Source organism: Streptomyces sp. NPDC047515, assembly GCF_040643055.1.
Taxonomy (GTDB): Bacteria; Actinomycetota; Actinomycetes; order Streptomycetales; family Streptomycetaceae; genus Streptomyces.
In genome coordinates, this window is sequence record NZ_JBEYTM010000044.1 from 1 (window position 1) to 55,253 (window position 55,253).

Consider the following 55,253-nt stretch of genomic DNA (forward strand, 5'->3'; position numbering starts at 1 on the left):
GTCGGTCAACAACGCTCCGCGTTGCCTCCCTCCTCCGCCTTGCAGCTGCACGCACCCGGCCCCGCTCCTTATCCCACCCCCCATTTGCCGGTCGGGCTAACCCCACCGCTTTCTGTCATGCCTCCTGGATGGGATCAGGGCGTTCGCTCAACAAGGCTTGCAGCATGAGCACTTACGGAAAATCCGCCGCCTTCGTCGCCCTGTCCGTCACCGTCGCCGCCACCGCCCTCACCGGGGTGGTGACCGCACCCGCCCACGCCGGTACCGCGTCCGCACCCGCGCTCTCCTGGCGGTCCTGTGCCCAGGACGGCGGCCCCGCCGCGCAGGAGTGCGCCGAGCTGCCCGTACCGCTCGACTACCGGGCCCCGGACGGCCCGCAGCTCACCCTCGCCGTGACCCGGCTGCGCAGCGACCGCCCCTCGGCCCGGCGCGGCACGCTGCTGGTGATCGCCGGTGGCCCCGGCTCGTCCGGGGTGCAGCGGGTGACGCAGAAGGGGGAGCAGTTGCGACGGGAGACGGCGGGGCAGTACGACATCGTGAGCCTCGACCCGCGCGGCGTCGGCGGCAGCACGAAGGCGAGCTGCGGGCTCGCCCCGGAGGACCGGGAGCTGATGAACCTGCGGCCCTGGCCCGCCGCCGACGGCTCGATCACCGAGAACGTGGAGCGGTCGCGACGGGTCGCCGAGGCGTGTGCCCGCAACGGGGGAGCGCTGCTGCGGAGCTTGTCCACGGCCAACGAGGTGCGGGACATCGACCGCTTCCGGCAGGCGCTGGGCGAGGAGAAGCTGTCGGCCTGGGGAACCTCGTACGGCACCTATGTGGGCGCCGTGTACGCCCAGAAGTACCCGCAGCACACGGACCGTTGGGTGCTGGACAGCAACGGCGACCCCGACCCGTCGCGGGTGGCCAAGGGCTGGCTGGCGAACATGGCGGTGGGGGCGGCCGACCGCTTCCCCGACTTCGCGCGCTGGGCCTCGGACCCGGCCAGGGAAGCGGAGGGGCTGCGACTGGCTCAGCGGGCCGAGGACGTGCAGCCGCTGGTGCTGGAGCTGGCGGCGCGACTGGACCGTCGGCCGAAGGAGACCACCACGGCGGGCGTCCCGCTCACCGGCGACCGGCTGCGGCAGGCGCTCCAGCTCGCCCTGTACCGCGATGACGCCTTCGCCGGGTTCGCGGAGCTCGTCCGGGCGGCCCGGGACGCGTCGGTGAAGCCCGTCCTGCCCGACGCACTGGCCGGGCCGCTGCCGGACCCGGACGCGGCGGTCGCGATCGGCGTGATGTGCAACGACGTGCGCTGGTCGGGCAGCATCGCGTCGTACCGGCGCGCCGTCGCTGCCGACCGCGTGAAGCACCCGCTCACCGGCGGGATGCCGGTGAACATCTCACCGTGCGCCTTCTGGAAGGACGCCCCCGTGGAGCGGCCGGCCAGGATCACGGACGAGGGGCCGTCCAACGTCCTGATGATCCAGAACCTGCGCGACCCGGCGACCCCGTACTCCGGCGCCCTGAAGATGCGCGAGGCCTTCGGCCACCGGGCCCGCCTCGTCGCCGTCGACCACGGAGGACACGGCGTCTACCTGGGCAACGGCAACGCCTGTGGCGACAGCACGGTCACCACGTTCCTGACGACGGGGGTGCGGCCGGAGCGGGACGCGTACTGCGCGGACTGAGCGGGAGGAGCGGGCTCACGGGGCTGAGTGGGCCGACGCCCATTGCCGGGGCGGTCCTGGTCGGTCCGGCGGTTCGAGGGCGTGGCGCGGGCGTCGGGCGGGCGTCGGGCGGGAGCGGTTGCCGGGCGTCGGCCGCTCACTCGCTGCCCGGCGTCACATGTCCGCTGTGCTCGGCCTGTGCCAGCAGCGAGACGACCTCCTCGTCGGAGGTCTGCGAGAAGTCGCGGTACCACTCGCCGACGGCGAAGAACAGGCGCGGCGTCGACAGACACACCACCTCGTCCGCGGTCTCCCGCAGCCGGGCGACCGCGTCGGGCGGCGCCACCGGTACGGCCGCCAGCAGGCGGGCCGGATGCTGGGCCCGTACGACCTGGCAGGCCGCCGCGGCCGTCGCACCGGTCGCCACACCGTCGTCCACGACGATCACCGTCCGGCCTTCGAGCGGTGTACGCGGCCGGCCCGCGCGGTATGTCTGAGCCCGTCGTACGAGCTCCGCCGACTCGACCCGCTCGATCGCCGCGAGGTCCTGCTTCCCGATCCGGAGATGACCGACGACGTCCTCGTTGATGACCCGTATCCCGCCCTCGCCGATGGCGCCGAACGCCACCTCCTCGTGGTGCGGCACGCCGAGCTTGCGGACCACGATCACATCGAGTCGGGCGCCGAGCATCTGTGCCACCTGGAACGCCACCGGGACTCCGCCGCGGGGCAGGCCCAGCACGACGGGGTTCTCCCGCTCCAGATGCCGCAGCGCCTCGGCCAGTTGCTGTCCCGCGTCCACGCGGTCGGCGAACAGCACGACGGTTTCACCCCCAAACCGGGGGACGGGGCCGCATGGGTGCGTGCCCCACCTGCTCCCTACTTCGAAACAACCCCATGTGCGGCGGCCGCGCAAGTCGGGCAGGGTCGATCGTATGGAAGGAATCGGAGCGGTACTGATCGACATCGACGGTGTGCTCACGGTGTCCTGGAAGCCCCTGCCCGGCACCGTGGCGGCCATGGAGCGACTGCGCGGTGCGGGCCTCCCGCTGGCGCTGGTCACCAACACCACCTCCCGCACCCGCGCCTCGATCGCCGAACGGCTGGCCGCGGTGGGCTTCCCCGTCGGCGCCGACGACATCCTCACCGCCCCCGCCGCCACCGCCGCCCATCTGCGGGAGCACCACCCGGGCGCCCGCTGCCTGCTGATCAACACCGGTGACATCCGGGACGATCTGACGGGCGTGACACTCGTGGACGAGGACGAGGACATGGACATGGACGTGGACATGGACCACGCCATGGACCACGACATGGGCGCGGACGGGGACGGGCAGGACGCCGCCGGTGGCGGGGCCCCGGACGTGGTGATCCTCGGCGGGGCCGGGAACGCCTTCAGTTACGCGGCGCTCAACCGCGCCTTCCGCCATGTGCGGCGGGGCGCCCGGCTCGTCGCCATGCACCGGAACATGTACTGGCGTACGGCCGCCGGGCTCGACCTCGACACCGGCGCGTTCCTCCTGGGGCTGGAGCGGGCCGCCCGCGTCGAGGCGGAGATCACCGGAAAGCCCGCCGGGTCGTTCTTCGCCGCGGCCCTCGCGCACCTCGGCGTCCCCGCGTCCGGCGCCCTGATGGTGGGCGACGACATCGAGTCCGATGTGCTGGCCGCCCAGCGCGCCGGGCTCACCGGTGTGCTCGTCAGGACCGGCAAGTACCTCCCCGAGACGCACCGGGCGGCCGACGGCACCCCGGACCATGTGATCGACTCCTTCGCCGACCTCCCGGCCCTGCTGGAACGCCTGGGGACGCCGGAACCATGAGGACTCGGCGAAACCGTGAGGACCCGGCGGGACCTCAGGACACCGGTGAGGTACCGGGCACCTCGCCCTCGGTCGTGTGGACGTCGATCACGGAGAACGCCGCGCCCTGCGGGTCCGTCAGCGCGGCGAAGCGGCCGAACGGGATGGTCATCGGGCCGAACCGCAGGACCGCGCCGCGCTCGGTCGCCCTCGCCACGGCGGCGTCGCAGTCAGGGACGGTGAAGTACACGTTCACGTGCGGCGGCACCTCGGGCGGGAATTCGTCGCCCATCCTCATCCGCCCCATGACCGTCTTGTCGCCCAGGTTGAACATCCTGAAGTCGACATGCTCGTCCGCGATCTCCACGATGCTGTACGGGAAGACGGCGGGGAAGAAGGCGTCGGACTTCTCCGGCTCCCGGGTGAACACCTCGGCCCAGCAGAACGCACCGGGCACGCCCTGGGCCTCGAAGCCCTCGTGCGTGCCCGCCTGCCACACGCCGAAGACGACCCCGCTCGGGTCGCGGGCAAGCAGCATCGTGCCGAACTCGCCGACCTCCATGGGGTCCATCAGCGTCTCGCCGCCGTTCTCGCGGATCTTCGCGGCGGTGGCGGCGGCGTCCGGCGAGGCGAGGTACAGGCACCAGGCCGACGGGCCCTCCTGGCCGGGCATCGGAGGCACGACGGCGGCGACCGCCTTGCCGTCGGCGTACGCCTGCGTGTAGTCGCCGAACTCGGACGAGGACTCGCCGAACGTCCAGCCCAGCACATCACCGTAGAAGCGCTTCGCGCCGTCGAGGTCGGGGAACATCGCGTCGGCCCAGCACGGCGTGCCCTCCGCTTGTACAGCCATGACGTCGACTCCTTCGTGCTCGACGGGTTGCCCGGTGTTTTCACGCTAGCCAGCCGACCGCCCGCACGCGCGCCGGGAGCGGGGCCGCCGAACCGTTTCCGTACACCGTTCGCTCCTGCGCGCACCCCATCCCCGCTCCTGCAGGCCCCGATTGCCGGTCGGTCTAAGATCCACTCCTGTTGGTGAGCGGGAGCCGGCCTGCGGCGAAACGAAGTCTTCGAGGAAACGAATCACACCATGTCCGAACAGGTCGCCGCGGAGTTACGGCGTGCCATCGCCGTACGCAGCCGCCGTGTCGTGAACTCCTCCGCCTTCGCCGGCACCGTGTTCTGCGTGATCGTGGCCAATGCGGCCCTGCTGGGGATCGAGACGTACAGCGGCGTCGTGCAGGAGTGGCACGGCGCTCTCAAGGCGACGGAACATGTCTTTCTCGCCGCGTTCACCGTCGAGATCCTGTTGCGGGCCGCGGCCCACGCCGACCGGCCCGGGGACTTCTTCCGCGACCCCTGGAACGTCTTCGACGTGCTCGTCGTCGCCCTGGCCTTCCTGCCGTTCGCCCGCGAGAACGCCACGGTGCTGCGACTGCTGCGGCTGGCCCGGGTGCTGCGTGCGGCACGATTCCTGCCCCAGCTGCGCATCGTGATCGTGGCGGTCGGCAAGAGCCTGCCCGGCACGCTGAGCTTTCTGCTCGTCGGCGCGCTGCTGCTCTATGTGTACGCCATGGTCGGCTGGGTCTTCTTCGCGGACGCCAACCCCGAGCACTTCGGCTCGCTCGGCCGCGCGGTGCTCACGCTCTTCCTCCTCATCACCCTCGACGGCCTCGGGGACGCGGTCCGCGCCGCGCTGGAGATCTCGCGCTGGACGATCGTCTACTTCGCCTCGTTCGTGCTGCTCGGTTCCTTCCTGCTCGTCAACCTCCTCATCGGCGTGGTCATCAACTCCCTGGAGGAGGCGCGGGAGTTGGAGAAGGAGCGGGAGCTGGAGGAGAGCGCGGCGCTCTCCGGAGGGTCGTTGCGCGTCGATGACACCGAGTCCCTGCGGGCGCAGCTCGATGCCGCCCGCCGGGCCCTGGACGGCATCGAGGCCGGTCTCGCGCCGCCCCGGCAACCGTGCGGCTGCCGGGACGCGGTCGAGGGAGAGCTCGTGGCGAGGGGGGAGCCCGTCCCGTAGGACGGACATCGCCCGTACGGCGGGCCGGGCCGTCAGCGGTCCGGGACCGGACCGACGGTGTCGAGCGCGGCCATGCCCTTCGACACCCCGCGCCGCCTCCCTCAGCGCCCGTCGCACGGTTGCGGCGGGTCCACCCGCACCAGGCCCGACTGGTAGGCCATGGCGACCAGTTGGGCCCGGTGCCGGGCTCCCAGTTTGCTCATGGCCCGCCCGACATGGGTGCGTACGGTCAGCGGGCTGACGTGCATCCGCTCGGCGATCTCGTCGTTCGACAGGCCCTCGGCGGCCTGCGCCATGACCTCGCGCTCGCGGGCGGTCAGGACGTCCAGGGCCCCGGGCACGGCGATGCCGCCCTCCGGGCGGGCGAGATAGCGGGTGATGAGGGCCCGGGTCGCGGTGGGCGACAGGAGCGTGTCGCCCGAGGCCACCGTGCGGATCGCGTCCAGGAGTTCCTCGGGGCCGACGTCCTTGCCGAGGAAGCCGCTGGCTCCCGCGCGCAGGGCCCGCGCCACGTACTCGTCGATCTCGAACGTGGTGAGGATGAGGATGCGGGTCTCCCGCAGCGCCTCGTCGCGGCAGATCTCCTCGGTCGCCGCCAGCCCGTCGAGGCCCGGCATGCGGATGTCCATCACGACCACGTCCGGCGCGGTGGCACGGGCCTGCTCCACCGCCTCCCGGCCGTCCGCCGCGACGCCGACGACCTCCATGTCGTCGTTCGAGTCGATCAGCAGCCGGAAGGTTCCGGCCAGCAGCGCCTGGTCATCGGCCAGCAGTACCCGGATGGTCATCGCGCCGTCCTCTCGTCGTCCTGGTGGGGTTCGGGTTCCGCCGTCTCCAGGGGAAGTTCCGTGGTCACTTCGAAACCGCCGCTCGCCCGGTGCCCGGCGGCCAGCCGGCCTCCGACGGACAGGGCCCGCTCCCGCATGCCGATGAGGCCGTACCCGGGCGCGCCGGCCGTCCGCGGCTCGTGTCCGTCGTCGGTGATGGTCAGGGTGAGCAGGCGGCGCGTGTAGCGGAGCCGGACCGAGGCCGTCGCGGAGCCCGCGTGCTTGGTGACGTTGGTCAGCGCTTCCTGCACGATCCGGTACGCGGTCAGGTCCGTGCCCGACGACAGCGCCCGCTTCTCACCGTCCACCGACACCGAGACGACGAGGCCCGCCCGCTCGAACGAGGCGATCAGCTCCGGGAGCTGGGCCAGCCCGGGGGAGGGTTCCAGCGGCGCCTCCGGGTCGCCCTCGCGGCGCAGCAGCCCCACGGTCGCCTTGAGTTCGCGCAGTGCGCAGGAGGTGGTTCCGGCGAGCTGGTCCATCATGTCCTGCGCCTGCTCGGGCCGGCTGCGCAGCAGGTACGCGGCGGTGGCCGCCTGCGCGTGGGCGAGGGCGATGTGATGCGCGACGATGTCGTGGAGCTCGCGGGCGATCCGGGTCCGTTCCTCGCTCACCCGGCGGCGTGCCTCCTCCTCGCGGGTGCGTTCCGCCAGCTCGGCCCGCGCCTCCACGGCGGCGACATGGTCGCGCCGGGTCCGTACCGACTCACCGACGGCGCCCGCCAGCAGGACGCAGGAGAGGGTGCCGATCTGGTCGGGCCGCAGCAGCGCGCCCCTGCCCCAGCCGACGGAGACGACGACGAGGGCGACGGCCACCCCGGTCGTGTACACCGTGGTCGTGCGCAGGTCCGTACGCAGGGCCAGGAGATAGAGGGCGACCAGGGCGGCGCCGGCGACGCTGGGGCTGGGGTCGAACCCGATGCGGCCGCCCATGACGCCCAGGACGCCACCGCACATCGTCGTCACCGCCACCACCGTGCGCGGGAATCCGCGCTGCCCCAGCAGCAGAACGGCGGAGGGCACGACGGCGGCCAGGGAGAAGGCGAGCGTCGGGGCGCGGACGATCCGGGCGTCGGTCAGGGTGCTGGAGAAGACCGCGAAGACCCACAGCACCACGGCCACCGCCACGTCGACGGCCCGGGGGTGGCGTCGGGCCCACTGCCACCAGTCGGTGAACACGCAGTCTCTCTTTCTCTTCCGCAGGGTCTGTCCGACCATCCATGGTCGTCGACTCGGCCGTCTGCCCGCGCAGGGCGGCCAAAGGCCCGTCCGTCAGGCGCTCGACGGACGGGCCTTTGGCCGCCTCACGTCACTCACCGCGGCTCATACGCGCGACGTCACTCCACCGCGGCTCATACGCGCACGGGATCGAGGTCGGGTTCCGTCGTCGGCGCGGGCGCCGCGGGCCCGCCGTGGGTCAGCTTCTCGCCCTCGACGTCCACCCGGGGCAGGACCTTCCCCAGCCACCGGGGCAGCCACCACGCCCGGTCGCCGAGCAGGGCGAGCACCGCCGGGACGATCGTCATCCGGACGACGAACGCGTCGAAGAAGACGGCCGAGGCGAGACCGACGCCCATCATCTTGATCATCGGCTCGCTCATCCCGATGAACCCGGCGAACACCGCGATCATGATGACGGCCGCGGCTGCGACGACCCGGGCGCTGTGCCGGAACCCGGTGACGATCGCCTCGCCGGGCCGCTCCCCGTGGACGTACGCCTCCCGCATCCGGGTCACGAGGAAGACCTCGTAGTCCATCGCCAGACCGAAGACCACCCCGATCAGGAAGATCGGCATCATGCTCATCACGGGTCCGGTCTGCTCGACGCCGAGGGCGTCGGCGAGCCATCCCCACTGGAAGACCGCGACGATCGTGCCGAAGGCCGCCGTCACGGACAGCAGGAAGCCGAGGGCCGCCTTCAGCGGGACCAGCAGCGAGCGGAAGACGACCATCAGGAGCAGGAAGGCCAGCCCGACGACGAGCGCGAGGTAGGGGACCAGCGCGTCGGTGACCTTCTGCGACACGTCGATGTTCACCGCGGTCGTGCCGGTGACGAGCATCGTCGCACCGGTCGCGGACTCCAGGCCGCGGGCCTCGTCGCGGATGGTGTGGACGAGGTCCGTGGTGTCCGCGGAGCTCGGTCCGGTGGCGGGCACGGCGGTGAGCACCGCGGTGTCGCCGGCCTCGTTGAAGGCGGGGGGCGTCGCGGCGACGATGCCGTCGGTGGCGGTGAGCTGCTTGGCGGCCCGCTCCGCCGCGGCCTTCGGGTCGGCCGAGCCCTTGGCGTCGACGACCACGGTGAGCGGCCCGTTGAAGCCGGGGCCGAAGCCGTGGGCCAGCGCGTCGTAGGCGCGGCGCTGGGTGGTCGAGGTGGACTTCGACTCGTCGCCCGGCATGCCGAGCTGGAGATCGAGCGCCGGTACGGAGATCAGGCCGAGGCCGAGGATGCCGAGCAGCAGGACCGCGAGCGGCCGACGGATCACGAAGCGGGCCCAGCGGGTGCCCATGTTGGGCCGGTCGTCCTTGGCGCGCTGCCCGCCCCGCGCCTTGCGCTGGGCGCGCGGCAGGACGGCCTTCTGGAAGAAGCCGAGCAGTGCGGGCAGCAGGGTCATCGCGACCAGGACGGCGATCACGACGGTGCCGGCCGCGGCGAGGCCCATCCTGGTCAGGACGGGAATGCCGACCACGGACAGGCCCGCCAGGGCGATGACGACGGTGAGACCGGCGAAGACGACGGCGGAACCCGCCGCTCCCACGGCCCGTGCCGCGGCCTCCTCCGCGCTGTGGCCCTCCGCGCGTTCCGTCCGGTAGCGCGAGACGATGAACAGGGCGTAGTCGATGCCGACCGCGAGCCCCAGCATCAGGGCGAGCGTGGTCGTGGTCGTGGACATCCCGAGGGCGACGATCGAGGCCACGCCCACGCCGATGCCGACGATCGCGGTGAGCAGCGGGAGGCCCGCCGCGGCGAGCGACCCGAAGGTGATGAGCAGGACGACCGCCGCGGCGGCGACACCGATGAGTTCGGTCGTGCCGCCGAGTTCCCCCTTCGGCACCAGGGCCGAACCGCCGAGCTCCACGGTCAGGCCCGCGTCCCGCCCGTTCTCGGCGGCGTCCTCCAGCGCCTTGGTGGTGGCGTCGGTGAGGTCGGTGCTCTGTACGTCGTACGAGACGGTGGAGTACGCGGTCGTGCCGTCCTCGCTGATGGCCCCGGCCATCTCGAACGGGTTGAGGGCGCCCTTGACCTGCGAGCCGCCCGCCACGTCCGCGACGACCTTCTCGACGGCGGCCTTGTTCGGGCCCGCGGTGACCTTCTGGCCCTTGGGCGCGACGAAGACGATACGGGCGCCGGCGGCCTTGGAGTTGCCGCCGGGGAAGCGCTGGTCCAGCAGGTCGAACGCCTTCTGCGACTCCGTGCCGGGCATCGAGAACCCGTCCTCGGGGGCGGTCGGCGCCTTGGCCGCGGCGAACGCGCAGGCGGCCAGGACCACCACCCAGAGCAGGGCGACGAGCCGGCGTCTCCGGAAGGAGAAGCGGCCCAGCCGGTAGAGGAAGGTAGCCACGAAGAGGCGCTCCAGTCTGTCTGGGCCGGGCAACGGGTCGGCGGCGCGAGTGCCGCGCTCCGGCCGTGCCTGGGCCGCGCCGGGGCACGGCGGGGCCGGAGGAATGCCTCAATCCTTCGTGAACGGGGGCGTGATCGTCGTCGTCCGCCTGCATGGAGTCGTACGTACTGCCGCTGCCGTACGCGGCGGGTGCGCCGTACCTCGTGAACAGGACGGCGCGGGCGCATCGGGTCATCCCCCGGACCCATCACCCTTTGCCGGGACCGGCCCCCGGCGGCAGCGGGAAACACGGGCGCGCTCGCCCGGAGCGTACGAGCGCCTGACGCGCGTTTGCCATGGTCACGCCGGCGTGGGGGCGGGATCGCGCGAAGTCCCGTTCGCGTGGCGGGAGATGGAGAAGGCGCGGCACGGTGACGAAGTCACCACGCTCGGTGCGTCTGCGTACACACGACGGGCAGAGGCAGCACCTTCGACCGGCGTCGCGACCGTTCGGAGGAGCCTTGCCCGGCACGGGACCCTGCGCCTCTCCCGGCGCCTGATTCTCAGCCGGGTCGCTTGGCCATGACGACCACACCCGGCCCCGTGTGCTCATCCGCAGGAAGCCGAAGTTCGGCGACCGGGCGCAGGCCGGCCTGCTCGATCAGGTCCACGAGTTGTTCCGGCCGCCATTTGTGTGTCGTCCAACGAACGGGTACACCTCCGTAGGCCTCGGTGCGCACCAGGTCTTCGTCGCCGACGTGTGTTGCGGCGATGAGGTGTCCGCCCGGCTTCAGCGCGCGCGCGAACAGGGCGAGAACCTGAGGAAGGACGTCACGGGGGAGGTTGAACAGTGACCACCACCCGAGCACGCCGCCGAGGGACGCTTCACCGAGGTCGAGGTCGGTGGCAGAGGCGACGCTGAAGCGGCATTGCGGATGAAGACGGCGCGCGTTCTCGATCATGCGAGGGGAGAGATCGACCCCGGACACGTCGAGTCCGCGTTCGGCAAGGTAGGCGGTCACCGTTCCGGGTCCGCAGCCGACGTCGAGGACAGGCCCGAGCTCGCTCACGGTGTCGGCGAAGGCGTCGATCGATGCCTTGAGCCAGGGATGGCGACGGATGTCGCCGATTCCCGTCGTCACCACCATGTGGGCGTAGTTGTCGGCCACGCGGTCGTAGGACTCACGGACCACGTCGAGATCGGTCGGGCGGTCAATTCGGTGGGCACGCATCGGCCAAGGATAGGAGTGTGCGACGGCCTACGGGCGGGTTCGCGTCTTCAACTGTCACCAGTTCTCCACAGGGTCCAGCCTGGTGGTGACCGCCAAGGACGTCGGGGTGCCTGGTCGCTCGCGCCGCTGCCGCCAGGGCGGACGGCCCTGCGCGAGCGGCCGGCCGAAACGCCCTCCTTCGTCGCCTTCGAGGGCTACGGCACGGTCACGGTCCTCGCCGATGTGCTGCGTTCTCACAGCGTCGACCGGGCGCGCATCGCCGAATCCTGGCCGCGCGTCGGGGCCGGTCTCCCGCTGGAACCACCGGCCCCTGGCCCCCTACCTCCTGCTCTGTTCCTGAAGGCGGGCCGTCCGAAGTCCTGCGTCCAGTAGTTGCCGGGCTGCGCGAGGCCCACGCCGATTTCCTTGAACGAGCAGTTGAGGATGTTGCGCCGGTGGCCGGCGCTGCTCATCCAGCCGGCCATGACGCTCTCGGGGGTGGTGTAGCCGTGGGCGACGTTCTCGCCGTACCCGCTCCGGGCGTATCCGGCGTCCGCGATCCGGTTGCTCGGGTCGGAGCCGTCGGAGCCGGTGTGGGACATGTTCCGGTGGGAAGCCATGTCCGCGCTGTGCTTCCGGGCGGACTCCGTGAGTTTCGCGTTCACCGTCAACGGCGAGCAACCGACCGCGCGACGCATGCTGTTGACCAACGTCAGCAGGCGGGCGGTCTGCTTCTCGTGTGGGCCGAAGGCGGTCGCGGTGGCAGCGGAGGGCACATCCGCGGCTGTCACGGTCTCCGCGGCTCCCAGGGTTCCCACGGCTCCCAGCCCGACGACAGCAAGGGCCATCCATCGGCGGGACGCCTTCGCGCGGTGCTTCGTCATATGTGTGACCTCACTCGGTACGCGAAACTCGACAGTCGGTGTTCGTCCGGGAACGGCTTCAGGAGTGTGCCGAGGGAGTGGCCGGCCCACCTGGACGACCTGCACATGGCTCAGCCCCTGGGCCCCTTCCCGCCTCCGGCGGTCCGTACCTGAGAACGAGTCCGACGCGGATCGAGTGGATCCCGTTGACGAACGTACGCGGGATGACGGGCCGCCTAGGCCGTGCCCGGCAGACTATTTCGCCCGAGGAGGCCGAGGCGCGCGTCCACACCCATCGCTCAACAACGTGACACCAGTGGAGCAATGTGCCGCGTACCTGAAGCGGAGGGGCGCCCAGTGAGCGGGCGCGGCATCAGATGGCACCACACGGCATCACATGGCGCCAAGTGGCGCCGCTTGGTGCCATCTAGTGCCGTCGGGTGCCGTTCTGCGCTCCCGCGAGCGCATCAGTGCGCATGGTGCCACACCGACGCAGGTCGAATTCTTCACGTTTTCGCAGTTCAGAAGAGGTCTTCGGTATCTCGCCCCGCGCGCGGTGTGCATGTGGGCTTGCGTGTGGCGCCATGACGGTGCCATCATGGCGTCATGGACCTCACCCCGTATGTCGACACCCTTCGCCGCGACCTCGCGGTGGCCGCCGAAGCCGGCGGGGAAGATGCCCGCGAGCTGGCCGAGCGGCTCACCGCTCCTCTGGAGTCGGCGACCCGCCTGACCCTGCTCAACGTGCTCTCCGCCGCGATGGACGAGATCACCCGCGAGCTCGCCCCCGGCTCGGTCGACGTACGGCTGCGCGGGCTCGACCCCGACTTCGTGGTGACGCCGCCGCCCACCGACAGCGGCGCCCCCGCCGAGCCGGTCGCGCCCGTCGAACCGTTCAAGGCGCCGCTGCCCGCCGACGGCGACGAGGGCGGCACCGCCCGCGTCAATCTGCGTCTGCCGGCTCATCTCAAGGCGCGCGCCGAGGAGGCCGCGAGCCGCGAGGGCCTGTCGGTCAATGCGTGGCTGGTGCGCGCCGTGACGGGGGCGCTCGACGGCGGCACGCCGCCGCGTACGACGGAGAAGACCCGCGCCATCGGGCACAGCTTCACGGGCTGGGTGCGCTAGCCGCGCCCGCGCCTGCATCCCGAACAAGCACTGCACCCACACCACGTCCCACCTGCGGGGACGGCCCAAGGACTCATGAGGACGGTACAGCCATGCCTTCTTTCGACACTCCCGAACCGATTGCGGTTACCGCCTACGTGTACTCAGGTTCCATCCGGTTTGCCGCGGGCGACCGCCTCGACACCGTCGTCGAGGTGCGGCCCCGCGACCCGAAGAAGGACCTGGACGTACGGACGGCCGACCAGACCGAGGTCGCCTGCGCGAGCGGCGTCCTGACCGTCACCACGCCCAAGGCCAATCTGCTCGGGCGCGGCGGCACCGTCGACGTGACGGTGGAACTGCCCACGGGCTCACGCATCGACATGACCGGCACCGCGGGCAACGTGCTCGGCGAGGGCCGGCTCGGTGAGGTCCGTGTGAAGACCTCGGCCGGCGATGTCCGCCTCGACACCACCGGCCCGCTGAAGCTGACCGCGTCGCACGGATCGATCACCGTGGCCCGGGTCGAGGGCATGGCCGAGATCACCAGCAGCACCGGCAACGTGCGCGTCGGCACCGTCGACGGGCCCGCCGTCCTGAAGAATTCGCACGGCAACACGATCGTCGGCGCCGTGACCGGCGAGCTGCGGGTGAGTGGCGCCAATGGCGGCGTCGACATCGCGCGCGCCGAGGCGTCGGTCACCGGCACCACGACCAACGGCGACCTGCGTGTCGCCGAAGTCGCTTGCGGCAACGTCCAGTTGGAGACCTCCAACGGCTCCATCGAGGTCGGCATCCGCGAGGGCACCGCTGCCTGGCTCGACGTCAGCTCCGACCGTGGGCAGGTACGCAACACGCTCGCCGACTCCGCAGCCCCGGGGGAGACCGAGGACATCGTCAAGGTCCGCGCCCGGACCCGCTGGGGCAACATCGACGTCCTCCGTGCCCGGGTCTGAGCCACCCCACCCCGTACGGCACTTCAACTCGTCCACTGTTCCCACCACGTCACCCTTCGATCGGAGGGCTCCATGCCTATCCCTGTCATGCCCACGTCCAGGCGGGGAGGCGGTCACCCCTCGACCGCCGCCGTCTCCACCGTCGGTCTGCGCAAGTCGTACGGCGACAAGACCGTCCTCGACGGCATCGATCTGCGCATTCCGCCCGGCACGGTGTTCGCCCTGCTCGGGCCGAACGGCGCGGGCAAGACCACCACCGTGCAGATCCTGTCCACGCTCATCGCCGCCGACGGCGGACAGGCCCAGGTCGCGGGCCACGACGTCGCCAAGGCACCGGACGGGGTACGGGCCGCGATCGGTGTCACCGGGCAGTTCGCCGCGCTCGACGATCTGCTCACCGCCGAGGAGAACCTGCTCCTCATGGCCGACCTGCTGCGCCTGGGCAAGCGCGAAGGGCGCTCCCGTGCCAGGGAGTTGCTGGAGCGGTTCGAGATCGCGGATGTCGCCGGCAACCGGGCCGCGACCTTCTCCGGCGGTATGCGGCGCCGGCTCGACATCGCCATGACGCTGGTCGGCGACCCGCAGGTGATCTTCCTGGACGAGCCGACGACCGGGCTCGACCCACGCAGCCGCCGCACCATGTGGGACACGGTGCGCTCGTTGGTCGCGGGCGGCACCACGGTCTTTCTCACCACCCAGTACCTGGAGGAGGCCGACCAGTTGGCCGACCGGGTCGCGGTGCTGGACGGCGGCCGGATCGTCGCCGAGGGCACGGCCGACGAGCTGAAGTCGCAGATCCCCGGCAGCCACGTACGGCTGCGATTCACCGAACCCGCCGAGTACGAGCGCGCGGCCGCCGCGTTCCCCGGCGCCGCCCGCGACGAGGAGAACCTCGCCCTGCGCGTGGCGGGCGACGCCGGGCTCGACGCGCTGCGCGGTCTGCTCGACCGGCTCGACGCGGCCGGCATCCGGGCCGCCGACTTCTCCGTGCACACCCCCGACCTCGACGACGTGTTCCTCGCCCTGACCGGCGACGGCACCGCCGCCACCCCGCTCCACGTGAAGGAGACCCTGCGATGAGCACCCTCGGCTACGCCGTGCACGATTCGATGACGATGCTGCGGCGCAACCTGAAGCACGCGATCCGCTATCCGGCCGTGGGGTTCGGCAGCGCCATGACGCCGATCCTGATGCTGCTGCTGTTCGTGTACGCCTTCGGCGACTCGATCGGTGCCGGGATGGGCGGCGGCCGGGACGCGTATCTGAACTATCTGACGCCCGGCATCATCGTCATGGGGGTGGCCGCCGGCTCGATGTCGACCTCGATCGCGGTCTGCTCCGACATGACCGAGGGGATCATCAACCGCTTCCGCACCATGAACATCACACGCTCGTCGTTCATGACCGGGCATGTCATCGGCAGCGTCATCCAGACGATGGTGTGCATCGTCATGGTCGTGGGCGTCGCGCTCGCCGTCGGATTCCGTTCGGACGCGAGCCCGCTGGAGTGGCTGGCCGCCGCCGGTCTCCTCGCGGCCATCGCCTTCGCGGTGGCCTGGCTGTCGGCGGCACTCGGCCTGATCTCCAAGACCGTCGAGTCCGCGAGCAACAAGCCACTGCTGGTCCAGTTCCTGCCGTTCCTCGGCTCCGCGTTCGTGCCGGCCGACTCGATGTCCCCGGGCCTGCGCTGGTTCGCCGAGAACCAACCGTTCACGCCGATGACCGAGACGCTGCGCGGCCTGCTCTCCGGCTCGGAGATCGGCAACAACGGCTGGATCTCGCTCGCCTGGTGCGCCGGCATCGCCCTGGTCGGCTATGTCTGGTCGCGCTCGCTGTTCAACAGCACCACCAAGCGCTGAGGGATCGTCAGGGCGCAGACCTGGGGCCGTTCGTCCGGATCAGGCCCGATCCGGATGAACGGCCCTAACGCACTGCCCCGGTGCCCCGGGCGTCGCGGCTGCGGCGGGTCGCGGCGGCGACGGTGGCCATCAGCTCCGCGTCCAGGACGGACGGATCGGCCAGCCGGGTCGGGGCGGCGTACGAGTTGAGCAGCGCCTTCGTGACGCGCAGGGCGGCCTCCGGGCGGCGCACGACGGGCTTGGCCCACGCGGTGACCGCGGCGTCGAGGGAGTCCTCGGGCACGACGCGCTGGAGGACCGACAGTTCGTACGCCTCGGCGGCGTCGAAGGCGCGTCCGGTCAGGATGAGCTCGCGCGCACGGGCGGCGCCGACCTCGTGGATCAGACGGGGCAGTACGCCGCCCCACGCGGTGGGCAGCCCGAGCGCCAGCTCCGGCAGCCGGAAACCGGCGGTGTCGGCGCCGACGCGCAGATCGCAGGCGAGCGCCAGCGCCAGTCCCGCGCCGATCGCCTTGCCCTGGATCCTGGCTATGGTGACGGCCTGGCTGGTGGAGATGGCCTCACAGACGCGGCGGGCCTTGTCGCCCGCGATCCGGATGCCCCGCCCGGCGGGGTCGTCGTCGAGCCAGTCGGCGAACTCGTTGCGGTCACCGCCCAGGCAGAAGTCGTCGCCGGCCCCGCTGAGCACCAGCACCCGGACGTCGGGGTCCGGGACCGCCAGGACCGCCAGCAGATCGTCCAGCATCGCCTCGGTGACCGCGTTGCCGGTGGCGGGGCAGTTCAGCTCCACCCGCAGGACGGGACCCTCGCGTTCCGTGCGCACCGTGCCCGGCCGCCGGTAGGGGGAGAGGTAGTCGGGGAGGGAGAGCCTCATATCGCCACGCTCATCGCGGTCACGCGTCGGAAGACCAGACGGGACGCGTAACTGGCCGGTGTGACGACACGCAGGGTGGGGAAACGTTTCAGGAGCTGGGTGAGGAGCGTACGGGCCTCCAGGCGGGCGAGGGCCGCGCCCAGGCAGTAGTGCACACCGCCGCCGAAGGTGAGGTGGGTGCCGCTGCGCTCGATGTCGAAGTCGTCCGGGTTCTCGTTGCGCCGCGGGTCGTGGTTGGCGGCCCCGTACATGACGTGGACCATGCTGTCCTTCGCGATCGGCACGCCCGCCAGGACCGTGTCGTCGGCAGCGATCCGGGTGTTGATCCCGATGGGCGGGTCGTACCGGAGGACCTCGTCGACGGCGGCGTCGATGTAACCCGGGTTCTTTGCGAGCCACGCCCACCGGCCGGGCTCCCTCTGCAGGAGACCCACCATGGTCGACAGCAGCGTCGCGGTGGTCTCCAGCGAGGCGATGGTGACGAACATGGTGAGACGGTAAAGGATCTCGTCCGCCGTCTCGCGGTCGGGTTCCCTCGCGTCCCACGTGTGGATCCAGCCGGTCAGGACATCGTTGCCGGGGTTCGCGCGGCGCTGTTTCACGAGATCGGTGAAGTACGCGCGCAGATGCACGGTCGCCTCGGCGGACACGGCGAGCTGGCTCTTGGTGGGCAGCAACTCCTGGGCGTGCACCTGGTTGTGGGTGATCTCCAGGATGTGGGCGTAGTCCTCGGGCGGGATCCCCAGCCAGGAGCCGATGGTGCTGATCGGGAGCTGTTCGCTGACCGTACTGACGAAGTCGGCCTCGCCCCGGCGCAGTTTGTCGGCCAGATCGTCGAGGAGGCGGGTGACGTGCTCCTCGACCTGCGGGGTCAGCCACTCGATGGTCGAACGGTCGAAGAGGTTGCCGAGGCTGCGGCGCTGGCAGGTGTGCTCGGGCGCGTTGAGGCGGGAGAGCGTCTTGGTCATCTCCTGGGTGGCGACCGCTTCCCAGCGCTCGGTGTCCTCCTGGCGTTCCTGCCAGGCGAAGTCCGGCGCCAGCCAGTTGCGACCGCGAAGCACTTCGCTGCACGCGTCGAACCCGGTGACGAAGTACGCGTCCCAGGGAGCGCGCACGACGTCTCCCATGGCTCTCAGCTCACCCAGGAGGCCGAAGGGATCGGCCTGCCCCTCCGGCGATTTGAGATGTCGCAGGAGGGAGATGAGGGCACGGCGGTCGACGGCGGGCCGGTCTGTGCCACATATAGCGCTCACGCAGAGTTCCTTGCCCTGGGCTCATGGTTACGGCCAGAACCTACCCCTCCGCATATATCCGCCAAGCGTCGATCGCTGTTGCCCCTGTCACAGAGAAATGCCCCGACGACCCCTTGTCCTCCGCCTGTCCGAGCCCAAGTCGACTGCTGGGACGGCCCTTTCAGGCGGTCAAACCGTCCGAATCCATGCCCTTGGCCCGCCGCCGGGCGCCGTCATGCGTGACGGCCGTCACGCATGACGGCCGTCACGTGCGGACGCCTTCGCGCGCGAAGACGTCATACGCGGAAGACGTCCAGGAAGGAACTCCACCAGCCCTTCGTCTTCTTCGACGACTCCAACTGGTCGTAGCGCGCGGCGGGAAGCTCTTCAGCGGCGTTGATCCGGGACGAAACGGGCGACTGTGTCGCGGCTTTCGCCGCCTGGCGCGGCGCGCTCGGGCTGAAACGGACCGGCAGGGACACCATGGCCCGGTGGAACGGACCCGGCCGCCATTCGATCGCCGATTTCGGGACGGCGAGGGCGAGGTCCGGCACCGAGTTGAGGATCTTCTCGATCGCGGTGAGGGCGATGAGCTGGGCCGGCGACTTCGCCGGGCAGACGTGCGGGCCCGCGCCCCAGGCGAGGTGGGCGCCCTTGCTCAGGGTCTGGCGGGCGTCGGTGAGCGCGGGGTCGCTGTTCGCGGCGGCGAAGCTGATCAGTACGGGGGTCTCCGCCTTCAGCGTCACACCGCCCAGGTCGACGTCCTGGACCGGGTAGTGCGTCGCGTAGTTGGCGATCGGCGGGTTGTTCCACAGCACGTCGTCGAGGGCGTCCTCGACCAGCATTCCCGTACCCCGCCGCTGCGGGTTCCCGGTGTCGTCGGACAGCAGGAGGAGCAGTGCGTTGGCGATGAGGTTGCGTTCCGGCTCGATGCCCGCGCCCATCAGCATGACGAGCTGGTCCTTGAGCTCCTCGTCCCGCAGCCCGGCCGGGTGCTGGATGAGCCAGGAGGTGATGTCCTCACCGGGCTGGCGCCGCTTGAGCGCGACGAGCTCCATCAGGCACTCGGTCAGCTCGGCGTTGGCCCGCAGCACGTCCTCGCCGTTGAAGATCGCGGACATCCAGCGGGTCAGCCGGTCGCCGATGTCACCGGGGCAGCCGAAGAGCTGGTTGAACAGCAGCAGCGGCAGGAGCTTGGCGTAGTCGCCCAGCAGGTCGGCGCTGCCGCGCTCGATGAACTGGTCGATGAGGTAGTCGGCGATGCGCTCGACGTCCCGGCTGAGCCGCGTGCTGTTGAGCCGGCCGAGACTCTCGGTGACCGCCTTGCGCAGCCGCAGATGCTCGGTGCCGTCCGTGAACAGGCAGTTGGGCCGGTACGCCATCATGGGCAGCACCGGGCTGTCGAGCGGTACGCGGCCCTCCCGCAGCGCCACCCACCGCCTGGAGTCACGGGCGAAGTAGGAGGGGTTCTGCAGGACCCGGAGCGCGGCCTCGTGCTGCACGATCAGGGTGGCGTCCACCCCGGGCGCCAGCTCGATCGGAGCGGCGAGCCCGTGCGCCCGGAACTCGTCGTACACACGCTGCGGATCGGCCGCGAACTCCGGCCCGTAGAGCGACTTCTGCCGCTCGCCGTGCATCGGGCACCCGGTGGGGGCGCTGTACGGGGTGGCTCCCGGCTGAGAGTCCATGTGTGATTCCTAGGTGTGATCGCGGGCCTCGGGGGCCCGGACGGTGGACGGAAAGCGGGCTCGGGCCACCCGTTCTGACGGGCGGCGCGACGAGCGGAGGTCAGGCCGCCCGGGCGAGGAGGTGCCGGACCAGGGTGATCAGGGCCTGCGCGGACGAGTTCTCGTCCCGGGCGTCGCAGTACACGACCGGGGTGTCCGGCAGCAGATCGAGGGCCTCGCGCAACTCCTCCTCGGCATGCCGGGAGTACGGGTCGAAGCTGTTGACCGCGACGGCGTACTCCAGCCCGTACTTCTCGACCAGGTCGATCACCGGGAAGGTGTCGGCGAGACGGGCCGGGTCGACGAGGAGCAGCGCGCCGAGCGAGCCCCTGGCCATGTCCTCCCACAGCTCGACGAAACGCTGCTGGCCCGGCGTACCGAACAGGTACAGCACCAGCTCGTCGCTCAGCGTCAGACGGCCGAAGTCCAGCGCGACCGTCGTGGTGACCTTGTCGGGTGCGCCCCGCAGATCGTCGACGTGGGCACTGGCCTGCGTCATCCGCTCCTCGGTGCGCAGCGGAGTGATCTCGGAGAGGGTGCCGATGAGCGTCGTCTTGCCCACGGCGAAGTGTCCGACGACGAGGATCTTCGCCGCACGCTGTACCGCGTCCGGCACATAGATGCTCTCAGCCGAACCGGACGTGGAGTCCATGCAACACCTCTTCGAGGATCTTCCTGTCAACGAGCTGAGCCGGCGGCGGCGCCTTGCGGCGCATCAGATGACCCTGTTCCGCTAAATCGTTCAGCAGCAGCCGCGCCACTCCGACGGGCAGTTCCAGATGGCCCGCGACCTCGGCCACCGACAGATAGCCGCCGGAACACAGCTTCCAGATCGCCCGGACCTCGGGGCTCGGGTTCGGGGGCTGCTGCCGGTCGGGGGCGATGGTGACCAGAGTGACGAGGGAGAGGCCCTGCGCGTCGGGCAGGCCGCGTCCGCCGGTGATGACGTACGACCGGACGAACCCGCTGCTGACGGACTGCTCCTCGCCCGGCGCCGTCATGCGTCGCTTCCGACGTTCTGGCGGGGAGGCGTGGTCATCGCCTTCCCCAGCGCGGTGACCTGCTGCTGCATACGGAAGGACATGGCCTCCATGTCCACGTCGGCCGCGGCGGCCGCCGCCAGATATGCGCCGGTGCCCGCGGCGATCAGGAAGATCCAGCCGTGCTCGTACTCAAGGAGCGTCTGGCGCCAGCGGCCGGGGGTCTGGGCCCCGATGAAGGGCGCGACGGCCCGGCTCAGCGACTGCATGGAACTCATCGCCGCCGCCACGGTCTCCGCGTCGTCCCGGCCGATCTTGCTGGAGTTGGCCAGCAGCAGACCGTCGGCGGAGACGAGGATCGCGTGCCGCGCGCCGGGTACCTGGAGCACATCGTTGAGCACCCAGGACAGATCGGGGTTCACTGGATCTCGGGTCCTTCCATCGTCGTCATGTCACGTCCGGACCGTGTTCCGCGCTGGAACGCACCCAGGCGGGAGGCGGTCTCCTCGTTGCTGCGCACCGGCCCGGGGTCGGCCGACGGCACCACTGACACCGGGCTCTTGCGACGACGCTTGGGCAGGCCACCGGCGGTGGTGAAGGACCCCGTGGGCTGCGGGGCGGGGGCCGGCTGTGCGGCCGGCGGGAACAGCGGGGTCGGAGGCGGCGCGGACACCTGGCGGCGGGGGAGTGCCGACACGTCCGCGTCATGGCCGATGGGCGCTGCGGCGGCCACCGGGGGCGCGGGCGCATCGCCGGTGAGAAGCTCGTCGGGCAGGAGAACCACCGCGCGTACGCCTCCATAGGGGGATACCGAGTCCACCGAGACCTTGAACCCGTAGCGGGCGGCCAGTACACCGGAGACGGCGAATCCGAACTGTGGGGGAATGCCCAGGCTGGAGACGCTGATCGCGGCCTGGGGCGCGAGGAGGGCCGCCGCGCGGTCCTTCTCCTCCTGGCCCATGCCGAGGCCCGCGTCGTCGATGATGAGGCAGACGCCCTTCGGGACGGCCTGGATGTTGATCTCCACCGGAGTGCCGGGGGCGGAGTAGTTGGTGGCGTTGGCCAGCAACTCGGCGAGGACCACCGCGACCGGTTCCACCGCCTTGCTGACGACCGAGAAGTTGACCTGCCCGTTGACCCGGACCCGGTCGAACTGCCGGATACGGCCCTGGGCGCTGCGGGCGACGTCGAAGACCGACGCGACGGTCTCCCTGCGACCGAGCCAGCCGCCGCACAGCACCGCGATGCCCTGCGCGCGGCGCCCGAACTGGCTGTTGGCGTGGTCGATGGCCATCAGGTCGGCGAGCATGTTGGGGTCGTCGCCGTACTTCTTCTGGGCGTTCTCGACGACCACCTGCTGCTCGTCCGCGAGCCCCTGAAGGGTACGCACGGCCGCCTTGAGGACGGCCTTGGTCTCTTCTTCGGCGTCCTTGCGGACCTCGGTCATCTCGGCGGCCTGCCGGTGCAGCAGACCGGTGTGGGCGACGTGCAGCTCATCCCGCTGCCGTTGCAGCGCGTCGCGCTCGCCCCGGAGATCGGTGTTCTGTCTGCGCAGCCCGATGTTGGTCTTGCGAGCCCGCAGGACGGCACCGACAGCGACCAGTGCTACGACAACCAGCGCCCAGAACAGAGGGCCCTGTGCAAATGTCATGAGACTCACTTCAAGTGCCCTGGCTATGGAAACGGCTTGACGCTCCCTCATGAGCCGCACCGGCCGGACTGGTCGAGTCGCGACTTGTGCCACGCAGGGAAGGCCCCTCCGAAAGCGGGGCCGAGGAATTCATCCCTCCCGGAATGCCCCCATACGCCATCAGCCCACTGGAAGTAAGATGATCTTAGCATCGGCCGCTCGGGTAAATGTCAAGACCGACACGCCAGTTGCACTCTTGACGCGGAATGTTCACATCCAGGGCCCGCGTCGGCCGCCCGTGGACGGGTGGACCCCGGCCCTTTCGTCCGGATAAAAGTGACGAAAGGTCAAGAAGGCGTGCGCGGCGCGTATATGAATGTGTGACCCTCCTTCTCGCCGCCGGGGTGCACGCGCCGACGGACAGGGCATGCGCCGCGCCCGTGCGAAGGGTGCGCGGGGCGCCGGCGCGAAGGGTGCGCGGGGCGCCGGCGCGCAAGCCCCCGTACCGGCGGGCACAGCCCCCCGTGCCGGCGCCGACCAGCCCCCGCACCGGTGTCGTGGCGTGTCCGGCGCGGGGTCACGTGCATGCGGGAGCGGGCTCTCGTCACTGTCGGCGAGGACGGGCGGAAACCAAGATGGAGACCAGCCGAGGGGGAACCGCCCCCGGCAGGAAACCCGGCCTCACAGGGCCGGCCCGATGACCCAGGAGATCCCATGAACCTCTCGCAGAACACCGCCACCCAGCCGGCCGACGCCCAGCCGAAGACCGGTCTCACCCTGTCCCGCAAGGCCGCGCTCGGTGTCGCCGCCGCCGCCGTCATCGGTGGCTCGATGTTCGCCCCGAGCGCCTTCGCCGCGTCGGACTCCGCGCCCAGCCACGCTGTCGAGGCGGGCTGCGGCGACTGCTACCCGGACGTCATCTGATCCCGGCAGCAGCACGACCGACCGGGACAGCCGTCCGACGGGGACGGCTCTCCGACTGACCGGGGCAGTCGGCCGAGCGATACCGGCAGTCGTCCGACCCCGGTAGTCCCCTTTCGGATCCGACCCCCGACAGCGCCCTGACGGGGCCCGCCGGCCACTCGGCCGGCGGGCCCCGCAGCCGGAGCGTGAGCAAGGAGAGTGAGCCGTGAACTGGCTCGAACGCTGTGTTTCCGACGCGGACCGGTTCCTCCGTACGCAGTGGCGCCAAGGGCCCGTTGTGCTACAGCCGGACAATCCGCCCACCGAAATCCTCACCCCCGCCGACCTCGACGATCTCATCGACTCGGGTGTCCTGAGAGTGCCGTACGCCGGACTGTTCACGATGGCGGGCGCCGTGCCGGAGGCGGCCTACTGCCCGCCCCGGGTGGTGGCCGGGCGGCATCTGGAGGGCTGCCTCGACCCGGAGCGCGTCCGGACGCTGATCCGGGAAGAACGGGCCACCCTGCAACTGCGCTACGTCAACCACTGGTACCCGCCGGTCCGGCGGCTGACCGACGGACTCGCCGAGGGACTCGGGCGGCTGGCCGAGGCGTTCTGCTTCTACTCGCAGCCCGGACGCTTCGGCGCCGTGCACCGCGACGACGGCGACATCCTCGTGATCCAGCTCAGCGGCGCCAAGCACTGGCAGGTGTTCGGCGGCCCCACCGACGCCAACTGGCAGCCCGTACGGGAGGACGACCCCGGCCCCGTACTGCTCGACACCGTCGTACGTCCCGGCGAGGTCCTGTACGTCCCCAACGGCTACGCCCACACCGCGCAGGCCACCGCGGACGGCCCCTCGCTGCACCTCACGATCGCCCTGCGCGAGGCCGGCGCCGGACATCTGCGCGCAGAGCTGGAGTCCTTTCTCGCCACCGGCCTCGCCCTGCCCGGCCGCCCCCTCGACGACGCGGATCTGACCAAGACGGCCGCCGCCCTCCTCGACCACTTCCGCGACCGGCTCGACGGCGCGAGCGCCGAATCCCTCGTGCACAGCGCCCGCCTGCACGCCTACAGCAGCCGGCCCACGGCCTGACCGGCCGACGCACCCGACGGAGAGTGAGACCAACAATGGACTGGCTGAAGCGATGTGTACGTGACGAGCAGGAGTTCTACGCCACGCACTGGCGCCGCGCACCGGCCGTTCTGCGTCCAGACGACCCCCCGGTGGACCTGCTGGACACCGCCGAACTGGACGGCCTGCTCGAAGCCGGGCTGCTCCGAGTCCCCTATATAGGGCTCGTCCACGAGGACCGCCACGTGCCCGTCGAGCGGTTCTGCGCACCCCGGGTGGTGCTCGGCGAGATCATGGACGACTACGCGGACGCGGAGCTCGTGCGTCACCTGGTCGACGTCGAGCGGGCGACCGTACTGCTGCGGTACGTGGACCAGTGGCACCAGGGGGTACGGGCGCTCACCACGGGCCTCTCCGAACAACTCGGCCGCCAGGTGGAGGCGTTCTGCTTCCGCACCCCCGCGGGCACCCGGGGCCGCCCCCTGCACCGCGACGACGCGGATGTCCTCGCGATGCAGATCAGCGGCGAGAAGCGCTGGCGCGTCCACGGCGGGCCTGCCGACGGGAACTGGGAACCGGCCAGGGAGGACGGCGATCCGGGCGAGTTGCTGCTGGAGACCGTGCTGACCCCCGGCGAAGTCCTCTACATACCCAGGGGGTTCGCGCACCACGCGGACGCCGTGGGCGACGTCCCGTCGGTCCACCTCTCGCTGACGGTGCGCGAGGCGGGCACCGCGAACCTGTACGCCCTGCTGCGGGCCTTGCTCGCCGAGGGGGCCGCAGTCCCCGGCCGGCCGCTCGACGACGCGGCGCTCACCGAGGCCGCCGAGACCCTGATCGGCGACACCCGCCGCACTCTGGCGGAACTCACCCCCGAGACCCTGGTGGCCCACGCGCGAGCCGCCATGCGCGCGACGATGCCGACAGCCGCGTAGCACCTCCTGCCGCCCCCCCGAACCACCGCGCCGCCCGCAGCCCCCGAAGCCCTGTGCCCGGGGGCTTTGCGCAGTCCTGACGCGACAAGATCTTTTCTGTCCGCCCCTGATGCCTATTCTTGCCCGGGGCATCGTGTTTTCGCGGATCGACAACACCCGTCGGACGACGGTGAGGGGGGTACGTGAAAGGGCAGGAGCAGGCACGCACCGGGCCGTTCGAGGCGGCCCGGGGGCTCGGTGAGATCGACCTCGCCGTGTACGGCTGGGTCCTCGAACACCGCACGGGTGACCCGGAGGCCGTCGCCGACGCCACCGGGATCGCCCCCGAAGAGGCCGCCCTGAGCCTGGAACGACTGCGGCGGGCACGGCTGTTGCACGAGCAGAGCGCTGCCGGGGACGCCCCGGGGCTGTTCGCGGTCGCGCCCGAGACCGCGCTGGCGCAGCTGGCCGCGCCCGTGGAGGCGAAGATCCGCGAACAGCAGGACGGGCTCGCCGGGATGCGCCAGGACCTCGGCCCCTTCGTCGCCTGCTACCACCGGCGTCATTCGCGCAGCGAGTCGCTGGAACTGCTGGAGAACGTGCAGGACGTGCGCAACACCCTCAACCAGGCGTCGAACCGCTGCCGAAAGGAGGTGCTGACCAGCCAGCCCGGCGGCGGGGCCCGGGACCCCGAGGCGATGCGGGAGGCCTTGGTACGGGACCAGTTGATGCTGGAGCGGGGCATCCGGCTGCGCACGCTCTACCACCACACGGCCCGCTTCAACGGCCCCAGCCAGGCGTACGTGGCCGCCGCTTCGGCGCTGGGCGGCCAGTACCGCACCGCGCACGAACTCTTCGGCCGGCTCATCGTCTTCGACCGCGAGCTCGCCTTCATCCCCGTGCGGGACGACAGTTGGGGCGCCGTCGTCATACGGGAGCCGTCCACGGTCGGCTATCTCTGCGAGATCTTCGAGCAGGCCTGGGACCGGTCCACCCCGTTCGCGGATGCCGCCGGCCAGGGCCTGGAAGGGGTGTCCCGGGAGATCCACGAGACGATCGTCCGGCTGCTGGCCGCCGGCCTGAAGGACGAGGCCATCGCGCGCAGGCTCGGTATGTCCTTACGCACTGCCCGCCGGCACATCGCCGACATCTTGGAAGAACTGGACGCCACGAGCCGCTTCCAGGCCGGAGCCCATGCCGTCGCCCGGGGGCTCCTGCCGGACACCCTGTGCACGGAGGGACCGTCCGGCGGCTGACGGGCCGGGCCGGCCCGTAGCGGGTGGTCGGTAGCGCGTTCACGTGACTGGTCCGTGGCCGCGCGGTACCGGATGCTGTCAGCACGGCCCGCGCGGGGAGTCCCCCGGGCGGCGCTTCGGCAGCGCTTCGCCGATGCCCCGGCGACGAGCAGGAGGAGGGACATGGACGGCCGGCCCCCGGCAACACCGGCGGTGAGCGAAGGAGCCCTCCATCTGCGGGAGTTGCTGCTGTTCCTCTCCGTGCACCTGGACCGGGCGCCCGGGGTGATGTGGCCCGAGCACGAACATCCGGCCCTCGGCACCCCGCAGCGACCGGAGGCGCTCGACGGTCTGGCCGCCGAACTCGGACTGCGTACCGGCCTGCTGGCGAGCAGCGGGCGGGGCAGTCGCACCGGCGGCGGGCCGAGGAACCCCACCGCACATCTGGTGATCCATCAGACCGAGGGCGCGGGGATGTGGAGACTGCGCGACGACGGGGACGAGGGCACGGGAGACTTCCGGCACCGGTTGCGGTCGGGCGAGGTCCTCTACATCCCGGCACGCTGGTCCTGGACGGTGGAACTGACACCGGGAGCGCAGTACGTGGTCACCGACCTGACGCCGCCCGGCAGCTGATCCGCGTACGGCGGACTCAGCCACCCCACGAGGTGTCGCACGTGCTCACCTGTCCCCGGTCCGGCTGCCCCTCGGCCGGAAGGGTCTCTCCGATGAGCGGGCTGTCCGTGGTTCCCTCGGTAGAGGCCGGTGCCGAGGAGAGCCTGATGCCGCCGCAGTCGTCGGCGTACGCGGGGGAGCCGGGCTGGAGGACCAGCAGGGCGGCGGTGGCGGTGGTGGTGAGGAGCAGAGCAAGGCGCTTCGGCATGGTTCCCCCCGGGGACGTGGTGTGGGGCCCGCCCTTTCGGCGGGCCCGCTGCGGTTCGTGCGGTGTGTGACAACCCTGGCCCAGGCCCGTCGCGCATGTACGGGAGCGAGCCCCTCACCAAGGTGCGTGACCGCAAAGTGAAGGGGGCCCAAATGGCGCGAAGCCGCCCGAAGCCCGGCGAATTCCGAGGCCGCGCGCGTTCCCTCAGGACAGGTATCCCCGCTGGATGGCCAGGACCACGAGCTGGGTCCGGTTGGTCGTGCCCGTCTTGTCACGGAGCCGGCGCAGATGGGTGTCGACGGTGTGCGGGCTGATGCCCAGCCGACGGCCGATTCCCCAGTACGTCTCGCCGCCCGCGAGGAGCGTCAGGACCTGGCGCTCGCGGGGGGTCAGCGTGGGCTCGCAGACAACGGTGTTCAGGGCGTCCGGCATGGCAGGCTCCTCCTCGTCGACGGGTGACCGGCGGGGGCCCTCTGGCCCGTCCCGTCCGGACATCCACCACACTGGGCCACCGTGCGCCGGGCCGCGACGAGGAAGACACCTCATCAACCTGCCTGACAGCAAGGCGAGGTGGCGACAAAGCCGGATGTTTCCCCTGTGCGGGAGACGGCCGCGGGTCGGGGTTTCCAGGGGACGTGACCCATGGTGCGGCAGCTGTCATGTCACGCACCGGGGGTACCGGGTACCCCTCCTGGGCGCACGACCGCGGTGAGCACTGGCGGCATCCGCGTGAGGATGCAGACTGGGAGTGCACGCTCCGGCGTGCCGGTGATGGGGCTCACCGCAACCGCGGACACCTTCCGCCGACGGTCCCTGGCCATGCGCGTGACGACACCGTGCCCGCCTGCCGTGAGGAGGCCGTTGCCGTGGAGTTCGATGTGATCGTGGAGATCCCCCAGGGGTCCCGCAACAAGTACGAGATGGATCACGAGGCCGGGCGCATCCGGCTGGACCGGATGCTGTTCACGGCCACCCGCTATCCCGCCGACTACGGCTACATCGACCACACGCTCGGCCGGGACGGCGACCCCCTGGACGCCCTGGTGCTGGTCGGCGAGCGCACCTTCCCCGGCTGCACGATCCAGTGCCGGGCCATCGGCATGTTCGTGATGCGCGACGAGAAGGGTCCCGACGAGAAGGTCCTCTGCGTTCCCGCGCACGACCCCCGCCACGCCGGCCTGCGGGACATCGGCGACGTGTCGAGTTTCGACCTGCTGGAGATCACCCACTTCTTCGAGGTCTACAAGGACCTGGAGCCCGGCAAGTCGGTGGAGGGCTCGCACTGGGAGGGACGCGACATGGCGTACGCGGAGATCGAGGCCTCCCGGAAACGGGCCGCCGGGTCCGGAGGCGGCGGCTGAGCGTCGCCGGGGCCGTGTTCCCCGGCCCCGGTGGGTTCAGCCGCGGCGCGCACAGGTGCCGGACAGCAACGCCAGGGCGGCGGCCTGGATCGCCACGACCACCACGACGAGCACCGGGACCGAGTAGCCGTAGAGACCGCCGACGAGCGCGCCACCGGCCAGGGTCGCGGCGCCGATGACACCCGCGAAGACCCCGTACGCGGTCGCCCGCCGCCCCGGCGGGACGAGGTCGGCGACGGTGGCCTGGAGCGTGGACTCCTGGATGCCCATCGCCGCCCCCCACACCAGTGAGCCGATCACCGCGACGGTGAGGCTGCCGCCGAAGGCCAGCACGGGCACCGCCGCCGCCAGCAGCGGCAGCACGGCCAGCACCCGGGGCCCGATCCGGTCGTAGGCCCACCCGGTGGCCAGCGCCGCCAGTGCGTCCATGGCCATGGCACCGGCGTACAGCACCGGAACCCAGGCCGTGGCGAGCATCCCGTGCGCGACGAGGTGGAAGGACAGCACGCCGTACGTGGCGAACCCCGAGGTCGTGACGGCGGTGAACGCGGCGTACCGCCAGAACGCCGCCGGCAACCGGCCGGAGCCGGTCTCCGTGCCGGATGCCGCTGCTGCGGCGCTCTCATACACCGCCGGCCGCGGGACGCGGTGCCTGAGCCGGACCAGCAGGGCCAGCACCGCCACGCCCGGCACGGCCAGGACGCCGAGCGCCGGTGCGTAGTCGCCGCCCGTCAGGGCCAGCACACCGGCGACGGTCAGCGGGCCGATCAGCGCGCCGGTCTGGTCCAGCGCCTGGTGCACGGCGAAGCCCCGTCCCCGGCCCGTCACCGCGGTGGCGTACGACAGGAGCGTGTCCTTGGCGGGGGAGCGCACGGCCTTGCCGACCCGTTCGGCGATGACCAGGGAGCAGGCGGCCCAGAGCACCCCCGTCAGGCCCAGCACCGGCACGCTGACGACCGTGAGCGCGTAACCGGCGATCGTCCAGCCCCAGAACCGGCCCGTCCGGTCCGCCAACGGCCCCGAGACCAGCCGCAGGACCAGCGCCGCCGCCTCACCCGCACCCGTGACGACACCGACCACCAGGGCCGAGGCCCCCAGCGAGGCCAGCAACGGACCCGTGATCGAACGGGCCCCTTCGTAGACGAAGTCGGCGAGCAGGCTGATGGTTCCGAACCAGACCACGAATCGCCAGGGGCGCATCGTCGGCCGATGCACTAGGCCCACAGGGCCTGGGCCACGGAGACTCCGGCGAATGCGGCGCCGAGTCCGGTCACGACGCTCGCCAGGATGTTGGCCGCGGCGTAGAACCTGGCACCGTCCTCGGCCAGCCGCAGCGTCTCGTAGCTGAGGGTGGAGTAGGTGGTGAGCGCCCCGCACAGCCCGGTGCCGAGCAGGAGTTGCAGGTGGGAGGTGGCGGCCCCGGCGGCGGTGGCGCCGGTCAGCAGCCCGAGGACGAGTGATCCCGTCACGTTGACGGTGAAGGTGCCCCAGGGGAAGACGGTGTCGTGCCGGGACTGGACCGCGCGGTCGGTCAGATAGCGCAGCGGGGCACCGACCGCGGCCCCGACGATCACCAGGAGCCAGTTCACGGGTTCTGCTCCCCGTCGTCCTCGGGGTGGACCATCTCGCAGGGGTCCAGGACGGCCAGGCCGCCGTCCGTGAGCAGTTCTTCGACGAGCGGCAGGAACGCGCGGATCTTCTCCTCGGCATCGATGATCACGACGGCCACCGGCAGGTCTTCGCTGAGCGAGAGCAGCCGTTGGGTGTGGATCATCGACGAGGTGCCGAACCCCTCGATCCCGCGGAACACGCTCGCACCCGAGAGTCCCGCCCGGTGTGCCCGGTGCACGATCTCCGTGTACACGGGCCTGTGGTGCCATCCGTCGGTCTCGCTGATGAGGACCGTCAGCCGCAGGGCCGGGACCGTGTTCGTCCGTCCTGTCATGGTTGCCTCCACGCCAGTACGCGGCGGGTGGCCCACACCGCGCTCCACACCGCCGTGAGGGCGGCGAACAGTGTCAGTCCCAGATACGCCAGGCCGGCGCCGGCCCGGCCGTGGGCGACGAGGCGTTGGATGTCCACCGCGTAGGTGGAGAACGTGGTGAATCCGCCCAGCACCCCCGTACCGAAGAACGGTCTCACCAGCCGGTGTGCCGCCCATACGTCGCTGATCACCACCATGAACACACCGATCACCGCGCAACCGACGACATTCACGACCAGCGTCGTCCACGGGAAACCGCCCGGAGCGGTGGGCCACAGGAGGGACGCCCCGTACCGGGCCGACGCACCGATCGTGCCCCCGAGGGAAACCACGGCGAGGACCGACCACGGCCGCTGGGACAGCCTGACGCGCCTGCCGGGCCCGGCAGGCGAATCGCCGTGCTCCGTCACCGCTGCCGGGGGCACCCGGCGTGACTGGGCCTGCCTGGGCATACGTCTCCTACCTGCCGGGCGCCCACGCACGGGCGCACTCCCTCGCAAGCAGGGACCGTTGGCGGCTCGCGCGCGCGCCCCGCGGTTCGGGTACGGCGGGCCCCACCGCCGTACAGCAGCCGTCACCGGCCGCTGCTCCCCCCAGGCTAGCGCCGCCGACGACATCGCGACCACCGCGGCGGCCACGGCCGCGTCCGGACACCCGGGGATCACGGACGAGGCCCACGCCTTCTGGCCAGGGATGCCGATCGGGTGAACGGCGGCGCGTGCCACGTCCACCGGCCGCCCGAGGCGCGAGCATACGCAGGCAATGGTTCCCCCGAGGAAAGGGCTTTTCCGTGCGCCGTGCTCTGATCGTCGTCGACGTGCAGAAGGACTTCTGCGAAGGTGGCAGCGTCCCCGTGAAAGGCGGTGCGGACCGGGCCGTGGCCATCGCCGACCTGATCCGACAAGCCGACGGGCAGTACGCACACGTCGTCGCCACCCGCGACCACCACATCGACCCGGGCGCCCACTTCTCCGAACACCCGGACTTCCAGAACTCCTTCCCCGTGCACTGCGTCGTCGGCGGCGAGGGAGGCGAGTTCCATCCGAACTTCGCACCCGCCGTCACCTCCGGCGCCGTGGAAGAGGTCTTCTACAAAGGTGCGCACTCCGCCTCGAAGAGCGGCTTCGAGGGGGCGACCGAGGACGGCACGTCACTGTCCGACTGGCTGCGCGCCCGCGATGTCACCGACCTCGACGTCGTCGGCATCGCCACCGACCACTGCGTGAAGGCCACCGCGCTGGACGGCGTGCGAGCGGGCTTCGAGGTGCAGGTCCTCCTCGACTACACCGCCGGCGTCGCCGCCGACACCACCAGCACCGCGATCACCGAGCTGCACCAGGCAGGCGTCGCACTCAGCGGCAAGCCCGTCGTCCTCACCTGACCGGCGCGGTCCCGACACCGTGGCAGCGGTCCGTCCGGCCCGGCGGCGACGCGGAGCGTCCGGTCGGGGCCGGCCGGTGCACGCCTCCCGGGGCAAGACGTCGACCGAGCGATCCACGCAAAACCGGCCTCCGGCCCACCGCGGTCCGCCTGGTGTTGTCATGTCGTCGCTGTCGAACGTCAACAGCGCGACCGGCCCTTGCCGGCGAAGTGTCACTTCGGCCACGGTGGCGGCGACGGCGTACTTGCGGCCGAGCGGTCAAGCCCCTTTGAGTGGCTCCGCAGCGGACTTTGCCGCCTGCCCGGTGACCCGTTCGTCGATCCGCGGGCAGGGCTGCCCACGACCGCCGCCGTACGCTGCCTGAACCGCATCGCTTCAGCCGTCGACCGGGAGCCCCGCGTGAGCGATCAGTCCGACCAGCGGACCGAGAAGCCCTTCCTGTACGTGGTCGTGTGCGCGGCCGGAATCGCCGCAGACGTCGGCAAGCTGATCACGGCGGCCCAGGAAGCGAACTGGGACGTCGGCGTCGTCGCCACCCCGCAGGGCCTCGGCTTCATCGACGCGAAGGCTGTCGAGGCACAGACCGGATACCCGATTCGCTCGGCCTGGCGCTTGCCGGGCGACCCTCGCCCGCTGCCGCCCCCCGATGCCATCGCCGTTGCCCCGGGCACCTTCAACACGATCAACAAGTGGGCGGCGGGCAGCTCCGACACCCTGGCCCTGGGCATCCTGTGCGAGGCGTACGGCTTCGGCATCCCGACCGCCGTCCTCCCGTATCTGAACTCGGCGCAGGCCGCCCACCCGGCGTACCGGTCGAGCCTGGACCGGCTGCGTGGGATGGGTGTCCTGATCGGCTCGCACGAACCTCACCAGCCCAAGGCCGACGGCGGGGCCGACAGCTTCCGCTGGGAGGAGGCGCTGGAACTGCTCACTCCCAAGCTGTCCGGCCCGGCCTGAACGGCACCGCCGACCCCATGGCGGCCACGGCTGCGGCTACGGCTGGGGGATCGGAGCAACGGGGCGTTGTGCCGCGAAGCGGTGGTCGTGATCACCAGTCGACGGCGTCGTCCATCGACTGCTGCCAGTACGTGACCTTGAGCGAGTCGTCGACGTACACGCCCTTGGCGGGCAGGGAGGGGTGGGCGCCCGCACCGACGCTCTCATTGCCGGAGCGGCCGTGGAAGTAGACGACCAGGGACTTCTCCGTGTGGCCGTGGGCGCCGCTGCCGTCGGTGGCGGACAGACTCACGGAGGCATAGCCGGACTCGCCCGGCTTCAGAGTGACGACGGCCTGCGGCTTGGAGTCCTCGATGACCGGCGGCACCGACTGGGCTTCGCCGAAGCGGACCGCCGGGTAGCCGTACAGGTAGCAGGTGTTGCTGCCGGTGTTGGTGACGGTGAGGAGCATGTGGTTGACGGGGCGGTTCAGCGGGGCCGCGACCGTCTTGGTGTTGGAGCCCTCGCAGGTGACGGTCCTGCCGGAGGAGGCGGGGGCCTTCGGGGCGGCGGCATGCGCGGCCGGCTTCGAGTTGATGGTGGCCGGCTTCGCGTCGCCGGAGGAGGAGTCTCGGTCGGAGGACCCGGAGGTGGGCGCCGACGGCTCGGGAGCGGGCGCCGAGGCCGAGGCGTTCGTGGAGGACTCCGCCGACGCACCCTCGTCCTGCACGCCCGTCCCGTCGTTGCACGCGGTCAGGGAGAGGGCGGCGAGCGCGACGGTCGCGGCGGCGGCCAGAAGGCGGGTGCGGGAGTTCCGGATGCTCGACATGTGGTCGTACCCCTTCGGCGTTCGGGTGGGTGTGGTGCTTGGATGACTGGAGCTTGTGGGGTGATCCGTCCCGGCCGCCATGGACTGCGGGGGTTTCGGGACACTGAAACACTGGAATGGGCTCTGATCAGGGGAAACGCGGCGCCCCTGGAACGCGTGAATGGGACATGGGGGGATCGTGGAACGAATGTCGGAGGCGAAAGAGGCCGGGGGGACGGGCGAGTTCGCGGCACTGCTGCGGGAGCTGAAGGACCGCTCGGGGCTGAGCTACGGGGCGCTGGCCAAGCGGCTCCACATGAGCACATCGACGCTGCACCGCTACTGCAACGGCACCGCACTGCCCACCGAGTACGCACCGGCGGAGCGCCTCGCGAGAGTGTGCCGAGCGACGCCTCAGGAGCTGGTGGAGCTGCACCGGCACTGGATCCTGGCGGACGCGGCACGAAGGCCCAGGCCGGACCAGACCACGGCGGCGGGGGCGAGGAACGCGGGTGACGCCGCCGCGGAGCCGGTTGCGGCGACGGGTTCGGCCCAGGAGGCCGGTCCAGCCGGGGTGGCTCGTGGAACCGATTCGCCGGAGACGAGGGTCACCGGATCGCCGGCGGATTCGGCCGACGCGGCGTCGACGCACGGACCGGGCGGAGACGATGGGCCGGTTGTCGTCGACATGCCGCGCGATCCCGCGCCGCCACGGCGTCGCCGTAACGCGCTGATCGCCTCCGTCGCGGTGGCCGCCGTGCTGGGAGCCGTGGTGCTCGCCGTCAATGTGCCCTTCGGCCGGGGCGGAGACGACGCGGGGGACCGGCGTGCAGCCGATGTCACCGTCGCGGCCAGCGGCACGGCGGACGCCAAGGAGCCATCAGCGTCAGACTCCGCCAGGCCTTCCCCGACCGCGGGGAGCCGCACACCGTCCGCCTCCGCCTCCAGCGCCGGATCCACCCCTGGCACCTCGAAGCGCGACGGCGCGCAGGGCGCGGCCGAGCCCACCGGCGGCGGCGCCGCCGTACCGCTCAACGTCGCCTCCCGCCCCTACGTCTACGAGAACCCGTGCAGCCAGCATTTCCTCGTCGACAGCGCCCCCGAGCAGGTCGGCCCGCCCGCGAGCGAGCAGGACGCGCCGCGCTGGGCCGCCGCCTACGGCGCGGTCTCCTCGGGGGAGCAGCGGGTGGCCCTGACCGTTCAGGGCACCGGGCAGGACACGGTCGTCCTGGAGGCGCTGCACGTCCGCGTCGTCGCCAAGGGCGCGCCGCTCGCCTGGAACGACTACTCGATGGGGGTCGGCTGCGGGGGCGGCGTCGGCACCAAGTCGTTCGACATCGACCTCGACAACGGCAGCCCCACGGTCACCGTCAAGAACGGTCAACTCGACTTCCCGTACAAGGTCAGCGAGTCCGACCCGGAGGTCTTCTACATCACCGCGCACACCAGGGCGCACGCCGTCCGCTGGGACCTCAGCCTGGACTGGTCCAGCGGCGGCCGCCGCGGCACGGTGCGCATCGACAGCAGCGGCACCCCGTTCCGCACAAGCGCCGACACCGGCCGACCCGGCTACGACTACCCGTTGGGCGGCAGCGAGTGGATCGAACGGGAGGGCTGACCGCATCCGTGCGGACGGCGGTGGGCTGACGGCATGGGTGCGTAGGTTGAGCCGCCAGGACTTCAGGGCGGCGACGGCCTGCTCGACGAGAGCCCGGATCTTCGCGTGGAATCCCTGTACCCCTTGTCGGCCCGGCAAGGGGTGCCTGCATGGGCGAGAGCGGTGACAATGCCGTGCTCGCCGGGGCGCGAACGTCGTGGACGGCGCCGGGCAGGGCCGACGAGGCCCGCAGCAGACGGCCGGAGGCGGCGGCGAGGATCTGAGCAGAAGGGCCGGTCGGCGGCGATGCGGTCGGATCGGTAGCGATGTTCCGTCGAGGTCGAGGAGGACGAACGCCTTCGTCGGGGCGGTCTGAACCGTCTCGGCCAGGGCGGGGGCGAGGGCGGCCGGAAGGTTGACGGCTTCGGCGACGCGGCGGGCCAACGGGCAACCCGACGTCGCAGGTTGGAAAGGGCTCACCTTGCCGTCCGGCCCTTCTATGCGCTCGACACGCGATGCAGCGAGTTGCTTCGGCGCAAGAAGAAGATCAAGATTTGCTGCGTCACTTTCAGTGTTGCTGCTATCACTTACAGTGATTCCGTGAAGGTCGCGGCCTCTCGTTACCGAGGCGCCGTCCTGTCCACGCTCCGTTCCCCCGCCCTGATGGAGATTCAGCATGCCCCGATTCCGTACGAAGTTGGCAGGAGCGGCAGCCGCCGCGGCTCTCTGCCTTCTCGGTGCCAGCGCGTTGTCCACTCCGGCCTCGGCGGCGTCATCCTTGGAATGGGTCGCGCTCGGCGACTCCTACACCGCCGGCGTCATCCATGCGGCGGGTCCGTTCGAGGAGCCCCGTGACGGCTGTCAGCGCACCATCGAGTCCTACCCCGAGGTCATCAGGCGGGACCTGGGCTCGCTGGTCCATCTGCGCAACGTCAGCTGCGGCAACGCGACCATCGCCGACGTCTACCGCACCGAGCAGGAGCCCATCGGCTACGAGCTGCACATCCCCGGCGTGGTCGACATCCACGACCCCGACTACCCCTTCCCCCCGGTCCCCCCACAGATCGACGCCCTGTCCCCCAGCACCGACCTGGTAACCGTGGGCATCGGTGGCAACAGCCTCGGCTTCGGTGAGATCCTCGGCCAGTGCATCCGCCTCGGTTCCAGCGGGACCATCGGCTCCCGCCCGTGCAAGGACCACTACACGTCCGGAACCACGGAGAGCATCGAAGCCCGTCTTGAGCGCGTTCGTGCCGAGTACGACCAGATGCTCACGGCGATCCACGCACGGGCCCCCTTCGCCAAGGTCCTCACCGTCGGCTACCCGGTGGTCATCCCCGACAGCGCCGCCTACTGCCTCTACGGCAACCCCCTGCAGTTCGCCACCATCCGCCACGCGGACCTGAACTGGCTGCGTGACGAGGTCCTCCAGCCGCTCAACACCGTCATCCGGCAGACCACCGCCGCGCACGGCGACCATTACGTCGACATCTACTCATCCAGCAAGGGCCACAGCGTGTGCGCTCTCGGCCAGAACAAGTGGGTGGAGGGCGTCAAGGAGCGTCTCGGCGACAACGAGAACCCGAACACGTGGGCCCTCGTCCACCCCAACACCCGCGGCCAGGCCAACGCCGCCGCGCATGTCGAGGACGCCATCCTGGGCGGCTGACACGCCCTGGCGGGAGGCCGGAAGCCCCAAACACCTCTCACCTTCCCTGACATGCACCCCGCAGCCCGAAGGTTTCGCCACGGCCTCTGTGGCGAAACCTTCGGGCTTCGCCGAGCGGCCCGTCAAAGCGTCGCGCGCAATTGGCCAACCGGAGTACCAATTGGCCAACCCGGGTACACAGGGGCCACCTGGCGCGCTCAGCCGCGCCGTGCTGTCAGGCCGACAGTGAATCGACTGTTGTGCCATTGATGCAGGCCGGAAGGGCCCTTATGGCACGCGAATGGCATGTGTCATAAAGTGGTCTGGACGATAAACAAGGCCCTGGTCTCCGACCAGGGCCTTCGTCACGGAGCGGGTGACGAGAATCGAACTCGCGCTCCGAGCTTGGGAAGCAGCGGCGCTTGCGGCGTTCATGCGTGCTTTGACCTCACCTTATTCAGCATCAGGGGCGCGGTCGGTGGGATGTTCGGCGCCTCGACGGACCGCTGTCCACCGCTCCGAAGGGCGCGGACGGGGCACGAGGACGGAGGATATGACGCCGAGTTTCGCCGGGTGATTCGAGAGGATTTGCCCGCTGTTCTATCGGAAGAAATTACGCGGAGGATTGACTGTGCTGTCGTGAGCGCGAAGGTGTGCGTAAAGGGACTGGCTGTTCGTTTTCATGATATAGTCCTAATGAATTTACAGGACGCCGCGAAAAAAGGGGAATGGCGTGAATACCGAGAAGGTTACGGCTCGACGTCTTACGGCCGGAGAGGTCTCCGAATTGGGCCTCCAGGACGACATCTTCGTCTCGGCGGAGATGGATGGCCTTCCTCTCGACTGCTACGCCCCGGCTTCCCTTGTGAAGCCGGGTAAGAATTTCGAGGGAGGGTCCTTCACTGCGAGGACGATCTTCGGCGAGGAAATTCATGTCCTCCCGGACAATCTCGAAGAGCGGGGGGTCTGGATTGCCGACAAGGCGGGGGAAGAAATCGAGGTTCTCCAGAGCGCCGGCGTCCTCCTGAACCTTGCCCTCTTCGTGCCCGACGGGAGCAAGGAATCCCTGGAGTCGCTCTACTCCGCCGCACGGGACGCGTTCGGCGCGGGGATCGTTCAGCGCTGGAGCGAGGAAGCCGTCGCGGTGCCGGACGTCAAGGTCGACCTCTACGAGGAGCCGGCCCGGGGGCGGAAGAACACGAACAGCCAGAACCGCGACCGCCGTGCCCTGGACATCTACCCGACCCGAGTGCGGTTCCTGGAGCCCAGCGATGGCTGGAAGTTCATTGTCGAACCGCACAAGGAGATCGTCGATGACACACCGACGATCTGACCTGATGGCAGGTTAGTCTCGATCTTTCGCGGGAGCCCGTCAGGTTGCTGACGGGCTCTTCTTCGTTTGTCGGGGTGTATGGGCAGGCCGCCGGCCCGATTGCCGCGTCGGGTGGGCGCCGGGGTCCATGTTTCCGGTGGGATGGTTCAGAGCCTGTCGGGACAGGTGGATCTGCTGATCAACCGGGGTTGGCGTCGAGTCGCTCGATCGCGCTGGTGATGACGTCGGCCCAGTCCCCGTGGTGGGTGAATCGCAGGTGCCGTTGGCGTCGGTGAAGCGCAACTGGGCGCCGAGGTGCTGCCGTTCCTCGCCGGCACCATTCCGAGGCCGTCGCGCCCCCTCATCTGTCGCGGAGCTCCTGCGATTGTCGCCGGCCCCCTGCGGATTCGTCCGCGGTCGGTAACAGAGGGATCTTGTACAGGCGTTCGTATGTCTTCATGAGGGAACGGCATCGGCGGAGACAACAAAGGGGCGGGTGGACATGGCAAGGCACAAGGGAAGGGGATGGCACAGCAGGCTTCTGGCGGCGGCGCTCGGGGTGACGGCGGTGGCCGCTGCCACCTCGGTGTGGACCGCGCAGGCCGACACCGCCGGAGTGCGGCAGCCGCAAGCGCGTGTCTCAACGCCGGACGCCCGGTCTCAGGACCGGACCGTGACCAAGGTGGCGGCGGACATCGCGCACGCCTCGGACCGCGGCGCCCGGGGCGTCAACATCACCATCGACGACGGACCGGACCCGGTCTGGACGCCGCAGGTGCTGCAACTGCTGAAGGACAGCGGTGTGAAGGCCACGTTCTGCATGGTGGGCACGCAGGCCCAGGCGTACCCGAACCTGGTCAAGGCGGTCGTGGCAGACGGGCACCGGCTGTGCAACCACACTGTCTCGCACGACACCACCATGGACACCAAGTCCGAGGCCTACCAGTCCCAGCAGATCCTGGATGCCGAACGCATGATCACCAAGGCGTCCGGAGGCGTCCGGCCGCAGTACTACCGGGCCCCGGGCGGTGCCTTCACCCCGTACAGCCGGCAGCTCGCCGCGTCCCGGGGAATGCGGCCGTTGGGCTGGAACGTCGACACCAAAGACTTCGAGCGTCCTGGTGCGGACGCCATGGTCGCCACCGTCAAGAGCGAGATCTCCAACGGGCCGACCGTCCTCTTCCACGACGCGGGAGGGGATCGCTCCCAGACCTTGGCCGCTCTGCGCGAGATCCTGCCCTGGCTGAAGGAGCAGGGGTACTCCTTCGGCTTCCCCGTACGGTGAGTGAGGCGCGCCCGCACTGACATCAAGACCCGCCCTCCCGGCACCGGCAGACAGGCATGAACAGCAGAACCCGGCCACTGACGAATGCCGCCCGGGCGGAGAAGCGACAAGCCACCCAGGGAGGCCCTCGCTGCAGGCGCCCTCGACCGTCTCTCGCGAGGCACCGGTTCGGAGTCAGATCAGCGAGCGACCGGTCGGCCCGAGCCGGAGTACCTGAGGTGCTGCTGTCTGTTCCCGCTCGACACCCGGCAGGATCTCGTCCCGTGCGAGGGGGTGGGCTTGCATGTCGGCGAGGTGCCGACAGTGCGCACTCTCGTCGGGATACGAGGTGAAGATCGCGGCGACGTTCTCGGCGGCGCGGACCGGCAGCGCGGCGAATGTGTTGTGCGCGTGCTCGGTGGTCAGGAAGGCGAGCGGGGCGGGCCCCGTCTCCTGGAGCGCGGGGAGGAGGCCGTCCCGGATCAGCGCGATGGCGTTCTGCCGTCCGGGAGGGAAGGACCACACGGTGGCGGACATGAACCGGTCAGGCATCGTAGCGCTGACCGGGGGTCGCCCGGACAGGGAGCCGGTGAAGCCGCCCCCGGCCGACACGGGGCGCAGGAGCAGGACATCGTCGGAGTCGAGCATGGTGTCGTTCGCCTGCGGACCGTGCTCGGCCCAGACGGGTCCGCCGTAGAAGCTCGTGAGCGCGCGATGGCGCGCCTCCATGTCCCGGAATCCGCGCAACCAGACGAAGCGGTCCGGATCGTCGAGGTCCCGGAACTGGCCGAGCACACTCATCCCCACGTCTTCCTGGGATTCGACGAACTCCCGGTCGAACAGCTCGATGAGTTCGTCGCGCCGACCGGGACGCAGCGTGTACTGGCGAAGCTCGATCACGGCCGGTGGGCCGACGAGTTCGGTGGGTGGCACAGCAAGACTCCTGTCCGATGTTCTCCGTGCAGGGCTTCCGGCCTGTCAGGCCGTAGCCGGGAAGTGGTTCGACGGTAGGGGAGCTGTGTGACAGGTGCTGTCAGGGTTTCCGAGGAGAATGCGCGCATGTCTGCCAGTCGACTGCTCTCGGTGCTGCTGTTGCTGCAATCGCGGGGCCGTATGTCCGCGCGGGGAATCGCCGACGAGCTGAACGTGTCCGTGCGCACCGCCTACCGTGACGTGGCGCGCCTGCAGTCCGCAGGGGTCCCGGTCTACGCGGAGCCGGGGCGCGGGGGCGGCTACCAGCTGCTCGACGGCTACCGCACCCGTCTCACCGGGATGAGCGAAGGCGAGGCGCGGACGCTGTTCTTTGCCGGACTGCCCGGGCCCGCCGCCGACCTGGGATTCACGGCCGAGATGTCGGCGGCCCGGCTGAAGCTTCTGGCCGCGCTGCCGGCAGGACTGCGCGAGGAGGCGGCACGGGCCGCGGCGGTGTTCCACCTGGACGCCCCCGGCTGGTACCGGGAACCCGAACAGATACCGCATCTCCCCTTGTTCGTCGACGCGGTTCTCACCCGGCGTGCGGTGGATGTGCGCTACCGCCGCTGGCGCGCCCCGCAGGAGGTGAATCGCCACCTCCACCCCTACGGCCTGGTACTCAAGTCCGGTACCTGGTACCTCGTGGCCGCCACCGACAAGGGGACCGCGACGTACCGCGTCGCCCAAGTCCTCGACGCGGTGCTGGGCGACGAGCGGTTCGACCGGCCGCAGGACTTCGACCTGGGCGCGTACTGGGTTTCCTACCTCGATGACTTCCAGGCTCGCCGCTACACCGGCACAGCCACCGTCCGCCTGTCTCCCCGGGGACGCCGGCGCCTGCCCGACAACGTCCCCCCGGAGGTGGTGCGGGCAGTCGACTCCACCGCGACCGCCGTCGGCGACGACGGATGGGTCGAGGCGGTCATCCCGGTCGAGGGCACCGAGCACGCCTGCGGCGAGCTGCTGAGGCTCGGTGGGGATGTCGAGGTCGTTGCACCGCCCGAACTCCGCCAGGCCATGGCCGCCATGGTGGGGATACTCGCCCGAACCTACGAGAACAAGGGGCCAGGCGGTGCGCTGGTCCGCGACGCCTAGTGCCCCTCCCGGCAAGCTTTGCCCCGTCGCGCCGCCCAGCGCGCGCTCGCCGCGTTGGCCAAAAGCCCTGGTAGCTCCGCTACAAGGACTTCCGACCGCCTTGCGATCGCACGCACTGGACGACGCTCCTTCCGGGCAAACATTGCCGGTCGCGGCACTAGAGAGAAGTCTGGGCAACGACGAGGCCCCAGATCGCTGACCTGGGGCCTCGTGGAAGAGCGGGTGACGAGAATCGAACTCGGGCTCTGAGCTTGGGAATCACCCGGTGCTCGGTCCATGTGTAGCTTGTGAACTGCGGGAGCGCGCGTTGGTGGTCTCGTCCACAGCTCAGCGAAACCAGTCACCTGCTGCGGAATTCATGGATTCCGGCTAATGGGCCGTGTCAGGCCCTATTGTGATGGGCGGCGCGGAGGAATCACCCGCACCTGTCCGCCTCGCGCACCGATCCACGCCTCGAGTTCTGCGCCGGCCAGCTCTCGGGACGATTCGCCACTGAAGACGGTGATCGGCCCGAAAGTGGTGCCGGTCAGGCCGCGCACCACTGTAGCGTCGTCGACTTTGATCTCGAAGAAGTTCTCGTCAAGGACAGCATCAGTCAGGTCCGCTCCCCTCATATCGGTGTCGATCAGCGAAGCGCCGAGAAACCGTGTTCTGCGGAAGCTCGCTCCCGATGCGTCGACATCGCACAGCGAAGCCCGGACCATGTCCGTCCCGTCGAGCCGCGCCGATCGGAGCACGGCCTCGTCCAGGTTCGCCCTGATGAGATCCGCTCCGGTCAGATCCGCTCCGGTCAGATCGGCCGACTGAAGGTCGGCCCGGTAGAAGGACGTGCCGACAAGTCGTACGCCCACCAGGATTGCGTCGGTGAACCATGCATTCGAGAAGTCCCCGCCCGAGAGGTCGGCGCCCCGGAAGTCACGCTCCATGCCGTTGAGGTTGTACTCCCCCGAGGCAAGCCATTCCTGCAGTTGCCGCGTGGCTTCCGGATCAGTGGGGAGCACGATCGGCTTCCAGTTCTTACGGGTACCAGATGACACGATCTCCCCAACCGCGGCTTTCAATAGCTGCCTTGACGCCGTCGATCGCTGCTTGATTTGCATTCCGGATGTCAATAATTACTATAGGTCAACGCTTTTCGATCTGCTTCGCCAGCTGTTTATTGACCCATGCCTCATTATTGGCCGGGTCGTACGCATCCTTGAACGGCTGGGACTTGTCGCGCACGTTATTGAATGGAGGGTAGTCGGAGTGGACGCCCTTGATGTCATAGTATTCACCGGTGGTTTCGGAATAGAACTTTCGCCAAGGCTGCCCCGGGACTGAACATGGGGCCGCCGTGGCGAGGGCGGCACCAAGTCGACAGTGAATGTGCGCGCGATTCACTTTCCGGCCGTCCTCCGCATGGAGCTCAAAGCGGCTCCTCGACCGCTCGTGGGGGGGAAGAGTCTGACGGGCTGGTGTTCGTGGTGGAGGAGGGAGTCCCGCGGCTCACAGGCCAGTCCCTCTCCACTCGGTCCAGCGCCACACTGCCGATCAGTACTCGGACACGGACCGGCCGACCAGCTCGTACGGGCTCGGAGCGCAGCGGCGGACTCCCGGGTCTGGCACGGCGTGGCACGCGACGCATGGAGCAGGTCTCAGACAACAAACAAGGCCCTGGTCTCTGACCAGGGCCTTCGTCATGGAGCGGGTGACGAGAATCGAACTCGCGCTCTGAGCTTGCGAATCACTGGTGCTTGCACGGTCGAAGTGCCTCTGGCCTGCACATTTGGCCCTGAGACGCGAGATCGGCGCGGTCTCTGGGCGCCGAGCTTGACCGCTGATGTCCGCCCCGAAGGGCATGGATGGGGCACGGCGACCGAGTGGCTGGCAGCCTCTTGCGAACCGCATTCCGGTCGAGCGGTCGCATCCGTGAGGCCATCAGTCCTCGTGCGGGGCCTCAAGCTCGTGGAGTCGTTCCCCGATGTCGTCGGCTCATGCCTGTGCCCACTGGCGCAGCCCGGCGATTGCCTGCTCGCCGAGTCCATAGGCGGCGAATTCCGTGTCGTCGATCCAGTCGGCTCCGCTCAGCCGAGCTTGAAGCTCGCTGAGATCGAAGGAGTCGCGGGCATGACGTCGTCCGAGCTCTTCGAGTTCGACGTGGCTCCAGCGCTCCGTGGCGGCCTGTACGTCGATCAGATCCCTGGCGAGTCCACGGTCAGCACCAAGCCGTGCTCGGTGTGCACGGGGGGTCGCCAGAGCGCTTCCTTGAGGATGTCGACCTCGCACTCTTCGCGGCCGGCAGGGTCGGTGACGATCAGACGTGCGGACAGCGGGTCTGTCTCCAGGGCTTCTACGCGCCATCCGCGCTGCTCCAGTCCGGTGCGCACGACGGTAGCGATGTCCTCCATACGATCTGGGTTCTCGGTCGCGACATCGAGGTCCTGGCTGAGGCGGTCGACCAAGCCGTGCGCCTGGACCGCGTAGCCGCCGGTGAGCGCGAGAGAGTAGGCGCCGCCCACGGCGAGCACGTCTGCAAGCAAGCGGCGGTGCAGGCCGGTGAGGTTCACGCAGCGGCCCGAGCGCTGTCGGCCAGCTCGTCGAAGGCGCTCTCCCAGACCTCACGGACATCCCGGCTGACCAGCGTGCGCAGTGTGGGCCACAGGCCGACGAGAAGGTCCTGGTCGAGGTACTGGACCAGGTCGTCGTGCTGGCCCTCGGCCAGGACGATGCGGTAGTAGCTCATCCGCAGCCGGGGCCGATCGAGGTCGAACGTGGTCAGCCCCGACCACGCAAGGCGGAGCGGCAGGCGTACCGGGCCGTGCTTGGGACCGGCAAGCTCGGAGAGCGCTGCGGGCAGGCGCCGGGCGAACTTGGCACGACGGAGATCGGAAGGACGAGGCTGTGATGCCATACATCGATTATCCAGGAAGAGCCGACGTTGAGCTGCTCGGTCCGCAGACACCACTCCTGCGAGAGAGACCGGCCCGCTGCCCCGGCGGCGGCGTCCATCGGGTTGTGCAAGCTTGCCACGGCGAGTGGGACGACGACGTTGTGGCCGAAGGCTCACAACAGGTTGCCGCGGATGGTGGCGAGGGCGCGGCGGGCGAGGGTGATGTCGGCGGTGCCGATGGCGACAACGGTGCCGGTGCCTGTCGCGGGGCCGAGGTCGGCTCCGACGAGCGCCGCCGCGTCGTTGACGCCGTCCCCCTACAGCCGCGACCTTTCCCCTCCGCGCGCAGCGCGCGGACGAGTTCCGCTTCGCGCTCGGGACCGACGGCTCCCAGCACCAGCGTGATGCCCGCCAGACCGCCCACGACGATCGAGAGCGTCTGGCCACTGGTCTGGCTGACGGAGTACGCGACGATACCGGCCACCGCACCGACCAGACCCGCGAGCGTCGCCCGCCGCCGAGATCCGGGCGCCTGGCCCCCATGCGCCATTGCGGCGTGTCGTCACAAGAATCTCCCCTGACTTCCTGTCGACCCCCGGCAGTGCTGAGTCACCGTCGATGCCTTCAACGTCCTTCGCCCCGAGGGGTGTACGGAACAAGAAGGAACCAGTTGCACGGCCGTCTCCACCTCTCGTACCGCGATGCGCGGTACGGAGGAATCGCCTGTACTCGCCCATCGAAAGTGGGCTCGAAGGTGTCCTGCTCGACGCCGAAGTGGCTGTCGCCCTCCTCGGTATCCCCGCACGCAACTGACGTGCAAGGAGACTGACTCGAGAATTCTGTTAACCCATGTAATCGAGGAATCTGGGTGGAGGGTCCGGTCGCAGGAGCGTTGCTTGGCCCGTTTTCACGTGATTTTTTTCGTCTCTGCTGTGATCGTGGCGGGGTAGGTCGCCTACCGCTCCGCCAGGCGGACAGAGTGAGCACTGTGAATGCGCGTTTGGTCCGCGTGTCTTCTTTCTCGTACGGTCCTCACATCGGAAGCTCAACCGGCCCAACCGCCAGGAGCCATCATGCAGTTGGCACGCGATGAACAAACCGGTCTTGTCACCCGAACCCAGATCGCGGAGCGCGCGGGCGTGAGGCGCCCGGCCGTGTCGAACTGGGCCCGGCGGCACAAAGACTTTCCCACCCCTGTGCGCTCCGGCGATACCGAGCTCTTCCACGAGGCCGAGATCGCGCGGTGGCTGGTGAACCGCACCATTCCTCAATCCCAGTTGCTCGACGAGGAGCAGGCGGGAACCACGTACGCCGACCGATTCCGCCGGAACAGGGGTGACCGACCGCCTGCGGAACCGCCAGCTGCGGGGAGCAGCGCTCAGCTCACCGGGACCGAGGACAAGAAGGCCGTCGATCAGCTGATGGGCCGACTCGCAGACCGGGTCCGAGGCCCGGCGACGATGGCGGACTTCGTGAATCTCTGTCTCATCGTGATGTACGTACGACATGCGGAACCGGACCAGTGGCGCCGGATCGAGGACGCCATGTCGGCAGGTCAAGGGGCCCGGGACGTGCAATCGCTGCTCCGTTCCCTCGGCGACATGGCCCAGGACACGCTGCGCCGGAACGGCGACCGCACCGACATGCGCAGCAGCTTGCTGCAACTGGAACCGCGGAGCTGGGACGACCTCACCACGGCAGTACGGACGGCGGCCGGCGCAGGCGTTGGCGCGTTCCAGCTCGTGTGGGAGTCGTTCAGCGCCCGGGAAGGGCTGCAGAGCTCGGAGTTCTGCAGCCCGGTGGGCCTGGCCTCGTTGTCTGCGGAACTTGTACTGACCCCGGGGCAGGAGGCCACGGTGCTGGACCCCTACACGAGAGGCGGAGAGATGCTGGCGGCTGCGTACCGGCACATCGGAGGCGCGCGGGGGACCGTGTACGGCGAGACCCTCGACAGCCGGCTGCAAGCGGTCGCGAGTCTGTACCTTCTCCACCTCGGCGTACGACCGAAACTGACCAGCACCCGGTCCGACCGATGGCCACCGAACCGCGAACACGGTGCCGACGTGGTGCTGACGAACCCTCCGTTCAACATGAGCGACGCACCCGGCCCCGGGCGCCGGACGGGAAACTGGCCGTACGGACCACCACCACAGGGCAACGACAATTTCGCCTGGGTGCAGTATGTCCTTGGTGCGCTGGTACTCGGCGGTCGAGCCGCGGTGGTCATGCCGGTGAAGGCAGGCAACTCGGTGAACATCGCCGAGCGCGAGATCCGCCGTGCCCTTGTCCGCAGTGGGGCTGTGGAGTGCGTCATCACGCTGCCGTCCCATCTCTTCTCCGCGACGCCCGTGCCGGTTTCCCTGTGGTTGCTGCGACGTGTGGAGCATCCGGTGAGAGAAGACGTCCTGTTCGTCGATGCCCAGGAGTTGGGCACAAAGGTCCGGCGTCGGCGAGTGCTGCGCGACACGGACTGCGATGCGATCACGGCCGTGGTCCGCCCGTGGCTCGACGGAGAGCATTGCCCGGACGGTGAGGAGTACGCGGCGCGCGCTGCCGACCGGGGCTTTTCGGCTGTCGTCGTGGCCCGCGCGGTCATCGCCGACGAGGAGTGCTCGCTGCGCCCCGCCGATTACTTGGGGGGCGGAAACTACGGCGCTGCCCCCGTTGCGGCCCAGTTGCGCGCAGCCAGTGAGGAGGCGGCAGGGCATACGGACATGCTCCGTCCGCTGGAGCAGCGATCGGTGGAAACGGGTATCGGCTACCGCACGGCCTCGGGACCCGTCGGCTGGAACGCGGCAGTTCTCAACGACCTGTGCGAGATCCGGCCCGGTCCGTCATACACCCGCCTTCCAGCGGAGGCACGCACGGCGGACGCGGGTATTCCCCTTGTCTTCCCGCAGGATCTCGTCGGAGGGAAGATCGCGGACGAACTACAGAACCGCGTGCCGTGGCAGACGGCCGAGCGCTTCAAGAAGTTCGAGTTGCTCCCCAACGACATCGTCTGCGTGCGTACGGGGGCCCAGCAGCAACCCGCGTTGGTCTCCGGCCCACAGGCCGGATGGCTGCTCAGCTCGAACGTGATGCGTCTGCGCGTACGTCCGAATGCCGAGATCGACCCCCTGTACCTCCACGCGTACCTGGGCCTCCGGTACGCGCGCGAGTGGATGTCCCACCGTGCCGCGGCCACGGCAGCCCCCTCGCTGAGCTCTGCGGCTCTGGGCCACCTTCCCGTGCGCTTTCCGCCGATCGGGCAGCAGCGGCGGAGCGTGGATCTTCTCGGTGAGCTCGGCCGACGCGCCGATGCGTATGCCGCGTACGTCTCGGCACTTGGTCGGCTGCGGGCCGAACTCGCCGAACACCTGCTGCACGGCTCGGTCGAGCCGCTGTGACGGCCTGCCACCGCTGATCTTTCCCACCCGTCCTACCTCCTTCTCGCCCGTGACCCTCGAAAGGATCGAGTCCATGCCCGAATCGACAGCCTGTTCCGGACGTACGTGGCAGCTGTGGCTGGCGCTGTACGTTGCCTGCTCCATGGTGGTCGGCCTCGCCGTGAGCCTGTTGGTACTCCGGTCAGGCGTTGGCGCCACTGACGTCGTTCTGGCAGGGGGAGGCGGCTTCGCGACCTCCTTCGCCCTGTGCCTCGCACTGCCCGCAGCCGTGCGCGAACTCAAACGACAGAGCTGACCCGGACCGGCCGTCCGCGCGGCTGAGCCCGTGTCGACGGGGATCCTCAGGCCACGGATGCTGCGAAGTCGGCGACAGCCTTCCGTAACGGCTCGGCCGTCGTCCGCGTACCGTCTCAGGTGCCCCTGCAAGTTCTGGGCAACGACGAGGCCTCAGGTCGCTGACCGGGGGCTTAGCGGAAGAGCGGGTGACGAGAATCGAACTCGGGCTCTGAGCTTGGGAATCACCCGGCCTTTGAGGGGCGAATGGGCCTCGGGCCTGCAAGGGAGTCCTCAGTGGTAGCCGTCCGACGGCGACCACTGAGGACCCGTGTTGACCGCCGTTCGCCGCGCTGAATGGCACGTAGTGGCACGTGTCGCTGGGTCGCGCAGGCGGTCGGTCCCGGCGTCGGTCCTCAGGCGGGAGTCACCGCGTCCAGCCTGCCGGCCTTCGCCTCGGTGACGAGGTCGGCGAACTGGGTCGCGCTCATCTGGACGCGCTGGCCGAAGTCGTCGGTGAGGACGATGCGGCGGTCCTCGCTCGCAGCGGGGTCCACGAAGAGCTGGGGGCAGCCGCAGTCACAGTTCCCGCAGAACGTGGCGACGGGTTCGAGGGAGGTGAGGTCGGGGGCGTGGGAGTCGTGGGTCATCGGGGCACCTTCCGCCGGGGCCGCTCGCTCGGCGGCGGCCTTGAACGGGGCGGGTATACCCGTGTTCACGCGCTGCCAGACCGGCCTGGCGGGTGTGTCATCCCTCCGCGTAACCGGGGAACCGCGTACGGTTCGGGGCCGACTACCAAGGGGGCGTGCTGCGTCGCACGCGGACGGCCGGGGCCGCCCCGGCGTGGGAGCGGCCCCGGTATGCGTCAGGCGGCTTGCGCCATGGCTTCTGGCTCGTCGCGCTCCAGTTGTGCGGTCATGGCGGTACGCGCGCGGGCCACTCGGGAGCGGACCGTGCCGACCGGGCAGTCCGCCTCGCGGGCGGCCTCCGCGTAGGAGAGCCCGAGCAACTGGGTGAGGACGAATGCCTGTCGGCGGTCGTACGGGAGCGCCGCCAGGAGTTCCTGGAGTGCCACACCTTCCTCGAAGCCGGGCAGCCCTGTCGGCTGAGTGCGCTCGACGGTCGTGCGCCAGTCGCGGGTGTCGGCGAGCAGGGGACGCGCGGCGGCCCTGCGGAAGTCGTCGATGACAGCGCGGCGGGCGATGGTGAGGAGCCAGGTACGGGCCGAGGAGCGGCCCTCGAAGCGGTGCAGAGTGCGCAGCGCGCGCAGGAAGGTGTCCTGCGCGAGGTCCTCGGCGGCCTGTGGGTCGGCGGAAAGGTGGGCCACGTACCGCACGACGTCGCGGTGCAGGGCCCGTACGAAGGCGTCGGCAGCTTCGCGGTCCCCGGCGCGGGCGGCGAGCGCCCAGCCGGTGGAGACAGTGTCCTCGGCCGTCCTGTCGCGCGGGACGGAGGCGCGCTGTGACCCGCGCGGGGCGGGATGTGTGGTGTTCATCGCCAGGTGTGTCCTTCACGGATCGATCCGGCACCCGGACGTCCGGATACGTCGCGGGTCCGCGCGCCGCGGTTACGGTGCGCGTGGCGGTGTACGGGACGAGTCCGGGTCTCCGGTGAATGGGGCACCCGTGCCCTTCGGAGCCGGGTGTGCCGGAGGACTCCCGCTGCGTGCGGGGACGGCGACGGGCCGGTCGGCGACCGGTCGTGTGCCAGGGGTGTACGTCCTCCGGAATGCCTGCCGCGTTCTCAGAACGCGGCGAGCACCCCGGGCGGCCCGCGCCGATCCCGCGCGCGAGCGCACCGCAGGCCCAGCGGCAGCCGGTCGCTCAGGCCCCGGTGGGGGCGAAGCCGGCGGCGCGGGGATGGCAACGGCGCTGTGAGGAGGGGATGGAGGGGAGTGAGCAGCCGGCCCGCGACCGCGCGCAGGGTCTGGAATGCGGCGCGTTCGCCGCGGGCCAGCCACACGCCGCAGACGAGGGCAGCGAGGACGTGCGCGGCGAGCATCCCCGTCGAGGACATCCCGGCCATGTCGTGGCCCGCGTGGGCCATCGAGCCCAGGTGGCCCATGGCGGAGGTGTGATCCATTCCGGCCATGTGTTCCATGCCGGTCATCGCGCCGCTCGCGGCCGAGTGGTCCATGTGCGCCATGTGGGGCATGCCCGCCATGGCGTCCGTCGGGGTCGCGCCCGCTCCGGTGACGGTCTGCGTGGCCGTGCCCCCGACGGTTCCGAGGGCGGACTGCGCGGCGGCGAAGGCGTTGTGCAGCACGCCCTGGGTCGCGACGGCGAGGCCCGTGACGAGCCAGGGGCCGCGCTCACGAGCGGCGAACCACCAGCCGGGGACCGCGAGTGCGAGGAAGGCGGTGGCCGGCACCCAGAAGGGAAGCGGGGCCCCGGACATGAGGACGTGTCCGGTCGCGGCGAGCGTGACCGAGACGACGGCGAACATCGCCGCCCTCACCGCGCGTCCGACCGGTCCCGCGTCCATGGCGCCTCATCCTCCCATCGCGAGGGGCCGGGCGACATGGCAGGGTGTCCGGCTTGCCTTGAATGCCGGAAAGGCGGCTGCTGGAGCGTAGTTCCGGCATATGCGGCGGGAACAGGTGGCGTTGCGGGACATGGCGCTACGGGCGGAGAGGGCGGCCCGTCTCCGTACCCGGCCGGACCACCACCGCCCGGACCTCCAACGGCTTCCCGTGCGCGAAGCGCAGCGTGAAGGAGACCTCTTCGCCGGGCCGCCACGTCTCCTTCGGTCGAACGGTCACGTCGATCCCGTGCGGGGCCATCGTGAGCCCGTCCTCGGCCGGGACGGTGACGGAGTCCACCGGCTGCCGGTAGGCGGCGCCGGAGGACGTCATGCGGTGTTCGCTCAGCCTGGGAGGCGCGGTCGTGTCGGGCGAGGTGACCTGCACGAGCCGGTCGGCGGAGCCGCCGTCGTTGGTGAGTGTGAAGAAGGCGGCGGTCTCCGGCGTCGAGCCGAACGACTGGTAGACGTACGCCTTCGTGACGGCCATGTGAGACGGGCTCCCGGCACGTCCGTTCGCCGTCCAGGCGCCGAGCCCGGCGAGGGCGAGGCCGCAGGCGAGGACGGGAACGCCGACGGCGGTGGCCGAGGCGCGCAGGCGCGCGGAGAGAACGGACATCAGAAGGCCGCCCTCGGCGAGGGGCGCCGACGCCGGGCGGCGGCCGCCGCCGCAGCCGGCTGCCAGCGGCGCAGCCGGAGGCTGCCGAGGACCACGAGGACCGAGCTCAGGGACATCGCGGCGGCGGCGAGCATCGGGTTGAGCAGGCCCACCATGGCGAGCGGGATGGTGACGACGTTGTAGCCGAAGGCCCACAGCAGGTTGCCGCGGATGGTGGCGAGGGTGCGGCGGGCGAGGCGTACGGCGTCGGCGAGGGCTTCGATGTCGTCGCGGACAAGGGTGATATCGGCGGCGCCGATGGCGACGTCCGTGCCGGTGCCCATGGCGATGCCGAGGTCGGCCCCGGCGAGTGCCGCCGCGTCGTTGACGCCGTCCCCGACGAGCGCGACCCGCCTGCCCTGCGCGCGCAGCGTACGGACGAGTTCCGCTTTGCGCTCGGGGGTGCAGCGGGAGTACGTCTCGGCGATGCCGAGTGTGGCGGCGACAGCCCGCGCGGGCTCCTCGTGGTCCCCGGTGGCGAGGACGGGGTGCACGCCGAGGCGGCGGAGCCGGTCCACGGCGTGGTAGCTGCCGGGGCGTACGACGTCGCCGAGCGCGAGGACGGCCTCGGGCCGCCCGTCGACACGCACGAGGACGGGAGTATGGGCGGCTTCCAGGGCGGTGGCGAGGGCCGCGCCCAGTTCCTCGGGCAGTTCGCCCTCGGGGGCGCCGACCTCGACGAGCCGCCCGTCCACGTGTCCCCGCACGCCCGTGCCGGGCGTCGCCGCGAAGCCGCTGAGCGCGTCGGGCTGTACGGCGCCTTCGGCGAGGGTGCGCTCGGCGTGGCGGACGAGGGCCCGGCCGAGCGGATGCTCGGAGCCGGTCTCGACGGTCGCCGCGAGCCGCAGCACCTCCTGCGCGCCGGGGCCTTCCGCGCGCGCGGTGAGGGCGGAGACGGCGAGGTGTCCAGAGGTGAGGGTGCCCGTCTTGTCGAGCACGACGGTGTCGATCTGCCGGAGGGCTTCGAGGGCCTGTGGCCCCTTGATCAGGAGGCCGAGCTGGGCGCCTCGGCCGGTGGCCGCCATGAGAGCGGTGGGGGTCGCGAGCCCGAGTGCGCAGGGGCAGGCGACGACGAGGACGGCGACGCAGGCAGTGAAGGCGGGCTGCGGATCCGCACCCGCGCCGAGCCAGAAGCCGACCACGGTGACGGCGAGGGTGAGGACGACGGGCACGAAGACCCCGGCCACGGTGTCGGCGAGCCGCTGGGCGCGGGCCTTCCCCGCCTGGGCCTCGGTGACGAGAGCCGTGATGCGAGCGAGCTGAGTGTCGGCGCCGACGGCCGTCGCGCGTACGAGCAGGAGCCCGCCCGCGTTGACCGAGCCGCCCGTGACGGCGGAGCCGGCCGCGACCTCCACGGGCCGGGTCTCACCGGTCACGAGGGACAGGTCCACGGCGGACCTGCCCTGTACGACCTCGCCGTCCGTCGCGACGCGCTCCCCGGGCCGTACGAGGAAGACCTGGCCCGCCGCGAGGCGCGCGGCAGGAATGGTCCGCTCCACGGCCCCGTCCCGTACCGTCACCTCCTTCACGCCGAGCTCGGCGAGCGCACGCAGGGCGGCCGAGGTGCCGCGCCGGGCGCGGGCCTCCAGGTGGCGGCCGAGGAGGACGAAGAGCGGGACGCCGACCGCCGCTTCGAGGTAGACGTGCGCCATCCCGTCCGACGCCGTGGGCAGCAGTGTGAAGGGCATCCGCATGCCGGGGGCGCCGGCACCGCCGAGGAAGAGCGCGTACGACGACCAGCCGAAGGAGGCGAGGACGCCGAGCGAGACGAGCGTGTCCATCGTCGCCGCGCCATGCCGCAGCCCGCGCCAGGCCCGCTCGTGGAAGGGCCACGCGCTCCAGAGGGCGACGGGCGCGGCGAGCACGAAGCACAGCCACTGCCAGTTGCGGAACTGGAGCGAGGGCACCATCGACAGGACGAGGACGGGGACGGCGAGCAGTGCGGTCACCAGCAGCCGCTGCGGGACACCGGGGCCGGTCTCCTCGTCGTCCCGGTCCTCCCCGGACGCGGGCGGCTCGGGGAGACGGGCGGTGTACCCGCCCTTCTCGACGGCGGCGACGAGCGCGTCCGTACCGAGATCCGCCGGGTGCTCGACGCGGGCCGTGCCGGTCGCGAGATTGACGGTGGCGCGCACGCCCTCCAGGGCGCCGAGCTTCTTCTCGACCCTGCGCACGCAGGCCGCGCACGTCATGCCGCCGACGACCAGATCGGTCGTGGCGAGGGCGCGGGAAGCGGTCTCCTGGTCCATCAGTGGCCCATCCCGCTCATGCCGCCCATGTCGTGCGAGCCCGGGTCGTCACCCTGGTGCGAGACCCCGCGCATGTCGGGGGCGACCGGCCCGGCGAGGTGCCCCACCCCGTACGAGACGGCGAAGAGCGCGACGAGCAGAAGCAGGAAACCCCCGAGCGGCGCGTACGGCACGGGGGTGAAACGCCGTCCGGTGTAAGACGTCACCGAGTGGTCCATGAGGCAGGCTCCGGGCGAGAGTGCGGGTCGTACGGTCCAGAGGTCGGCCGGACCGGGCCCCGAGTTCCCCCGCACTCGGGTGACGCGCATCACATAACGGACACCTGTCACGCGCGTCCCAGGAGCATCACGGCCCGGAACGCGCGCCCGGCGCCGCACGAGCCGAGTCCCGTTCAGCCGGTATCGATCCCCGCGGATCACACCATCACGACGAACATCACCGCCATGCCCAGCGCCATCAGCCCGTGACAGCCCAGGTCCCACGCGGCGTGCACCGCGCCGCCCGAGGCGGCGCGGCTCGCTGTGCGGGGTGCGAGGCGGCCCGTGTCGAAGCCCTTCGCGAGCCACCACAGCGCGAGCGTCAGCAGGACGAGGGCGAGCAGTCCCGCGCTCCAGCGGTCGCCGGTGCCGCTGAGCGTCATCGTCGCGGTCGCTCCCGGGGCCGACATGTCCATCCCGGGCATGTCGTGCGCGTGGCCCCCGCCCATCGCGCCCACGGACATGCCCGAGGGCATCGCGGCGACCATCCACGCCATCGCTCCGGTCATCACGGCGTGCGGCAGCGCGTTCATGAGGGCGCGCGCCCGGGGTTCGGGTCCGCTCGGCAGAGCGAGGGCGATCAGCACGAACCAGGCCGCGGCGAGGGAGAAGAAGATCACCTGCGGAGTGCCGGGCAGGTCCATGCCCCAGGACCAGGCCATCGCGAACATGGCGAGGGCCATGAGCGCGTGCAGACCGTGGGCGAGCCGCGCGGTCCACGGGTGGGAGCGGGCCGCGAGGGCGCGCCACAGTCCGTAGGCGGCGAGCGCGCAGAAGAGCAGCGTCAGAATCCAGCGCAGCCCGGTGGCGGCGATCATCGGGCCATCTCCTTCGATGTCTCGTCGCGCGCTTCCGTGCGCGCGCGCTCGCGTCGGCGTGCCTGCGCGAGCGCCAGGTCCCCGAGCAGGAAGCAGACCAGGGGCAGCCCGAACAGCGGCAGGTAGTAGGCGAGGACGGCGGCCACGACGACGAGCGGCGCCATGACCCTGCCCGGCACCCGGCGCCAGGCTCCCCGCGTCGGCGGGCGGCCGAACCGCGTCCCGCCCGCCCGGGTGGGCCTGCGCAGCCACCACATGCGGTAGCCCCAGAAGAGCATCCCGATGAGCGCGACGGCGATGAGCGCGAGGACGATCTGGTTGGCGAGGCCGAAGAGCAGGCCCATGTGGGCGTCGATGCCCCAGCGGGTGAGCTTGGCGAGGACCGGGAAGTCGTCGAAGACCAGCTTGTCCGTGACCTTGCCGGTGGCCGGGTCGATCGCGATCGAGTCCTGCTGTTCCGGCCAATGCCGCGTGTTCTCGCGGACGACGTACGCGCTCTTGGTGTCCGCGGGCGGGGTGATGACGAGCTTGCCGCGCAGCCCCTCGGCGCGGGCGATGCGGACGGCTTCGTCGAGAT

Annotated in this window: 53 protein-coding genes and 7 pseudogenes (1 of these 60 running past the window's edge); 23 read left to right on the top strand and 37 right to left on the bottom strand. The window is 70.5% G+C overall.

The genetic code is table 11. The features are described from left to right. The first annotated feature begins 164 nt into the window (after positions 1-164). Positions 165-1,670, top strand: a complete 1,506-nt coding sequence (locus ABZ826_RS28665) for an alpha/beta hydrolase (RefSeq protein WP_361454371.1) — start codon at positions 165-167, stop codon at positions 1,668-1,670. Between the two features lie 172 nt (positions 1,671-1,842). On the opposite strand, the pseudogene ABZ826_RS28670 reads toward ABZ826_RS28665, so the two are convergent. Continuing rightward, positions 1,843-2,469, bottom strand: a pseudogene (locus ABZ826_RS28670) (phosphoribosyltransferase); the annotation flags it as partial. Positions 2,470-2,584: 115 nt separating this feature from the next. Between ABZ826_RS28670 and ABZ826_RS28675 the strand changes: the two are divergent. After that, positions 2,585-3,469: an HAD-IIA family hydrolase gene (locus ABZ826_RS28675; RefSeq protein WP_361454374.1), complete on the top strand. Its 885-nt coding sequence runs from the start codon at positions 2,585-2,587 to the stop codon at positions 3,467-3,469. A 34-nt stretch (positions 3,470-3,503) separates the two neighbouring features. On the opposite strand, the gene ABZ826_RS28680 is transcribed toward ABZ826_RS28675, so the two are convergent. Further along, the gene (locus ABZ826_RS28680; RefSeq protein ID WP_361454377.1) at positions 3,504-4,301 is read right to left on the bottom strand and encodes a VOC family protein; all 798 of its coding nucleotides are present in this window, start codon (positions 4,299-4,301) and stop codon (positions 3,504-3,506) included. Between the two features lie 237 nt (positions 4,302-4,538). Here ABZ826_RS28680 and ABZ826_RS28685 point away from each other — a divergent pair, with 237 nt between their 5' ends. Further along, positions 4,539-5,471 (top strand): ion transporter, encoded by a 933-nt coding sequence (locus ABZ826_RS28685; protein ID WP_361454380.1) that lies wholly within the window; start codon positions 4,539-4,541, stop codon positions 5,469-5,471. A gap of 101 nt (positions 5,472-5,572) precedes the next feature. On the opposite strand, the gene ABZ826_RS28690 is transcribed toward ABZ826_RS28685, so the two are convergent. From ABZ826_RS28690 to ABZ826_RS28705, 4 genes are all read right to left on the bottom strand, one after another. After that, a complete protein-coding gene (locus ABZ826_RS28690; RefSeq protein ID WP_361454383.1) occupies positions 5,573-6,259 on the bottom strand; it encodes a response regulator transcription factor in 687 nt (228 codons plus the stop codon). After that, positions 6,256-7,476 carry a histidine kinase gene (locus tag ABZ826_RS28695; RefSeq protein WP_361454386.1) on the bottom strand — a complete coding sequence of 407 codons (1,221 nt, stop codon included), beginning with the start codon at positions 7,474-7,476 and terminating at the stop codon, positions 6,256-6,258. The genes ABZ826_RS28690 and ABZ826_RS28695 overlap by 4 nt, the downstream gene beginning before the upstream one ends. 173 nt (positions 7,477-7,649) lie before the next feature. Beyond that, positions 7,650-9,857: an MMPL family transporter gene (locus tag ABZ826_RS28700; RefSeq protein ID WP_361454389.1), complete on the bottom strand. Its 2,208-nt coding sequence runs from the start codon at positions 9,855-9,857 to the stop codon at positions 7,650-7,652. Between the two features lie 542 nt (positions 9,858-10,399). Then, on the bottom strand, positions 10,400-11,068 hold the full coding sequence (locus ABZ826_RS28705) for a class I SAM-dependent methyltransferase (protein WP_361454392.1): 669 nt from the start codon (positions 11,066-11,068) through the stop codon (positions 10,400-10,402). 144 nt (positions 11,069-11,212) lie between these two features. Here ABZ826_RS28705 and ABZ826_RS28710 point away from each other — a divergent pair. Next, a pseudogene (locus ABZ826_RS28710) lies at positions 11,213-11,347 on the top strand (amino acid ABC transporter substrate-binding protein); the annotation flags it as partial. A 71-nt stretch (positions 11,348-11,418) separates the two neighbouring features. On the opposite strand, the pseudogene ABZ826_RS28715 reads toward ABZ826_RS28710, so the two are convergent. Beyond that, positions 11,419-11,772 (bottom strand): annotated as a pseudogene (locus ABZ826_RS28715) (CAP domain-containing protein); the annotation flags it as partial. A 744-nt stretch (positions 11,773-12,516) separates the two neighbouring features. Here ABZ826_RS28715 and ABZ826_RS28720 point away from each other — a divergent pair. The 4 genes from ABZ826_RS28720 to ABZ826_RS28735 all read left to right on the top strand — a co-directional run bounded on the left by ABZ826_RS28720 (position 12,517) and on the right by ABZ826_RS28735 (position 15,829). Further along, positions 12,517-13,035 (top strand): hypothetical protein, encoded by a 519-nt coding sequence (locus tag ABZ826_RS28720; protein ID WP_361454395.1) that lies wholly within the window; start codon positions 12,517-12,519, stop codon positions 13,033-13,035. A 92-nt stretch (positions 13,036-13,127) separates the two neighbouring features. Then, positions 13,128-13,970: a DUF4097 family beta strand repeat-containing protein gene (locus ABZ826_RS28725; RefSeq protein WP_361454398.1), complete on the top strand. Its 843-nt coding sequence runs from the start codon at positions 13,128-13,130 to the stop codon at positions 13,968-13,970. A gap of 87 nt (positions 13,971-14,057) precedes the next feature. Then, positions 14,058-15,050, top strand: a complete 993-nt coding sequence (locus tag ABZ826_RS28730; protein WP_361454401.1) for an ATP-binding cassette domain-containing protein — start codon at positions 14,058-14,060, stop codon at positions 15,048-15,050. Then, positions 15,047-15,829, top strand: a complete 783-nt coding sequence (locus ABZ826_RS28735) for an ABC transporter permease (RefSeq protein ID WP_361454404.1) — start codon at positions 15,047-15,049, stop codon at positions 15,827-15,829. Before ABZ826_RS28730 ends, ABZ826_RS28735 begins: the two co-directional genes overlap by 4 nt. Positions 15,830-15,893: 64 nt before the next feature. Here the strand turns inward: ABZ826_RS28735 and ABZ826_RS28740 are convergent, their stop codons facing one another. The 7 genes from ABZ826_RS28740 to ABZ826_RS28770 all read right to left on the bottom strand — a co-directional run bounded on the left by ABZ826_RS28740 (position 15,894) and on the right by ABZ826_RS28770 (position 22,293). Continuing rightward, complete coding sequence (locus ABZ826_RS28740; RefSeq protein ID WP_361454407.1) at positions 15,894-16,703, bottom strand: enoyl-CoA hydratase/isomerase family protein; 810 nt, start codon at positions 16,701-16,703, stop codon at positions 15,894-15,896. Next, positions 16,700-17,830: a cytochrome P450 gene (locus tag ABZ826_RS28745; RefSeq protein ID WP_361454564.1), complete on the bottom strand. Its 1,131-nt coding sequence runs from the start codon at positions 17,828-17,830 to the stop codon at positions 16,700-16,702. Before ABZ826_RS28745 ends, ABZ826_RS28740 begins: the two co-directional genes overlap by 4 nt. Positions 17,831-18,231: 401 nt before the next feature. After that, positions 18,232-19,623 (bottom strand): cytochrome P450, encoded by a 1,392-nt coding sequence (locus ABZ826_RS28750; RefSeq protein WP_361454410.1) that lies wholly within the window; start codon positions 19,621-19,623, stop codon positions 18,232-18,234. A gap of 100 nt (positions 19,624-19,723) precedes the next feature. Further along, positions 19,724-20,314 carry an ATP/GTP-binding protein gene (locus ABZ826_RS28755; RefSeq protein ID WP_361454413.1) on the bottom strand — a complete coding sequence of 197 codons (591 nt, stop codon included), beginning with the start codon at positions 20,312-20,314 and terminating at the stop codon, positions 19,724-19,726. Next, positions 20,289-20,663 (bottom strand): DUF742 domain-containing protein, encoded by a 375-nt coding sequence (locus tag ABZ826_RS28760; RefSeq protein ID WP_361454416.1) that lies wholly within the window; start codon positions 20,661-20,663, stop codon positions 20,289-20,291. Before ABZ826_RS28760 ends, ABZ826_RS28755 begins: the two co-directional genes overlap by 26 nt. After that, the gene (locus tag ABZ826_RS28765; RefSeq protein ID WP_361454419.1) at positions 20,660-21,064 is read right to left on the bottom strand and encodes a roadblock/LC7 domain-containing protein; all 405 of its coding nucleotides are present in this window, start codon (positions 21,062-21,064) and stop codon (positions 20,660-20,662) included. Before ABZ826_RS28765 ends, ABZ826_RS28760 begins: the two co-directional genes overlap by 4 nt. Then, a complete protein-coding gene (locus tag ABZ826_RS28770; RefSeq protein ID WP_361454422.1) occupies positions 21,061-22,293 on the bottom strand; it encodes an ATP-binding protein in 1,233 nt (410 codons plus the stop codon). Before ABZ826_RS28770 ends, ABZ826_RS28765 begins: the two co-directional genes overlap by 4 nt. Positions 22,294-22,986: 693 nt before the next feature. Between ABZ826_RS28770 and ABZ826_RS28775 the strand changes: the two genes are divergently transcribed. The 5 genes from ABZ826_RS28775 to ABZ826_RS28795 all read left to right on the top strand — a co-directional run bounded on the left by ABZ826_RS28775 (position 22,987) and on the right by ABZ826_RS28795 (position 27,035). Further along, positions 22,987-23,196 (top strand): hypothetical protein, encoded by a 210-nt coding sequence (locus ABZ826_RS28775; RefSeq protein ID WP_361454425.1) that lies wholly within the window; start codon positions 22,987-22,989, stop codon positions 23,194-23,196. 205 nt (positions 23,197-23,401) lie between these two features. Then, positions 23,402-24,271 (top strand): cupin domain-containing protein, encoded by an 870-nt coding sequence (locus ABZ826_RS28780; protein ID WP_361454428.1) that lies wholly within the window; start codon positions 23,402-23,404, stop codon positions 24,269-24,271. Positions 24,272-24,306: 35 nt separating this feature from the next. Then, the gene (locus tag ABZ826_RS28785; RefSeq protein WP_361454431.1) at positions 24,307-25,185 is read left to right on the top strand and encodes a cupin domain-containing protein; all 879 of its coding nucleotides are present in this window, start codon (positions 24,307-24,309) and stop codon (positions 25,183-25,185) included. A gap of 182 nt (positions 25,186-25,367) precedes the next feature. Further along, positions 25,368-26,420 carry a helix-turn-helix transcriptional regulator gene (locus tag ABZ826_RS28790; protein WP_361454434.1) on the top strand — a complete coding sequence of 351 codons (1,053 nt, stop codon included), beginning with the start codon at positions 25,368-25,370 and terminating at the stop codon, positions 26,418-26,420. Between the two features lie 162 nt (positions 26,421-26,582). After that, positions 26,583-27,035 (top strand): hypothetical protein, encoded by a 453-nt coding sequence (locus tag ABZ826_RS28795; protein WP_361454437.1) that lies wholly within the window; start codon positions 26,583-26,585, stop codon positions 27,033-27,035. Positions 27,036-27,051: 16 nt separating this feature from the next. On the opposite strand, the gene ABZ826_RS28800 is transcribed toward ABZ826_RS28795, so the two are convergent. Continuing rightward, entirely contained in the window at positions 27,052-27,282 is a 231-nt protein-coding gene (locus ABZ826_RS28800) for a hypothetical protein (protein ID WP_361454440.1), read from the bottom strand. Positions 27,283-27,486: 204 nt separating this feature from the next. After that, positions 27,487-27,714 carry a helix-turn-helix transcriptional regulator gene (locus ABZ826_RS28805; protein ID WP_361454443.1) on the bottom strand — a complete coding sequence of 76 codons (228 nt, stop codon included), beginning with the start codon at positions 27,712-27,714 and terminating at the stop codon, positions 27,487-27,489. A gap of 434 nt (positions 27,715-28,148) precedes the next feature. Between ABZ826_RS28805 and ABZ826_RS28810 the strand changes: the two genes are divergently transcribed. After that, a complete protein-coding gene (locus ABZ826_RS28810; protein WP_361454446.1) occupies positions 28,149-28,643 on the top strand; it encodes an inorganic diphosphatase in 495 nt (164 codons plus the stop codon). Between the two features lie 36 nt (positions 28,644-28,679). On the opposite strand, the gene ABZ826_RS28815 is transcribed toward ABZ826_RS28810, so the two are convergent. From ABZ826_RS28815 to crcB (ABZ826_RS28830), 4 genes are read right to left on the bottom strand one after another with little or no spacing between them, the layout of a single operon-like run. Further along, positions 28,680-29,843: an MFS transporter gene (locus ABZ826_RS28815; protein ID WP_361454449.1), complete on the bottom strand. Its 1,164-nt coding sequence runs from the start codon at positions 29,841-29,843 to the stop codon at positions 28,680-28,682. Positions 29,844-29,857: 14 nt separating this feature from the next. Then, a complete protein-coding gene (gene crcB / locus ABZ826_RS28820; protein WP_361454453.1) occupies positions 29,858-30,232 on the bottom strand; it encodes a fluoride efflux transporter CrcB in 375 nt (124 codons plus the stop codon). Further along, entirely contained in the window at positions 30,229-30,588 is a 360-nt protein-coding gene (locus tag ABZ826_RS28825) for a DUF190 domain-containing protein (protein WP_361454456.1), read from the bottom strand. The genes crcB (ABZ826_RS28820) and ABZ826_RS28825 overlap by 4 nt, the downstream gene beginning before the upstream one ends. Beyond that, complete coding sequence (gene crcB / locus ABZ826_RS28830; protein ID WP_361454459.1) at positions 30,585-31,079, bottom strand: fluoride efflux transporter CrcB; 495 nt, start codon at positions 31,077-31,079, stop codon at positions 30,585-30,587. The genes ABZ826_RS28825 and crcB (ABZ826_RS28830) overlap by 4 nt, the downstream gene beginning before the upstream one ends. Positions 31,080-31,417: 338 nt before the next feature. Between crcB (ABZ826_RS28830) and ABZ826_RS28835 the strand changes: the two genes are divergently transcribed. Further along, entirely contained in the window at positions 31,418-32,008 is a 591-nt protein-coding gene (locus ABZ826_RS28835; protein WP_361454462.1) for an isochorismatase family protein, read from the top strand. A 156-nt stretch (positions 32,009-32,164) separates the two neighbouring features. Here ABZ826_RS28835 and ABZ826_RS28840 read toward each other — a convergent pair. Then, positions 32,165-32,323, bottom strand: a pseudogene (locus ABZ826_RS28840) (DNA-binding protein); the annotation flags it as partial. Between the two features lie 84 nt (positions 32,324-32,407). On the opposite strand from ABZ826_RS28840, the gene ABZ826_RS28845 reads away from it, so the two are divergent. Continuing rightward, on the top strand, positions 32,408-32,965 hold the full coding sequence (locus ABZ826_RS28845) for a flavoprotein (protein WP_361454465.1): 558 nt from the start codon (positions 32,408-32,410) through the stop codon (positions 32,963-32,965). A 91-nt stretch (positions 32,966-33,056) separates the two neighbouring features. Here the strand turns inward: ABZ826_RS28845 and ABZ826_RS28850 are convergent, their stop codons facing one another. After that, positions 33,057-33,773, bottom strand: a complete 717-nt coding sequence (locus ABZ826_RS28850) for a DUF4232 domain-containing protein (protein WP_361454468.1) — start codon at positions 33,771-33,773, stop codon at positions 33,057-33,059. Positions 33,774-33,960: 187 nt separating this feature from the next. Between ABZ826_RS28850 and ABZ826_RS28855 the strand changes: the two genes are divergently transcribed. Continuing rightward, complete coding sequence (locus ABZ826_RS28855) at positions 33,961-35,370, top strand: helix-turn-helix domain-containing protein (protein ID WP_361454471.1); 1,410 nt, start codon at positions 33,961-33,963, stop codon at positions 35,368-35,370. Positions 35,371-35,418: 48 nt separating this feature from the next. On the opposite strand, the pseudogene ABZ826_RS28860 reads toward ABZ826_RS28855, so the two are convergent. After that, positions 35,419-35,787, bottom strand: a pseudogene (locus ABZ826_RS28860) (IS5/IS1182 family transposase); the annotation flags it as partial. Between the two features lie 238 nt (positions 35,788-36,025). Here ABZ826_RS28860 and ABZ826_RS28865 point away from each other — a divergent pair. The 3 genes from ABZ826_RS28865 (at position 36,026) to ABZ826_RS28875 (ending at position 39,594) form a co-directional block, all read left to right on the top strand. Then, entirely contained in the window at positions 36,026-37,018 is a 993-nt protein-coding gene (locus ABZ826_RS28865; RefSeq protein ID WP_361454474.1) for an SGNH/GDSL hydrolase family protein, read from the top strand. Between the two features lie 712 nt (positions 37,019-37,730). Further along, positions 37,731-38,330: a hypothetical protein gene (locus tag ABZ826_RS28870; protein ID WP_361454477.1), complete on the top strand. Its 600-nt coding sequence runs from the start codon at positions 37,731-37,733 to the stop codon at positions 38,328-38,330. Between the two features lie 481 nt (positions 38,331-38,811). Further along, positions 38,812-39,594 carry a polysaccharide deacetylase family protein gene (locus ABZ826_RS28875; protein ID WP_361454480.1) on the top strand — a complete coding sequence of 261 codons (783 nt, stop codon included), beginning with the start codon at positions 38,812-38,814 and terminating at the stop codon, positions 39,592-39,594. 174 nt (positions 39,595-39,768) lie between these two features. On the opposite strand, the gene ABZ826_RS28880 is transcribed toward ABZ826_RS28875, so the two are convergent. Continuing rightward, positions 39,769-40,506 (bottom strand): NIPSNAP family protein, encoded by a 738-nt coding sequence (locus tag ABZ826_RS28880; RefSeq protein WP_361454483.1) that lies wholly within the window; start codon positions 40,504-40,506, stop codon positions 39,769-39,771. A gap of 126 nt (positions 40,507-40,632) precedes the next feature. On the opposite strand from ABZ826_RS28880, the gene ABZ826_RS28885 reads away from it, so the two are divergent. Further along, on the top strand, positions 40,633-41,640 hold the full coding sequence (locus ABZ826_RS28885; protein WP_361454486.1) for a transcriptional regulator: 1,008 nt from the start codon (positions 40,633-40,635) through the stop codon (positions 41,638-41,640). Between the two features lie 389 nt (positions 41,641-42,029). On the opposite strand, the gene ABZ826_RS28890 is transcribed toward ABZ826_RS28885, so the two are convergent. The 5 genes and pseudogenes from ABZ826_RS28890 to ABZ826_RS28910 all read right to left on the bottom strand — a co-directional run. Continuing rightward, complete coding sequence (locus ABZ826_RS28890) at positions 42,030-42,740, bottom strand: pentapeptide repeat-containing protein (RefSeq protein ID WP_361454488.1); 711 nt, start codon at positions 42,738-42,740, stop codon at positions 42,030-42,032. A 25-nt stretch (positions 42,741-42,765) separates the two neighbouring features. Then, entirely contained in the window at positions 42,766-43,023 is a 258-nt protein-coding gene (locus ABZ826_RS28895) for a hypothetical protein (RefSeq protein ID WP_361454491.1), read from the bottom strand. Positions 43,024-43,614: 591 nt separating this feature from the next. Beyond that, a pseudogene (locus ABZ826_RS28900) lies at positions 43,615-44,189 on the bottom strand (nucleotidyl transferase AbiEii/AbiGii toxin family protein). Further along, positions 44,186-44,533: a transcriptional regulator gene (locus ABZ826_RS28905; RefSeq protein WP_361454494.1), complete on the bottom strand. Its 348-nt coding sequence runs from the start codon at positions 44,531-44,533 to the stop codon at positions 44,186-44,188. Before ABZ826_RS28905 ends, ABZ826_RS28900 begins: the two are co-directional and overlap by 4 nt. 83 nt (positions 44,534-44,616) lie before the next feature. Further along, positions 44,617-44,891, bottom strand: a pseudogene (locus ABZ826_RS28910) (hypothetical protein); the annotation flags it as partial. Positions 44,892-45,585: 694 nt separating this feature from the next. Here ABZ826_RS28910 and ABZ826_RS28915 point away from each other — a divergent pair. After that, complete coding sequence (locus ABZ826_RS28915) at positions 45,586-47,901, top strand: N-6 DNA methylase (protein WP_361454497.1); 2,316 nt, start codon at positions 45,586-45,588, stop codon at positions 47,899-47,901. A 73-nt stretch (positions 47,902-47,974) separates the two neighbouring features. Continuing rightward, positions 47,975-48,196, top strand: a complete 222-nt coding sequence (locus ABZ826_RS28920; protein ID WP_361454500.1) for a hypothetical protein — start codon at positions 47,975-47,977, stop codon at positions 48,194-48,196. A gap of 394 nt (positions 48,197-48,590) precedes the next feature. Here ABZ826_RS28920 and ABZ826_RS28925 read toward each other — a convergent pair whose 3' ends face one another. From ABZ826_RS28925 to ABZ826_RS28960, 8 genes are all read right to left on the bottom strand, one after another. Next, positions 48,591-48,824: a hypothetical protein gene (locus ABZ826_RS28925; protein WP_361454503.1), complete on the bottom strand. Its 234-nt coding sequence runs from the start codon at positions 48,822-48,824 to the stop codon at positions 48,591-48,593. Positions 48,825-49,039: 215 nt separating this feature from the next. Then, the gene (locus tag ABZ826_RS28930) at positions 49,040-49,669 is read right to left on the bottom strand and encodes a sigma-70 family RNA polymerase sigma factor (RefSeq protein ID WP_361454506.1); all 630 of its coding nucleotides are present in this window, start codon (positions 49,667-49,669) and stop codon (positions 49,040-49,042) included. Between the two features lie 248 nt (positions 49,670-49,917). Next, positions 49,918-50,658, bottom strand: coding sequence for a hypothetical protein (locus ABZ826_RS28935; protein ID WP_361454508.1), 741 nt, complete (start codon positions 50,656-50,658; stop codon positions 49,918-49,920). Between the two features lie 136 nt (positions 50,659-50,794). Then, positions 50,795-51,313: a copper chaperone PCu(A)C gene (locus ABZ826_RS28940; RefSeq protein WP_361454511.1), complete on the bottom strand. Its 519-nt coding sequence runs from the start codon at positions 51,311-51,313 to the stop codon at positions 50,795-50,797. After that, the gene (locus ABZ826_RS28945) at positions 51,313-53,601 is read right to left on the bottom strand and encodes a heavy metal translocating P-type ATPase (RefSeq protein WP_361454514.1); all 2,289 of its coding nucleotides are present in this window, start codon (positions 53,599-53,601) and stop codon (positions 51,313-51,315) included. Before ABZ826_RS28945 ends, ABZ826_RS28940 begins: the two co-directional genes overlap by 1 nt. Beyond that, entirely contained in the window at positions 53,601-53,819 is a 219-nt protein-coding gene (locus tag ABZ826_RS28950) for a hypothetical protein (RefSeq protein ID WP_361454516.1), read from the bottom strand. Before ABZ826_RS28950 ends, ABZ826_RS28945 begins: the two co-directional genes overlap by 1 nt. A 197-nt stretch (positions 53,820-54,016) precedes the next feature. Beyond that, entirely contained in the window at positions 54,017-54,676 is a 660-nt protein-coding gene (locus tag ABZ826_RS28955; protein ID WP_361454519.1) for a DUF5134 domain-containing protein, read from the bottom strand. After that, positions 54,673-55,253, bottom strand: partial view of a PepSY domain-containing protein gene (locus ABZ826_RS28960; RefSeq protein WP_361454522.1) — the end only. The gene runs 916 nt beyond the window's last position; 581 of the gene's 1,497 nt are visible here — the last part of the coding sequence; its start codon lies off the right edge, out of view — the gene reads right to left on this strand; the stop codon is at positions 54,673-54,675. Before ABZ826_RS28960 ends, ABZ826_RS28955 begins: the two co-directional genes overlap by 4 nt.

Coding starts and splice junctions, on each gene's coding strand:
- ABZ826_RS28725 (WP_361454398.1), top strand. CDS start 13,128: ATGCCTTCTTTCGACACTCCCGAACCGATTGCGGTTACCGCCTACGTG.
- ABZ826_RS28705 (WP_361454392.1), bottom strand. CDS start 11,068: ATGCGTGCCCACCGAATTGACCGCCCGACCGATCTCGACGTGGTCCGT.
- ABZ826_RS28770 (WP_361454422.1), bottom strand. CDS start 22,293: ATGACATTTGCACAGGGCCCTCTGTTCTGGGCGCTGGTTGTCGTAGCA.
- ABZ826_RS28760 (WP_361454416.1), bottom strand. CDS start 20,663: ATGACGGCGCCGGGCGAGGAGCAGTCCGTCAGCAGCGGGTTCGTCCGG.
- ABZ826_RS28775 (WP_361454425.1), top strand. CDS start 22,987: ATGAACCTCTCGCAGAACACCGCCACCCAGCCGGCCGACGCCCAGCCG.
- ABZ826_RS28905 (WP_361454494.1), bottom strand. CDS start 44,533: ATGGCATCACAGCCTCGTCCTTCCGATCTCCGTCGTGCCAAGTTCGCC.
- ABZ826_RS28940 (WP_361454511.1), bottom strand. CDS start 51,313: ATGTCCGTTCTCTCCGCGCGCCTGCGCGCCTCGGCCACCGCCGTCGGC.
- ABZ826_RS28740 (WP_361454407.1), bottom strand. CDS start 16,703: ATGAGGCTCTCCCTCCCCGACTACCTCTCCCCCTACCGGCGGCCGGGC.
- ABZ826_RS28915 (WP_361454497.1), top strand. CDS start 45,586: ATGCAGTTGGCACGCGATGAACAAACCGGTCTTGTCACCCGAACCCAG.
- ABZ826_RS28720 (WP_361454395.1), top strand. CDS start 12,517: ATGGACCTCACCCCGTATGTCGACACCCTTCGCCGCGACCTCGCGGTG.
- ABZ826_RS28875 (WP_361454480.1), top strand. CDS start 38,812: ATGGCAAGGCACAAGGGAAGGGGATGGCACAGCAGGCTTCTGGCGGCG.
- ABZ826_RS28850 (WP_361454468.1), bottom strand. CDS start 33,773: ATGTCGAGCATCCGGAACTCCCGCACCCGCCTTCTGGCCGCCGCCGCG.
- ABZ826_RS28685 (WP_361454380.1), top strand. CDS start 4,539: ATGTCCGAACAGGTCGCCGCGGAGTTACGGCGTGCCATCGCCGTACGC.
- ABZ826_RS28675 (WP_361454374.1), top strand. CDS start 2,585: ATGGAAGGAATCGGAGCGGTACTGATCGACATCGACGGTGTGCTCACG.
- ABZ826_RS28755 (WP_361454413.1), bottom strand. CDS start 20,314: ATGGACTCCACGTCCGGTTCGGCTGAGAGCATCTATGTGCCGGACGCG.
- ABZ826_RS28930 (WP_361454506.1), bottom strand. CDS start 49,669: ATGAACACCACACATCCCGCCCCGCGCGGGTCACAGCGCGCCTCCGTC.
- ABZ826_RS28745 (WP_361454564.1), bottom strand. CDS start 17,830: ATGGGAGACGTCGTGCGCGCTCCCTGGGACGCGTACTTCGTCACCGGG.
- ABZ826_RS28945 (WP_361454514.1), bottom strand. CDS start 53,601: ATGGACCAGGAGACCGCTTCCCGCGCCCTCGCCACGACCGATCTGGTC.
- ABZ826_RS28785 (WP_361454431.1), top strand. CDS start 24,307: ATGGACTGGCTGAAGCGATGTGTACGTGACGAGCAGGAGTTCTACGCC.
- ABZ826_RS28825 (WP_361454456.1), bottom strand. CDS start 30,588: ATGACAGGACGGACGAACACGGTCCCGGCCCTGCGGCTGACGGTCCTC.
- ABZ826_RS28950 (WP_361454516.1), bottom strand. CDS start 53,819: ATGGACCACTCGGTGACGTCTTACACCGGACGGCGTTTCACCCCCGTG.
- ABZ826_RS28680 (WP_361454377.1), bottom strand. CDS start 4,301: ATGGCTGTACAAGCGGAGGGCACGCCGTGCTGGGCCGACGCGATGTTC.
- ABZ826_RS28730 (WP_361454401.1), top strand. CDS start 14,058: ATGCCCACGTCCAGGCGGGGAGGCGGTCACCCCTCGACCGCCGCCGTC.
- ABZ826_RS28665 (WP_361454371.1), top strand. CDS start 165: ATGAGCACTTACGGAAAATCCGCCGCCTTCGTCGCCCTGTCCGTCACC.
- ABZ826_RS28920 (WP_361454500.1), top strand. CDS start 47,975: ATGCCCGAATCGACAGCCTGTTCCGGACGTACGTGGCAGCTGTGGCTG.
- ABZ826_RS28890 (WP_361454488.1), bottom strand. CDS start 42,740: ATGCAAATCAAGCAGCGATCGACGGCGTCAAGGCAGCTATTGAAAGCC.
- ABZ826_RS28805 (WP_361454443.1), bottom strand. CDS start 27,714: ATGCCGGACGCCCTGAACACCGTTGTCTGCGAGCCCACGCTGACCCCC.
- crcB (WP_361454459.1), bottom strand. CDS start 31,079: ATGCCCAGGCAGGCCCAGTCACGCCGGGTGCCCCCGGCAGCGGTGACG.
- ABZ826_RS28865 (WP_361454474.1), top strand. CDS start 36,026: ATGCCCCGATTCCGTACGAAGTTGGCAGGAGCGGCAGCCGCCGCGGCT.
- ABZ826_RS28885 (WP_361454486.1), top strand. CDS start 40,633: ATGTCTGCCAGTCGACTGCTCTCGGTGCTGCTGTTGCTGCAATCGCGG.
- ABZ826_RS28955 (WP_361454519.1), bottom strand. CDS start 54,676: ATGATCGCCGCCACCGGGCTGCGCTGGATTCTGACGCTGCTCTTCTGC.
- ABZ826_RS28855 (WP_361454471.1), top strand. CDS start 33,961: ATGTCGGAGGCGAAAGAGGCCGGGGGGACGGGCGAGTTCGCGGCACTG.
- ABZ826_RS28690 (WP_361454383.1), bottom strand. CDS start 6,259: ATGACCATCCGGGTACTGCTGGCCGATGACCAGGCGCTGCTGGCCGGA.
- ABZ826_RS28925 (WP_361454503.1), bottom strand. CDS start 48,824: ATGACCCACGACTCCCACGCCCCCGACCTCACCTCCCTCGAACCCGTC.
- ABZ826_RS28800 (WP_361454440.1), bottom strand. CDS start 27,282: ATGCCGAAGCGCCTTGCTCTGCTCCTCACCACCACCGCCACCGCCGCC.
- ABZ826_RS28795 (WP_361454437.1), top strand. CDS start 26,583: ATGGACGGCCGGCCCCCGGCAACACCGGCGGTGAGCGAAGGAGCCCTC.
- ABZ826_RS28750 (WP_361454410.1), bottom strand. CDS start 19,623: ATGGACTCTCAGCCGGGAGCCACCCCGTACAGCGCCCCCACCGGGTGC.
- ABZ826_RS28815 (WP_361454449.1), bottom strand. CDS start 29,843: ATGCGCCCCTGGCGATTCGTGGTCTGGTTCGGAACCATCAGCCTGCTC.
- ABZ826_RS28735 (WP_361454404.1), top strand. CDS start 15,047: ATGAGCACCCTCGGCTACGCCGTGCACGATTCGATGACGATGCTGCGG.
- ABZ826_RS28935 (WP_361454508.1), bottom strand. CDS start 50,658: ATGGACGCGGGACCGGTCGGACGCGCGGTGAGGGCGGCGATGTTCGCC.